At 68.1% G+C, this 57,671-nt stretch carries 51 protein-coding genes and 2 tRNA genes (2 of these 53 only partly in view); 24 read left to right on the top strand and 29 right to left on the bottom strand.

The window, feature by feature from the left end; all coding sequences use genetic code 11:
- Positions 1-992, bottom strand: partial view of a toll/interleukin-1 receptor domain-containing protein gene (locus IU459_RS25585; RefSeq protein ID WP_195132111.1) — the 5' portion only. The gene continues 367 nt to the left of window position 1, outside the view; only the first 992 of its 1,359 coding nucleotides appear in the window; it begins with the start codon at positions 990-992; its stop codon lies beyond the left edge, outside the window.
- Between the two features lie 427 nt (positions 993-1,419).
- Here IU459_RS25585 and IU459_RS25580 point away from each other — a divergent pair, with 427 nt between their 5' ends.
- From IU459_RS25580 to IU459_RS25570, 3 genes are all read left to right on the top strand, one after another.
- Positions 1,420-2,013 carry an AMIN-like domain-containing (lipo)protein gene (locus tag IU459_RS25580; RefSeq protein WP_195132110.1) on the top strand — a complete coding sequence of 198 codons (594 nt, stop codon included), beginning with the start codon at positions 1,420-1,422 and terminating at the stop codon, positions 2,011-2,013.
- A gap of 450 nt (positions 2,014-2,463) precedes the next feature.
- The gene (locus IU459_RS25575; RefSeq protein ID WP_195132109.1) at positions 2,464-2,970 is read left to right on the top strand and encodes a hypothetical protein; all 507 of its coding nucleotides are present in this window, start codon (positions 2,464-2,466) and stop codon (positions 2,968-2,970) included.
- Positions 2,971-3,056: 86 nt separating this feature from the next.
- Positions 3,057-3,716: a DUF305 domain-containing protein gene (locus IU459_RS25570; RefSeq protein WP_195132108.1), complete on the top strand. Its 660-nt coding sequence runs from the start codon at positions 3,057-3,059 to the stop codon at positions 3,714-3,716.
- A 257-nt stretch (positions 3,717-3,973) separates the two neighbouring features.
- On the opposite strand, the gene IU459_RS25565 is transcribed toward IU459_RS25570, so the two are convergent.
- The 3 genes from IU459_RS25565 to IU459_RS25555 all read right to left on the bottom strand — a co-directional run bounded on the left by IU459_RS25565 (position 3,974) and on the right by IU459_RS25555 (position 6,671).
- Entirely contained in the window at positions 3,974-4,288 is a 315-nt protein-coding gene (locus tag IU459_RS25565; RefSeq protein ID WP_195132107.1) for a hypothetical protein, read from the bottom strand.
- A gap of 83 nt (positions 4,289-4,371) precedes the next feature.
- Complete coding sequence (locus IU459_RS25560; RefSeq protein WP_324199020.1) at positions 4,372-5,766, bottom strand: three-helix bundle dimerization domain-containing protein; 1,395 nt, start codon at positions 5,764-5,766, stop codon at positions 4,372-4,374.
- Between the two features lie 323 nt (positions 5,767-6,089).
- Positions 6,090-6,671 (bottom strand): TerD family protein, encoded by a 582-nt coding sequence (locus tag IU459_RS25555; protein ID WP_195132105.1) that lies wholly within the window; start codon positions 6,669-6,671, stop codon positions 6,090-6,092.
- Between the two features lie 196 nt (positions 6,672-6,867).
- Here IU459_RS25555 and IU459_RS25550 point away from each other — a divergent pair, with 196 nt between their 5' ends.
- Positions 6,868-7,671 (top strand): SDR family oxidoreductase, encoded by an 804-nt coding sequence (locus tag IU459_RS25550; RefSeq protein WP_195132104.1) that lies wholly within the window; start codon positions 6,868-6,870, stop codon positions 7,669-7,671.
- A gap of 283 nt (positions 7,672-7,954) precedes the next feature.
- Positions 7,955-8,977, top strand: a complete 1,023-nt coding sequence (locus tag IU459_RS25545) for an alpha/beta hydrolase (RefSeq protein WP_324199019.1) — start codon at positions 7,955-7,957, stop codon at positions 8,975-8,977.
- A gap of 136 nt (positions 8,978-9,113) precedes the next feature.
- On the opposite strand, the gene IU459_RS25540 is transcribed toward IU459_RS25545, so the two are convergent.
- The 4 genes from IU459_RS25540 to IU459_RS25525 form a co-directional block, all read right to left on the bottom strand.
- A tRNA-Leu gene (locus IU459_RS25540) sits at positions 9,114-9,187 on the bottom strand.
- A 244-nt stretch (positions 9,188-9,431) separates the two neighbouring features.
- Complete coding sequence (locus IU459_RS25535; protein WP_195132102.1) at positions 9,432-10,349, bottom strand: ribonuclease Z; 918 nt, start codon at positions 10,347-10,349, stop codon at positions 9,432-9,434.
- A gap of 43 nt (positions 10,350-10,392) precedes the next feature.
- On the bottom strand, positions 10,393-11,838 hold the full coding sequence (locus IU459_RS25530; protein WP_228838509.1) for an amino acid permease: 1,446 nt from the start codon (positions 11,836-11,838) through the stop codon (positions 10,393-10,395).
- A gap of 110 nt (positions 11,839-11,948) precedes the next feature.
- Positions 11,949-13,415 (bottom strand): peptide MFS transporter, encoded by a 1,467-nt coding sequence (locus IU459_RS25525; RefSeq protein ID WP_195132100.1) that lies wholly within the window; start codon positions 13,413-13,415, stop codon positions 11,949-11,951.
- Positions 13,416-13,572: 157 nt separating this feature from the next.
- Here IU459_RS25525 and IU459_RS25520 point away from each other — a divergent pair, with 157 nt between their 5' ends.
- Entirely contained in the window at positions 13,573-14,058 is a 486-nt protein-coding gene (locus IU459_RS25520) for an SRPBCC family protein (protein ID WP_195132099.1), read from the top strand.
- Between the two features lie 16 nt (positions 14,059-14,074).
- On the opposite strand, the gene IU459_RS25515 is transcribed toward IU459_RS25520, so the two are convergent.
- From IU459_RS25515 to IU459_RS25470, 9 genes are all read right to left on the bottom strand, one after another.
- A complete protein-coding gene (locus IU459_RS25515; protein ID WP_195132098.1) occupies positions 14,075-15,022 on the bottom strand; it encodes a Ppx/GppA phosphatase family protein in 948 nt (315 codons plus the stop codon).
- Entirely contained in the window at positions 15,015-15,554 is a 540-nt protein-coding gene (locus IU459_RS25510; RefSeq protein WP_195132097.1) for a DUF501 domain-containing protein, read from the bottom strand. Before IU459_RS25510 ends, IU459_RS25515 begins: the two co-directional genes overlap by 8 nt.
- Positions 15,551-16,153 carry an FtsB family cell division protein gene (locus IU459_RS25505; RefSeq protein ID WP_195132096.1) on the bottom strand — a complete coding sequence of 201 codons (603 nt, stop codon included), beginning with the start codon at positions 16,151-16,153 and terminating at the stop codon, positions 15,551-15,553. Before IU459_RS25505 ends, IU459_RS25510 begins: the two co-directional genes overlap by 4 nt.
- A gap of 16 nt (positions 16,154-16,169) precedes the next feature.
- A complete protein-coding gene (gene eno, locus IU459_RS25500; RefSeq protein WP_195132095.1) occupies positions 16,170-17,456 on the bottom strand; it encodes a phosphopyruvate hydratase in 1,287 nt (428 codons plus the stop codon).
- A 123-nt stretch (positions 17,457-17,579) separates the two neighbouring features.
- Entirely contained in the window at positions 17,580-18,305 is a 726-nt protein-coding gene (locus IU459_RS25495) for a lytic transglycosylase domain-containing protein (RefSeq protein WP_195132094.1), read from the bottom strand.
- Between the two features lie 242 nt (positions 18,306-18,547).
- A complete protein-coding gene (locus IU459_RS38695; protein ID WP_228838490.1) occupies positions 18,548-20,488 on the bottom strand; it encodes an ATP-binding cassette domain-containing protein in 1,941 nt (646 codons plus the stop codon).
- Positions 20,485-21,354, bottom strand: a complete 870-nt coding sequence (locus IU459_RS25480) for an ABC transporter permease (RefSeq protein WP_195132093.1) — start codon at positions 21,352-21,354, stop codon at positions 20,485-20,487. The genes IU459_RS38695 and IU459_RS25480 overlap by 4 nt, the downstream gene beginning before the upstream one ends.
- Entirely contained in the window at positions 21,351-22,280 is a 930-nt protein-coding gene (locus IU459_RS25475; RefSeq protein ID WP_324199018.1) for an ABC transporter permease, read from the bottom strand. The genes IU459_RS25480 and IU459_RS25475 overlap by 4 nt, the downstream gene beginning before the upstream one ends.
- The gene (locus tag IU459_RS25470; RefSeq protein ID WP_195132092.1) at positions 22,277-23,794 is read right to left on the bottom strand and encodes an ABC transporter substrate-binding protein; all 1,518 of its coding nucleotides are present in this window, start codon (positions 23,792-23,794) and stop codon (positions 22,277-22,279) included. Before IU459_RS25470 ends, IU459_RS25475 begins: the two co-directional genes overlap by 4 nt.
- A 316-nt stretch (positions 23,795-24,110) precedes the next feature.
- On the opposite strand from IU459_RS25470, the gene IU459_RS25465 reads away from it, so the two are divergent.
- The 7 genes from IU459_RS25465 to IU459_RS25435 all read left to right on the top strand — a co-directional run bounded on the left by IU459_RS25465 (position 24,111) and on the right by IU459_RS25435 (position 32,871).
- A complete protein-coding gene (locus tag IU459_RS25465) occupies positions 24,111-25,265 on the top strand; it encodes a TauD/TfdA family dioxygenase (protein WP_195132091.1) in 1,155 nt (384 codons plus the stop codon).
- Positions 25,237-26,247, top strand: coding sequence for an ornithine cyclodeaminase family protein (locus IU459_RS25460; RefSeq protein ID WP_195132090.1), 1,011 nt, complete (start codon positions 25,237-25,239; stop codon positions 26,245-26,247). Before IU459_RS25465 ends, IU459_RS25460 begins: the two co-directional genes overlap by 29 nt.
- On the top strand, positions 26,238-27,854 hold the full coding sequence (locus tag IU459_RS25455; protein ID WP_324199017.1) for an alanine racemase: 1,617 nt from the start codon (positions 26,238-26,240) through the stop codon (positions 27,852-27,854). The genes IU459_RS25460 and IU459_RS25455 overlap by 10 nt, the downstream gene beginning before the upstream one ends.
- Before the next feature lie 35 nt (positions 27,855-27,889).
- Positions 27,890-28,921 carry a PLP-dependent cysteine synthase family protein gene (locus tag IU459_RS25450; RefSeq protein WP_195132089.1) on the top strand — a complete coding sequence of 344 codons (1,032 nt, stop codon included), beginning with the start codon at positions 27,890-27,892 and terminating at the stop codon, positions 28,919-28,921.
- Positions 28,918-30,309: an MATE family efflux transporter gene (locus IU459_RS25445; RefSeq protein ID WP_195132088.1), complete on the top strand. Its 1,392-nt coding sequence runs from the start codon at positions 28,918-28,920 to the stop codon at positions 30,307-30,309. The genes IU459_RS25450 and IU459_RS25445 overlap by 4 nt, the downstream gene beginning before the upstream one ends.
- A 352-nt stretch (positions 30,310-30,661) precedes the next feature.
- Positions 30,662-31,753 (top strand): glycerol dehydrogenase, encoded by a 1,092-nt coding sequence (locus tag IU459_RS25440; RefSeq protein ID WP_195132087.1) that lies wholly within the window; start codon positions 30,662-30,664, stop codon positions 31,751-31,753.
- Positions 31,754-31,917: 164 nt separating this feature from the next.
- A complete protein-coding gene (locus IU459_RS25435) occupies positions 31,918-32,871 on the top strand; it encodes a phosphodiesterase (protein WP_195132086.1) in 954 nt (317 codons plus the stop codon).
- On the opposite strand, the gene IU459_RS25430 is transcribed toward IU459_RS25435, so the two are convergent.
- The gene (locus IU459_RS25430) at positions 32,819-34,279 is read right to left on the bottom strand and encodes a stealth family protein (protein WP_195132085.1); all 1,461 of its coding nucleotides are present in this window, start codon (positions 34,277-34,279) and stop codon (positions 32,819-32,821) included. The two genes, IU459_RS25435 and IU459_RS25430, sit on opposite strands and share 53 nt — an antisense overlap.
- A gap of 650 nt (positions 34,280-34,929) precedes the next feature.
- Between IU459_RS25430 and IU459_RS25425 the strand changes: the two genes are divergently transcribed.
- The 4 genes from IU459_RS25425 to IU459_RS25410 all read left to right on the top strand — a co-directional run bounded on the left by IU459_RS25425 (position 34,930) and on the right by IU459_RS25410 (position 37,974).
- Positions 34,930-35,385, top strand: a complete 456-nt coding sequence (locus IU459_RS25425) for a flavodoxin domain-containing protein (protein ID WP_195132084.1) — start codon at positions 34,930-34,932, stop codon at positions 35,383-35,385.
- A gap of 290 nt (positions 35,386-35,675) precedes the next feature.
- A complete protein-coding gene (locus IU459_RS25420; protein ID WP_228838488.1) occupies positions 35,676-36,644 on the top strand; it encodes a DUF389 domain-containing protein in 969 nt (322 codons plus the stop codon).
- A 202-nt stretch (positions 36,645-36,846) separates the two neighbouring features.
- Positions 36,847-37,332: a hypothetical protein gene (locus IU459_RS25415; RefSeq protein WP_195132083.1), complete on the top strand. Its 486-nt coding sequence runs from the start codon at positions 36,847-36,849 to the stop codon at positions 37,330-37,332.
- A 66-nt stretch (positions 37,333-37,398) separates the two neighbouring features.
- Positions 37,399-37,974: a TerD family protein gene (locus IU459_RS25410; protein ID WP_195132082.1), complete on the top strand. Its 576-nt coding sequence runs from the start codon at positions 37,399-37,401 to the stop codon at positions 37,972-37,974.
- 120 nt (positions 37,975-38,094) lie between these two features.
- On the opposite strand, the gene IU459_RS25405 is transcribed toward IU459_RS25410, so the two are convergent.
- The 6 genes from IU459_RS25405 to IU459_RS25380 all read right to left on the bottom strand — a co-directional run bounded on the left by IU459_RS25405 (position 38,095) and on the right by IU459_RS25380 (position 45,352).
- A complete protein-coding gene (locus tag IU459_RS25405; RefSeq protein ID WP_195132081.1) occupies positions 38,095-38,301 on the bottom strand; it encodes a DUF397 domain-containing protein in 207 nt (68 codons plus the stop codon).
- Positions 38,298-39,185, bottom strand: a complete 888-nt coding sequence (locus IU459_RS25400) for a helix-turn-helix domain-containing protein (RefSeq protein ID WP_228838487.1) — start codon at positions 39,183-39,185, stop codon at positions 38,298-38,300. The genes IU459_RS25405 and IU459_RS25400 overlap by 4 nt, the downstream gene beginning before the upstream one ends.
- Before the next feature lie 233 nt (positions 39,186-39,418).
- Positions 39,419-40,186: a MazG family protein gene (locus IU459_RS25395; protein ID WP_195132079.1), complete on the bottom strand. Its 768-nt coding sequence runs from the start codon at positions 40,184-40,186 to the stop codon at positions 39,419-39,421.
- Positions 40,183-43,794: a transcription-repair coupling factor gene (gene mfd, locus IU459_RS25390; RefSeq protein WP_195132078.1), complete on the bottom strand. Its 3,612-nt coding sequence runs from the start codon at positions 43,792-43,794 to the stop codon at positions 40,183-40,185. Before mfd ends, IU459_RS25395 begins: the two co-directional genes overlap by 4 nt.
- A 114-nt stretch (positions 43,795-43,908) precedes the next feature.
- Positions 43,909-44,556 carry a TetR/AcrR family transcriptional regulator gene (locus IU459_RS25385; protein ID WP_195132077.1) on the bottom strand — a complete coding sequence of 216 codons (648 nt, stop codon included), beginning with the start codon at positions 44,554-44,556 and terminating at the stop codon, positions 43,909-43,911.
- Positions 44,557-44,737: 181 nt separating this feature from the next.
- Positions 44,738-45,352, bottom strand: coding sequence for a TetR/AcrR family transcriptional regulator (locus IU459_RS25380; protein ID WP_195132144.1), 615 nt, complete (start codon positions 45,350-45,352; stop codon positions 44,738-44,740).
- Between the two features lie 488 nt (positions 45,353-45,840).
- Here IU459_RS25380 and IU459_RS25375 point away from each other — a divergent pair.
- The 6 genes from IU459_RS25375 to IU459_RS25350 all read left to right on the top strand — a co-directional run bounded on the left by IU459_RS25375 (position 45,841) and on the right by IU459_RS25350 (position 50,692).
- Positions 45,841-45,911 (top strand) — tRNA-Gln (locus tag IU459_RS25375).
- Positions 45,912-46,002: 91 nt separating this feature from the next.
- On the top strand, positions 46,003-47,487 hold the full coding sequence (glmU, locus tag IU459_RS25370; protein ID WP_195132076.1) for a bifunctional UDP-N-acetylglucosamine diphosphorylase/glucosamine-1-phosphate N-acetyltransferase GlmU: 1,485 nt from the start codon (positions 46,003-46,005) through the stop codon (positions 47,485-47,487).
- A gap of 2 nt (positions 47,488-47,489) precedes the next feature.
- Positions 47,490-48,470 carry a ribose-phosphate diphosphokinase gene (locus tag IU459_RS25365; protein WP_195132075.1) on the top strand — a complete coding sequence of 327 codons (981 nt, stop codon included), beginning with the start codon at positions 47,490-47,492 and terminating at the stop codon, positions 48,468-48,470.
- 98 nt (positions 48,471-48,568) lie between these two features.
- Positions 48,569-48,829 carry a hypothetical protein gene (locus tag IU459_RS25360; RefSeq protein WP_195132074.1) on the top strand — a complete coding sequence of 87 codons (261 nt, stop codon included), beginning with the start codon at positions 48,569-48,571 and terminating at the stop codon, positions 48,827-48,829.
- 103 nt (positions 48,830-48,932) lie between these two features.
- On the top strand, positions 48,933-49,961 hold the full coding sequence (locus IU459_RS25355) for a hypothetical protein (protein WP_195132073.1): 1,029 nt from the start codon (positions 48,933-48,935) through the stop codon (positions 49,959-49,961).
- 86 nt (positions 49,962-50,047) lie between these two features.
- Positions 50,048-50,692, top strand: a complete 645-nt coding sequence (locus IU459_RS25350; protein WP_195132072.1) for a DUF2461 domain-containing protein — start codon at positions 50,048-50,050, stop codon at positions 50,690-50,692.
- 73 nt (positions 50,693-50,765) lie between these two features.
- Here the strand turns inward: IU459_RS25350 and IU459_RS25345 are convergent, their stop codons facing one another.
- The 5 genes from IU459_RS25345 to egtA all read right to left on the bottom strand — a co-directional run bounded on the left by IU459_RS25345 (position 50,766) and on the right by egtA (position 56,322).
- Positions 50,766-51,218 (bottom strand): MarR family winged helix-turn-helix transcriptional regulator, encoded by a 453-nt coding sequence (locus IU459_RS25345; protein WP_195132071.1) that lies wholly within the window; start codon positions 51,216-51,218, stop codon positions 50,766-50,768.
- 271 nt (positions 51,219-51,489) lie between these two features.
- Positions 51,490-52,461 (bottom strand): L-histidine N(alpha)-methyltransferase, encoded by a 972-nt coding sequence (gene egtD / locus IU459_RS25340; protein ID WP_195132070.1) that lies wholly within the window; start codon positions 52,459-52,461, stop codon positions 51,490-51,492.
- Positions 52,462-52,478: 17 nt separating this feature from the next.
- The gene (egtC, locus tag IU459_RS25335; RefSeq protein ID WP_195132069.1) at positions 52,479-53,285 is read right to left on the bottom strand and encodes an ergothioneine biosynthesis protein EgtC; all 807 of its coding nucleotides are present in this window, start codon (positions 53,283-53,285) and stop codon (positions 52,479-52,481) included.
- 163 nt (positions 53,286-53,448) lie between these two features.
- A complete protein-coding gene (gene egtB, locus IU459_RS25330; RefSeq protein ID WP_324199016.1) occupies positions 53,449-54,795 on the bottom strand; it encodes an ergothioneine biosynthesis protein EgtB in 1,347 nt (448 codons plus the stop codon).
- A 180-nt stretch (positions 54,796-54,975) separates the two neighbouring features.
- Positions 54,976-56,322, bottom strand: a complete 1,347-nt coding sequence (gene egtA, locus IU459_RS25325; RefSeq protein WP_195132067.1) for an ergothioneine biosynthesis glutamate--cysteine ligase EgtA — start codon at positions 56,320-56,322, stop codon at positions 54,976-54,978.
- 178 nt (positions 56,323-56,500) lie between these two features.
- Here egtA and IU459_RS25320 point away from each other — a divergent pair, with 178 nt between their 5' ends.
- Positions 56,501-57,671 carry the 5' portion of an aminotransferase class V-fold PLP-dependent enzyme gene (locus IU459_RS25320; protein WP_195132066.1) on the top strand. The gene runs 20 nt beyond the window's last position, so 1,171 of the gene's 1,191 nt are visible here — the first part of the coding sequence; its start codon is at positions 56,501-56,503; its stop codon lies beyond the right edge, outside the window.

Here is a 57,671-nt window from a genome sequence, read left to right as displayed (position 1 = left end):
AACTCGACCACGACTACTCCGCAGACCGTGCCGAGCCCATCGCCGTATATGAGCGGATTCCAGTTTTGAAATCTGCCTGCGGTGTCCACGAAGTCCGCGATGCCGCCCCGGCCTATCGTGCACTCCACTTCGTAGGTGTCGGATGTCCGGCTGCTGTCGAAATTCTGGAAGTAGTGGATTCCGACGCAGACGTAGATCGCGATGACGGATCCGCGTTGCGTGCGCGCGCCGCGTACCACGATGTTTCGTGGGACTTTCGTGAACTGAGAGAACTTCACCACGCCGTTGTCGATGAGCCGACGGGGTAGGTACTGAAATGTGCCGTCAAAGGCGACGAATTCCTTTTCGAGCGTGCTGTAGAGATCCACATGTGTGAGTCGATTTACGGGGACGGATTCGATGTGGCCCCCTTCCCCATACGTCACCTCCGCGATGTCGAGGGCCTCGCAGACCGGTATCCGTGTCAGCGTATTCTCGCCGATGGACGGACCCAGAAGCTTGGTCAGGCGCGCCACCAGTGCCTGCACGGCCGCCAGATAGGAAGCACTTCCCGGTTCGAGCCCGTCGAAATCGGCCCACTGCCGCATCAACAAAGTGACCTTGTCGGGCGGTTCGTCCTCGACCACACCGCTCTCCTCCCATTCGACGTACTTCACGGGTATCACGAGGCCCGAATCCACTTGCGTCGGGTCGAAACCGTGCGAGCTACGCTCGAATTGGAGGAATTCATGTAGTTCCCGTAGGCACCACGGGGAGTCCAAAAAGGACGGGGAGACCATCGCTATCAGCAGTCGACTGTTCTCCAACGCGTCAAGGAGCTTTTTCTCCCACATGTCCGCCACATCGATGGCCGCCTTGTCGAAGAATACTCGAAGCGACCGGCCGGTGGTTTCCTCGAACGCCGCTCGAAGATCATCGACCAGTTGGCTTATCCGGCTGTTCTTGTTGTCGAATCGAGAGTAGCTGATGAACGCGTCGTAGTAGGCGACCACGAGGACGCCTCCCTTCGTCTCGTGTGACTCTCCGGGCTGGCACGAAAGCCGGTGTCACGCTTCGAAGTATATTTCGCTGCGGCGCGTTGTGAAACATCGACGGCGCGGTCGGGGCCCGGGTCCGGCTTGCGGATCGGTGGCTGCGAGGTGGCATCATGCCGATGGGTACGACGCGGCGACGAAAGCGAAGGCATGCGTTGGCGGATAAGTCGATTGGGCTCTACAGACCGGAGCCGTCCGCGCGACGACCCGCCACAACGGCTGACCGACGTAGAGTTCGTCACCGCCGAGTCGTGGTTGACTCAAACCTGCCGGGCGCCGACACGCACGCGTGGATACGTTCCTTTCACATCCGCTGGGCGGCGAATCCTCCGCAACCAACCCCGATTACGCCATCCGATGCGTTCCGCTGAGTAGCATCGGCCTCATGCGCAACTGGATGGTGCTGACGGTCGCGATCGCGACAGTATTGCTCTCGGGCTGCGGCAATAGCGAGTCGGCCCCGCAGCTACCGGCCGCCTCATCGATCACCGGCACGCCGGCCGCGACCCGTACGCAGGCCGGGCCTGCGCCCGCCGTGCCGCAAGACGCCTCACCCAAGCAGGGCACCGCTTCCGCTGACGCGGCGCTGACGGTCACCGATATCCGCCTCGGCCGCCAACCCGGCTTCGACCGCGTGGTCTACGACCTCGGCGGGGCCGGCACGCCCGGCTGGCTGGTCCGCTACACCGACCGCGCCGTGCAGGACGGCAGCGGCAATCGCGTCGACGTGGCGGGCCGGTCGATTCTCGAGGTGCGCATCCTGGGCTCGGCCTACCCCTTCGACAGCGGGGTTACGCCGTACTCGGGCCCTGACCCCGCCGTCGACCCGGCGGTGCCCGGTGTCGCGGGTGTGTATCGGACGACGGTGTTCGAAGGCGCCACCCAGTCGTTCATCGGCGTGCAGGCCGACCGGCCCCCCTTCACCGTCACGATGCTGTCCAACCCGACCCGGCTGGTCGTGGACATCGCCAGCCCGTAGACCCATACGGGTACACCCAAGGGGTATATGCAGGCCAACCGGCCCGCGACCGCTAGACTGGGCACTCGTGGTCCAATGCCGCATCCTCCGCGCCGCCGGGTTCGCCCGGCTGCTCGGTGTGCTGGCTTTGCTCGCCGGGATCGTCGCCATGCATTCGGCAGTCTTCGCGGTCGCCGGCCACGCCGCCGGGGTGCACCACACGAACGCGGCGCACCCCGACTTCGTCAGCCCCACGTCCGGTCCTGATGCGGCCGCACAGGCAACGATCGCGAGCTTCGGTCCCGCCGTCACCGCCACGCCGGATACCGCCCGCGCCCTATCCGACCACGACGGAACTCCGACGAGCCACGACAAGTCTCGTCGGCACACTTGGGTCACCCCGAGTCACGGCGTGATCGACACCGAACACGTCTGGACACCGCCACCCTGCCCAGCTCGGACGATGCTGGATTGCACGGTCGAACGGAGCCGGTCGTCGAGCGGAATCCCGCCGAACTCGTCTGGGCACAACCGAGCCACGACGGCACTGCGCTCGGCCACGACCAGCACCGAACGGACCGCGCCGAACAACCGGGTGAAGGTGGATTCTTCCGATCCGGCGGAACCGGTGTTGTCACGACCGTTGCCGGCGGTTTCGGACGAACCATCGTGGCCGCCGAAGGCTCTGACCCGTGGACTCCTATCGTGCGGGCGGCCACGGCGACCTTCGCGGCGGCCGGAATGCCCGGCCCGGATTGTGCCGGGGATGGTTGCGACCGCGCGCACAGCGGGATGCACCGCTGCGTGTTCGTCCTCGTCGTTCTCACGGCGCTGGTCGCTTTGGTGCTGCTCTACCGAATGGCGGCCGATCGCCCCGGCGGCGGTGTGGCGCGGCCTCGGCATTGGCGTCCGCGGCGGGAACGGCCGCCGCCGTGGACCGTGCTCACCTTGGCTGAACTGGCGATCCTGCGGATCTGACAGGTCCGTCGCGTCCGTGTGTCCGAACCACGGTCGCGGCGTTGTCCACTCGCCATCAGACTTCCCATTTCGCAAGGAGCACATTCATGTTCACCATCCGACCCCGCATCACCATCGCCCTCGCCGCGGTCGCCGTGCTGAGCCTCGCCGGATGCGGCGACGCCGATACCGGGCACACCACCGAGCAAGGCACCTCGACGAGCGCGACAGCGACCGCACCGGCGCGCGCCGAGCACAACGACGCCGACGTGACGTTTCTCCGAATGATGTACCCGCATCACGCGCAGGCCGTGGAAATGGCCGAGTTGGTGCCCGGTCACACCGAGAATCAGCAAGTGCGCGCGCTGGCCGCATCGATCGAGCAGGCACAGGCGCCGGAGATGCAGCAGATCACCACTCTGCTGCAGAGCTTCGGCCAACCCGCCCCGAGCATGGGTGAGGGGCATCAGGGACACGGCATGCCGAGCACGCCCATGTCCGGCATGCCCGGCATGCCCATGACCGGTATGCCGATGCCCGGCATGATGTCCGCCGAACAGATGGCGGCATTGCGAGCGGCGTCCGGCCCGGATTTCGACCGCCAGTGGCTGACCATGATGATCGAGCACCACACGGGCGCCATCGCCATGGCCGAGACCGAACTCGCCGACGGCACGAACCCGGACGCGCAAGCGCTCGCCCGCGCGATCATCACGGCCCAGCAGGCGGAGATCGACCAGATGCGCACCATGCTCGGCCAGAGCTGAACCAGCGCGCCGCGCCGATATCGGTTGACCATCGATATCGGCGCGGCCGCGCGACGCTCGTGCGCGGCAAGTACCGTCGGGCTGTCCGGCACTGTTGCTTCCGTCCCGGCCGGGCGTGCCGAGGGGAAAGTTGGGACCGATCATTCGCGTCGCGCGGACACCGACACACTGAACGCCACGATCGACCGGTTCAACGCCACCAAGAACACGGCGCTGACCGCATTCCAGGGGCCATGGCACCCGGTAGACGGGTCAGGTCATCGGCTTCCCGGGCGTACTACAGTCCGCCGATCCCGTTCGCGTCCGCGCAGTCGTTCGAGCACAACCAGGAGCACCCCGCTCACCAGGAAGAAAGCGGCGATGATCGCTGCCGCGATCGCGACGCTGTGCAGACCCCACCCGGCGAGCAGTGCGGCGCCGGTCGCGGCCAACGCCGCGACCAGCAACAGCCCGTATCCCGGCCAATTCCTGGTGTCGGCCAACGCCGCCCCAGGTTGCGGTGCAGGGTCGCGTGCGATGTCCGGAGCGTCATCGAGCGGAGGGATTTCCCACGGCTCGTCTTCCGCTGTCATTGCTGCTTCCTCGTGCCTACTGTCGATCCGATACCTGGCACGAGGATGCCCGGCTCGTCCGCGCCGAAACGCGGGCGTGGAACTCAGTTGTAGGACTTGGTGACTCCGTCGAGCAGGTGCTCTAGGGTGTCGTAGGTCGGTGTGGCGACCACGTCGATCAGGTCCGCGGCCACCGGAATGTTGCGTTCGGCGGCGACCTTCGCGAACTGGGCGGCGTCGTTGGCGCGGAAGCCGTGCTCGGCGGCCAAGCGCTGTAGTTCTGGATCGCTGGACAACAGGCGTCCCAGCCGGTCACCGGTTTCCCCGAACGGCACCAGCGTGTGCCTGGACAGCACCGTCGGGGACGGATACAGCAGCGTCATGTCAGGTTTGACCTGTCCGCGCACGGTGGCCTCGACGAACTGCGACTCGTAGATCCAGACCATCGGTGTGGGGCCCATGCCGGTAGCGAGGTAGTTGTTGAACGGTCCCTCGGTGGTGTTCTCGGTGTAGCCCTGGCCGACGAAAAGCCGTGCCAGCGCGGGCAGGACGGCCTGCTCGGCGGCCTGGCCCTGCACGATCGCGTTGCCGTTGGCGACATAGCTCGCCGCGGCCACGTACATCGCGGCGGAGTTCGAGCTGCGCGGGTCGGTGGTCGAGATCAGGATGTTCTTGCGCACCGGGTAGGCGGTGTTGCCGGGCAGCTCGTCCCAGCGCGTGCCGTTGCGGGTCAGATCGAGGTAGCGGCGCAGGTCGAGGGTCGACACCGGACCCTGCCGCACCACACCCGCCCCGGCCAGCAGATCCGCGATCGGCTTGAAGGTCGCGATCGCCATCGGGGCGGAGAACGGCGTGTACTTGGCGGTCACGTTGCGCTGCCGCTGAATTCGCTCCGCGGCCTGTTCGCTGGACGGGAACGCGAAATCGTATTTCGCGAGGTCGATGGACGTGGCGATCTGCCGCGATCCGGCCGGTTCCACCTCGACGCGGATGCCGTTGCGCGCCAGCGCGTCGATCACCTTCGGGTCCTGGAAGAACGCCATCTTCTCCGAACCGACGACGCCGCGTACCACGGTGGGCGCGGCAGCCGGGGCAGGTGCGGCGGCGGGCGGCGGCGAGGCCGGCTGGCGCACAGCGAAGACAACCGCCAGCACGAGCACGACGACTGCCGCCGCGATGGCCAGGGGCGCGAAACGCTTGTTGGCCGACCACAATTGCCGGAGATCCGGCAATGTGAACGTCGTCGGCTCGGTCGGATCCGCTTTGTCCACCGCCACGGCCGCGGCTTCCGCCTCGGCGGTCTTCTCCAACTCCCGTCGCACCAGCCGCTCGACCAGGATCGGGATGAACTGCCGCACCGGCCGACCTTCGAACTTGCGTCTCGCCGCACCGATGGTGCTCTCGATATGCTCCGCGGAGTATGTCTCGGTGTAGTTTTCGACCAGCCGCTCCGTCATCTGACGGATCGCCTGTTCCTCACGGACGGTATCGATTACCACCACAATCTCCTCGGCGTCCCGGCGCTAGCGCGGTGGCGTCTCGGGCTGCACCGCGCCGGCCAACCGTAGCCGCATCCGTGCGGCGCCGACATCCGTCCGGACTTCCCGCCAGTGAATGATTTGCACTGCGCCGGTGCATATCTCACGTGCACGCCGGTTCGCTTCCGCCCAGCTCAGAGGCCCCTGAAGCAGGGACGGGCAGGGGACAAGGCGCTGCCCGAACCGGACGTTCTGTCCCCTGAACGCGCCATGGAGAATTCAATACCGCATCGCCAATCCGCCACCCCGTGTTGTACTCGTGTTTCCCACGCGCTCCGGTGGTGCTACTGCATGGCGAAGCGCAGCAGCGCTTGCTTGTCGCCCTGCTTGATCTTGCCCTTGCGGTTCAGCACTTCCAGCTGCCACACATCACCGGAACGGAACGCCCTGGCCACCGCGTTGGCGTTGTCGTTGCCGAGCAGCGACGGCCAGATGTCGGCAACCTGCTGGCTGCTGCCGCCGGTCGAGTCGTAGACCTTGAACGAGATGTTGTTCGCCTTCTCGAACGAACTGCCCTTCTTGAAGGCCGCGGCGACGAAGATGATCGCGTCGATCGCGCCGGGCACGTCCGCGAACGTGACGTGCACCGTCTCGTCGTCACCGGAAGCGGCACCGGTCTGCTCGTCGCCGGTGTGCACCACCGAGCCGTTGCCCAACGGGTCGAGCGAGTCCAGGCCGGCGAAACGCACGGGCTCGCTGCCCTGCATGAGAATCGCGATCAGGTCCAGATCCACCCCGCGCTTGCGACGCGCCCAGCCGAGCGCCCCGCCGCTGGTGCCGCCCGACGGATCCCAGCTCACCCCCACACTCAGCTTGGTGATACCCGCCAGATCCGCGGCGCCGTCCTCTTTCTTGAGCGTAATCATGGTCGCCAGGTTACCGGCGATTCCATAGCATCGAGCGGTGTAACGGCACAACAGATCACGCTCGTGAATCGCGCGAATACGGTGCCCTTCCGGCAGTTTGCGTACTGCCCTTTTCCGCACACCGCCCCCGCAGCTATAGCGCAGATAGGAAGTTGACGATATCGTCAGCCCGTTGGTGTCGAAAGGAGCTGCCCTCATGTCCCGTGTCGCCGTGGTTACCGGTGCTTCATCCGGAATCGGAAAGGCTACCGCCGCCGCGCTCGCCGGGCGGGGCTATCACGTGATCGGAACGAGCCGCAATCCCGACACCATCGGTGCGGACGCCGTGCTGGCGGGCGTCGAGTACCGGGCGCTGGACCTGACCGACAAGGCATCGATCGCAACGTTCGCCGCCGGGCTCGGCCAAGTCGACGTCCTGGTCAACAACGCGGGCGAGAGCCAGGCCGGGCCACTCGCCGAGCTGCCCGGTGACGCGGTCGAGCGACTGTTCCAGCTGAACGTGCTCGGTCCGGTGGCTCTCACCAAGGCACTCCTGCCCGGCATGCGGGAGCGCAAGTACGGACGCGTGGTGATGGTCGGGTCGATGCTCGCGAGCTTCCCGATGCCCTACCGCTCCTCCTACGTCGCCACCAAAGCGGCGCTGCGCGGTTTCGCGGTCGCCGCCCGCTTCGAAGAGTCCCCCTTCGGCGTCTGGATAACTGCCGTCGAGCCCGGCCAGATTGATACCGGCCTGCGCGAGCGTCGCACGAAATATCTCACCGAAGGATCCGCCCACACCGCCGACTTCACCACGTTCATGGCGAAACTCGATGAGAAACAAGCGAAAGGCATTACGCCGGAGAAGGTCGCCACCACCATCGTCACTGCAATCGAAGCCGACCGCCCTCGCCCCCTCTACGCCGTAGGCAGCAACGCCCCCGTGCTGTTCACCATCCGCCGCCTGCTTCCCCGCACGGTGATGGAACGGGTAATCGCCCGAGCCCACGGGCTTTCCCGCTGAGCCGAGCGATCGGTCGCCGGAATCGACGCACCTTGCACCGGCATACGCATCAATAGGTGTCCGTCGCGGGTAGTTTCCGTTGCGTAGCAGCGGATTTCGCCTGACCGTGGGACGGCCCGATCCGAGGGGGATGCCGGGTTCGTCGCTCGTGGTGTCCGGTAACGTCTCCGTGCGCTCCGTCGATGCACTGCGACGAGGTGTCGACGGCAAGCTGGGTGACGAAGGAGTTCGGGAATTGACACGCAAGTCGATTCGACGCGTTAAGACTTTTGCGCTTGCGGGAGTGGTCGCGACCGTGTTGAGCACGGCATTGGGTAGCGGCAACGCGGTCGCCGAAGAAACCGACCCCATCATCGCCGCCAAGGCGCTACTGGCGTCCCCGGTTGCCGCCGACGGCTCGAAGATCGTCTCCGGATCGATCAACGGCCGCAACATCTCGCTGGAGGTCTACTCCGCGGCGATGGAGACGAACATCGCCGTCAAGGTGCAGCGTCCCAAGGACGCTTCGCGGCCCCGGCCGGTGCTCTACCTCGTCAACGGTGCCGGTGGCGGCGTCGATCTGGCGACCTGGTGGGGCAATACCAACGTGGGCGATTTCCTTGCCACCAAAGATGTGAACATAGTGATGCCCGTCGGTGGTCCCTTTGCGTACTACGCCGATTGGAAGCAGCCGGATCCGGTACTCGGCAACAACAAGTGGCGCACGTTCTTCACCGAGGAACTGCCACCGTTGATCGACAAGGCGCTCGGCACGAACGGCGTCAATGCCATCTCGGCGAATTCGATGACCGCCACCGCCATCCTGCAGATGGCGGAAGCCAAGCCGGGACTCTACACAACCGCGGCAGGCTACAGCGGTTGCGCGCAGATCTCCGATCCGATCGGCAAGCAGTTCGTCAAGCTGGTCGTCGAAACGTGGGGCGGCGGGGACGTCCGGAACATGTACGGCGAGGACGACGATCCCGCATGGGCGGCCAACGATCCGGTGCTGAACGCGGAAGGTCTGCGCGGCACGAAGATCTTCATGTCGACCGGCAGTGGCCTGCCTGGCCCGCACGACACTATGACCAGTCGGTTTACCCTGAACAAGACTCCGTACGGCCTGGGCAACCAGCTCGTAATCGGCGGCGTCATCGAAGCCGCCACCAATTGGTGCACGCGGAATCTGCAGGCCCGGCTGAACGAGCTCAACATTCCCGCCACATTCGATTTCCAGCCCGCCGGCACCCACTCCTGGGGCTATTGGCAGGACGCGTTCTATCGATCCTGGCCGATGCTCGCTGAAGGGCTCGGATTGCCCGAGTAGCACCGGACATACGCGTCGACAAGGCGACGAGGCACGGCCGGTCAGGTTGCGGTGTCAGACCTCGCGAGTGGCACATGGCTGCGGCGAAACGCGAGAAGACCTCTCCGTGGTGTGCCACTCGCGGGAGATCCCGTAGTGCCCCCAGTCGGACTCGAACCGACACTGGGCGGATTTTAAGTCCGCTGCCTCTGCCAATTGGGCTATAGGGGCGTCCGGGACAGCGTACCGAGTCGTACGGCTGTACCGGAATTCCGGCAATTCGCCGGGTGGCGGGCGTCTGCCGTGGCCAGGCGGTGGGTGGTGCGGTGGTGCGACCGGGGGTGGTGGCCGGTGTTCCGGCCCGGGGGTGGCAGGCGTCCCAGAGAACTAGATCGGCAGCGGCGGCCTGGTGTTAGCGTCCGCGACCGGACTGGCGCGGAGAATTTCGGCCGTCGGCGTGTCGCCCCTCGGCGTGTCAGCGACGGGACGGCAGCGGGATGCGGTCGAGGTCGGTGGCGATGTGGATTTCGCCGGTGAAGTACTTCGCCGCCTCGGCCATGTGCTCGTCCAGATCGCGGTAGCGCTGGGAGAAGTGGGTGAGCACCAGAGTGCGCACACCGGCGTCGGTCGCGGCTCGGGCGGCCTGGCCCGCGGTCAGGTGGCCGTATTCGGTGGCCAAGTGTTCGTCAGCGTCCAGGAAGGTGGCCTCGATGACGAGCATGTCGACGTCTGCGGCGAGTTCTTGGACGCCGGTGCACAACCGGGTGTCCATCACGAAAGCGAAGCTCTGGCCGGGCCGCGGTTCGCTGATCTCGTCGAGAGTGATTGTCCGGCCGGCAAACTCGACGCTGCCGCTCCGTTGGAGTTCGGAGATGACCGGGCCGCGCAGCCCGAGAGCGTGCAGCCGGTCGGGCAGAATGCGCCGACCGGGCGGCTCGCTGAGCCGGTAGCCGAAGGTGTCGACCGGATGCGAGAGCCGGACCGCGGTCACCGTGAACGGCGCCTCGGGCAGATCCACGGTGCCCGGTCCGACGATGGGGCGCGGCCGCAACTCGGCGCGGTGATAGTAGGACGTCGCGTTGACCAGCCGGTCGTAGTACGCGGCCCCCGACGCCGGAAACAACACGTCGACCGGATGCGGCACCCGGTCGAGATTGATCCGCTGCACCACCCCGGCCAGCCCGAGACTGTGGTCGCCGTGGAAATGGGTGATGGCGATCCGCGTCAACCCCGTGACCGAGACACCGGCATACGTCATCTGCCGCTGTGTTCCCTCGCCCGGGTCGAAGAGAACCGCCTCGTCATCCCACCGCAGGAGATACCCGTTGTGGTTTCGCTGTTTCGTCGGCACCTGGCTAGCGGTCCCGAGCACAACCAACTCGCGCTGCGACACCGCGCCAGGCTATCCGCCGATACCCGATAAGCCGAACGCGGTGCTACGTGACGGGGGTCTTCCCGAGCAGGGAGTTACGCCGGGAGTAGGTGAAGTAGATGACGAAGCCGATCAGCATCCACACCACGAACCGCAACCAGGTCTCCACCGACAGGTTGAGCATCAGCCACAGGCAGGACAACACCGCGAGGACGGGAATCACCGGAACGAGCGGAACACGGAAGCCGCGCGGCAGGTCCGGGCGGGTGCGGCGCAGGATGAGCACGCCCACCGAGACCAGCACGAACGCGAACAGCGTCCCGATGTTGACCATCTCCTCCAGCGTGCCGAAGTCCACGAATCCGGCCAGCAGCGCGCACGCCACACCGACGAGCACGGTGACGCGGACCGGCGTGCCGTGCTTGCCGGTGTGCGCGAGCTTGCGCGGCACCAGGCCGTCGCGCGCCATCGCGAACAGCACCCGGGTCTGCCCCAGGTACATGACCATGACCACCGTGGTGAGCCCGGCGAGCGCGCCGATCGAGATGATGTTCTTCGCCCAGTCCGCGCCATGGATCGCGAAGGCCGTCGCCAAGGTGGCGTCGGTACCGGCCAGCTCGGTGTAGGACACCATGCCGGTGAGCACCAGCGCCACCGCCACGTACAGGACGGTGACGATGAGCAGCGACCCGAGAATGCCGCGCGGCACCGCGCGCTGGGGATCCCTGGTCTCTTCGGCCGTCGTGGCGACCACGTCGAAGCCGATGAACGCGAAGAACACCAGGCTGGCCGCCGCGAGCAGGCCGTACCAGCCGAAGTTGCTGTGCCCGGCCCCGGTCAGATAGGAGAACAGCGATTGCCGCAGCCCCTCGCCTCGTTCGCCGGGCTGCGACGGCGGGATGTACGGCGAGAGGTTGGAGGACTTGAAGTAGGTGACGCCGACGACCAGCACGAGCGCGATCACGCCCAGCTTGATCGCCACTGCCAGCGCCGAGACCCGGGAGGACAATTTAGTGCCCGTCGCCAGCAGCACGCCGAGCACCGTGATCAGCAGCACCGCGCCCCAGTCGAAGCTCACCGAGCCGAAGTGCGCGATCGGCGAGGTGGTGCCGAGTACCTCGCCGAGGTATTGCGACCACCCTTTCGCCACCACCGCGACGGCGAGCGCGAACTCCAGGATCAGGTCCCAGCCGATGATCCAGGCGACGAGCTCGCCGAAGGTGGCGTAGGAGTAGGTGTAGGCGCTGCCCGCCACGGGAACGGTCGAGGCGAATTCGGCGTAGCACAGCGCCGTCAGCCCGCACGCGATCGCGGCGAAGACGAAGGCGAGCGAGACGGAGGGACCCGCGACATTGCCCGCGGTGCGGGCGGTGAGGGTGAAGATGCCCGCGCCGACCACCACGGCCACACCGAAGATGGTGAGGTCCCAGGCGGTGAGGTCCTTGCGGAGTTTCGAGTCGGGCTCGTCGGTGTCACGGATCGACTGCTCGATGGACTTGGTGCGGAACATGCCGCCCCATCGAGACGAGACATCACCCGTCTCGGCTTGTGGCCTGGGGTTTGTCACTGGTTCTCCTTCATCAGCGCTGATGTGCATCTGTTCTGTACCCCGGCGGCGCGTCAATGCACGCCCGCCATGAATTTGCTGATCCGCGGTGCGACAGCGGCGACGATCAGTCCCGCGCACACCACGACCGTCCCGGTGATACCGAAGTAGGCGAATTCGTGGCCGGGGTCATAGAACCGAGCCAACGTACCCGACATCGACGTTCCGATACCAATGGAGAAAAAATACAGCGCCATCATCTGCGCCCGGAAAGCTTCCGGCGCCAGCTGGGTGGTGACCGCAAGTCCCACCGGTGAGAGCAGCAGTTCGGAGATCGCGAACACGGCCATGATCGCCAGCACGAGCAACGCGGGCACGGCGCGTCCGGTGGTGCCGGACATGGGCACGAACAACCAGAACGCCGCGCCCATGCCGATCACGCCGAGCGCGAATTTCCGCGGCGTGCTCGGTGCGCGCTCGCCCAACCGGGTCCACAGGAGCGCGAACACGGGCGACAGCAGGATGACCCAGACCGGCTGAACCGAGCCGATCCAGCTGGACGGCGCGGTCCAGCCGAAAATGCTCCAGTTCATCCGTTCGTCGGAGTAGACCGCCAGCACCGTGAAGATCTGCTTGAACAGCGAGAAGAACACGGCGTTGGCGATGAACAACGGAAGGAACGCGCGCACCCGGCTGCGCTCGAACGGGGTGACTTTCGCGCTGGTGAGCAGCACGGCGAAGTACGCGACCGACGCGACGACGATGACGCCGGTCGTCACCGCGGGCAGGTTGTCCAGTGTGATCAGACCGGTCACCCACACCACCACAGCAAGCAGCACGGCCCCGGCCAGCGCGGCGACCAGCGGCCGGATGGCAGTACGCGCGAGCGGATTCGGCACCTCGCGGCCGTGTGTGCCGAGATTGCGGCGGAACACCACGTACTGGGCGAGTCCGAATGCCATGCCGATCGCCGCCGCACCGAAGCCGTAATGGAAGCCGGCGTGGGTTTGCAGCAGACCGGTGAGCAGGGGGCCGCTGAACGCGCCGAGATTGATGCCCAGATAGAACAGCGTGAAGCCGCCCGCGGCGCGCGCGTCACCCTTCGGATAGAGGGTGCCGAGCAGCGAGGAGGCGTTGGCCTTCAGCCCACCGCTGCCCAGCGCGACCAGCATCAGGCCGACCCCGACGCCGGACAGTCCCGGCAGCACGGCCAGCGCGATGTGCCCGGCCATGACCACGACGCCGCCGTAGAACAGCGTGCGCTCCATGCCGAGCAGCCGGTCGGCGATCCACCCGCCGAGCACGGTGGACAGATAGACCAGGCCGCCGTACGCGCCGACGATCCCGACGGCGGTGTCCTTGGCCAGTCCCAGTCCGCCGTCGGCGGCCGAGTAGTACAGGTAGTACCCCAGGATGGTGACCATCCCGTAGAACGAGAAACGCTCCCAGAGCTCGACGCCGAACAGGTTGGCCAGCCCGATCGGGTGGCCGAACAGAGTCCGTGTGGCTGCTGATTCATGCGATGTTGCCGCTTCAACCATCTTCCGACGATCACACGGCGGTGGTCGCTGGGAAGATATTCGTTTGTTCTGTTCACAACTTGTCCCGGTGTTTGCTTCCGGCGCTACCGGGCACTCGGCAAAATAGAGGCCCGACCAGCGCGACCACCCGACCCGAACCCGAGAAAGCGTTGTGCTGATGGTTCACGTGGAAACCACCGTCCCGGTGACGCCAGAGGAGATCTTCACCGTCCTGGCCGACGGGTGGCTGTTCTCGGCCTGGGTGGTCGGCGCGACGCACATTCGCGATGTCGACGACGACTGGCCCGCGGTCGGCTCCCGGCTGCACTACAGCGCGGGCGTGTGGCCGCTCACCGTGGACGACACCACCGAGGTGGTCGCGGCGGCCCCACCGCGCATGCTCGAATTGGAGGCCAAGCTCAGTCCGCTCGGCTCGGCGTGGATTCGGCTGGAACTCGTCGCGACGCCGACCGGCGAAACCGAGGTCCGCATGTACGAGCACTCCAAACACGGACTCGGCGCCCTGATACCCACCGTGGTCCAGGAACTGCTTCTGGTGCCGCGCAACAAGGAATCGCTGTCCAGGCTGGCCGATATCGCCGTCGGCAAGGCCCGCCGCGCCGCCGCTCGCGCGGAAGTGGGTACGGGGGCCCCCGTTACCTGACGGCCCCGCGGGGCGGTCAGGCGATGGACAGGGCGATGCCGTCGAGGATGTCGTGCTCGCTGACGATGAGTTCCGAGATGCCCGCGCGGCGGGACAATTCCTCCGCCAGCACCTCGGTGATGACCGCGCCGCCGCCGATCACGTCCACCCGGCCCGGATGCATCGGGCCGAGCGCGGCCCGCTGGTCATGGTCCATGGCGATCAGCCTGCCGCAGACGTCGTGTACCTGCTCCAGGCCGAGCCGGGTGAGGTGGACTTTCTCCGAGTCGTATTCCGGGAGGTCGAGCGCTACCGCGGCAATGGTGGTCATGGTTCCGGCCACGCCGACCCAGGTGTGCGCTCCTTCCACGGGGACATGGGTGAACGCCTCCCCGAGCCGTTCGGTGGCCAAGGCGCGGGCGGTCGCGATCTGTTCTGCGGTCGGCGGATTGCCCGCCAGGCAGCGCTCGGTGATCCGCACGCAACCGATATCCGCGGAGAACGCGGCCCGCACGCCCGCGCTGTCCCCGAATACCAGCTCGGTCGACCCGCCACCGAGATCCACTACAACGAAAGGTCCTGCCGCACTGGACAATTCGCCGATCGCACCGGCGAATGACAGACGCGCCTCCTCGTCGCCGGTGATCACCTCGGCTTCGGCGCCCGCCACCACGGTGCCGAGTTCCGCGCGCGCCATGGCGAAGAAATCTTCCCGGTTGGCAGCGTCCCTGGTGGCGGAGGTGGCCACCATGCGCACACGGCTGACCCCAGCGTCGCGCATCAGCGCCACATAGTCGGCAAGCGCGGCGCGGGTGCGTTCGATTGCCTCCGGGGCGAGCGAACCGGTCGCGTCGACGCCCTGGCCGAGCCGGACGATGCGCATCTCCCGGTGCACGTCGGCCAGGTGTCCGTCGCCGAGCACGTCGGCGATCAGCAGTCGGATGGAGTTCGTGCCGCAGTCCACGGCGGCTACCCGGTCACTCATTGCTGCCTCCAGTCTCTCCCGGGCCGGTCGGCTGATACCTCGGCCAGTCGTCCGGAACCGCGGTGCCGCGCAGGCCGTGCTCGGCGGCCAGCGCCACCGACTCGTCGCCGAGCGGGTTCACTCCCGGCCCCTTGGCCAGTGCGTGCGCGATCAGCACGTGCAGGCACTTGACCCGCTCCGGCATTCCGCCACCGGTGAAATCGGTGCCGAGCGACTCGATCTCGTCGCGCTCGGCCAAGTAGCTCTCATGGGCCGCACGGTAAGCGGCGGCCAGTTCCGGATCGGCGCCGAGCCGCTCGGTCATCTCGCGCATCACGCCCGCGGATTCCTGCCTGCTCGCCTCGGCCGTCAGCCGCGGATCGGTCAGGTAGTAGAGCGTCGGGAAGGGGGTGCCGTCCGGCAGCCGCGGCGCGGTCTTCACAACGGCCGGGATCCCGTCCGGGGTGCGGTAGGCGATGGCGAGCACGCCGCGCGGCGCGCGGCCCAGCTGCTCGGCGATGATCGCGAGATCCTGGTCGGTGGGTGCGGTCACCTAGGTCCTTCCGGTGCTTGCGGTGGTGGAGCCGCCTGCGTCGGCTGCGGCTCGGACATGCTGCGCCACAATTCGGTGTACCAGGGGTCCGGTTCTCTGGCTTTGGTGGGCGCCGGCGGCGGTGCGGGCGCCTCGATGCCGGGGATCTGCACGATATAGGGCGTCTCCCCCGGCATCACCAGACGCAGCCGATCCCGCGCCTCGGTACGGATGTAAGCCGGATCTTGTTGCTGCGCACGGCGATCGCGTAACCGGGCCAGATCCGCCTCCAGCTCCTCGCGCTGGCGCGCCAGCTGCGCCGCCTCGGCGCGCTGGGTGAAATACGTGCGCATAGGCACAGCGAGGGTGAGCGCGAGTGCGCACACCACCATCGCGAGGATCACCGCTTTTCCGGTGGACAGCCCGAGAATGGTGTGGTCGTGCTGATCGCCGCGCGAGCTCGGTTCGCGCTTGCGCGGTCCCGGCTTCTTCTCCGCGGCATCCGACCGTCTGCGGCCGCGCTTGGCCGCGGCATCGGCCGGGCGTGATCCGGCGGCACGCGACGTGCGGCGGTCCCCTCGTCCGGCCGGACTGGTCCCACGCGCACGTCGCTCCGTCATGTCATGCCTTGGATGTTCAGCCTTCGAAAGCGAAACGCGGGAACGCGACGTCGCCGGCGTAGCGCGCCGAATCACCGAGCGCGTCCTCGATGCGCAGCAGCTGGTTGTACTTGGCGACGCGCTCGCTGCGCGCGGGGGCGCCGGTCTTGATCTGGCCGCTGCCGACCGCCACGGCCAGGTCGGCGATGGTGGTGTCCTCGGTCTCGCCGGACCGGTGCGACATCATCGTCTTGTACCCGTTGCGGTGCGCCAGCTCGACCGCGTCCAACGTCTCGGTGAGCGTGCCGATCTGGTTCACCTTCACCAGCAGCGCGTTGGCGGCGCCCTTGGCGATGCCCTCTTCCAGGCGCTCCGGATTGGTGACGAACAGGTCGTCGCCGACGAGCTGGACCTTGTCGCCGATCTGGTCGGTCAGGGCCACCCAGCCGTCCCAGTCGTCCTCCGACAGCGGGTCCTCGATGGACACCAGCGGGTAAGCGGCCGCCAGCTCGGCGTAGAACTGCGCCATCTCCTCGGCCGACCGCACCACGCCCTCGAACTTGTAGCCGCTGCCCGTGGTGAAGAACTCGGTCGCCGCGACGTCCAGCGCGAGCGCCACATCGCTGCCCAGCCGCAGACCGGTCTTGCCGATGGCCTCGCTGATCAGGTCCAGCGCCGCCTTGGTACCGGCCACGTCGGGCGCGAAACCGCCCTCGTCGCCGAGACCGGTGGCCAGGCCCTTGGACTTCAGCACCGACTTCAGCGCGTGGTAGACCTCCGCGCCCCAGCGCAGCGACTCTTTGAAGGTCGGCGCGCCGATCGGGGCGACCATGAACTCCTGGACGTCCACGCCGGTGTCGGCGTGCGCGCCGCCGTTGAGGATGTTCATCATCGGCACGGGCAGCACGTGCGCGTTCGGACCACCGAGGTAGCGGAACAGCTCGAGCCCGGAGGACTCGGCGGCCGCGCGCGCCACCGCCAGCGAGACGCCGAGCAGGGCGTTGGCGCCGAGGCGGGACTTGTCCTGGGTGCCATCCAGGTCCAGCAGCACCTGGTCGACGCTGCGCTGCTCGACGGCGTCCAAGCCGATGACGGCAGGCGCGATCTCGTCCAGCACACCCTCGACGGCCTTGCGCACGCCCTTGCCGCCGTAGCGCTCGCCGCCGTCACGCAGTTCGACGGCCTCGTGCTCGCCGGTGGACGCGCCGGAAGGCACGGCGGCCCGGGTCAGGGTGCCGTCGTCGAGAGCGATCTCGACCTCGACAGTGGGGTTACCGCGCGAATCCAGGATCTCGCGAGCTCCGACCTGTTCGATGATGGCCACGAAAACGACACTCCTTCGGCTGCTGACACGGTGGGTCTTACGGGTGGGCCGTGCGCTGCGAGCCTATCGTCCCCGCGGCGCGGCGGGTAACCGGCACTCCGGCCGCAAAACAGACACCGCCGATCACACGCGGCGCCCGACGCTGTAGCTGGCGGCCCGATCGCGCACCGTGAGCAGGTACCCGTGTGACTGGTTGTAGGTGAGCAGGGCCCGTTGCCAGCCGTGCTCGGAGGTGAGATCGCCGCCGCTGGCGCACAGGTAACGGGCGGCGGTGAGCGCGGCGTCGTCGATGCTGTGTGGGTCGACGACATCGTCTCCGTTGGCGTCGACGCCCCAGCGCTTCCAGGTCTCCGGAATGAACTGCAGCGGGCCGACGGCGCGGTCGTGTGTGGGGTCGCCGTCGAGTGCGCCGCCGTCGGTGTCCTTGATCAGGGCGACGCCGGGCGAGCCGTCCAGCGCGATGCCGATGATGGGCGGGCGGACCGCGCCGTCGTCGCCGACCGCCGACCCGCGGTGGGTGCCGTGTTTGCTCTCCACGCTGGCGATGCCCGCGAGCGTCGTCCACGCGATGCCGCAACCGGGACGCGCCCTGGTCATCACCGCCGCCGCGTAGCCGTAGGCCTCCAGCGCGATCGACGGGATGCCCAGCCGGTCCGATTGCTCGTCGGCCCAGCCGCGCAACTGGAAGGCGGTGCGGCCGGGCGCGTCCAGATCGATCACCGGCAGCGGGGTGCCGGGGCCGGGCGGAATGCCCTCCGGGATCGGGGTGCGGTCGATCCCGCAACCGGCGAGCCCGAGGAGCACCACGGCGGCGGCCAAGGCGCCGGTCTTCTTCACCACCTCTCCCATGATCCAGATGACGACGAGTGCTCGCGGATATCAAGTGCTGAAGGCCACTTCGCGCGTGTCGGGCGCATACCCGCCCGATGCAGGCGAGTGTGCCGGAATCGCATGCTTGATCGGCAGTGGTTACCCACGCGGCGTCGCGCCCCGGCCAGAGGCTCGTATTCGGTTCACTCTGGTACTGCCGAATCTCCAGAGCGTGGTCGGACCGGGAGGCTGTGGTGGGCGAGCGGCGCTCTGGGCCGAACTCACATGAGCAGCTCGCTGGTCGCCGTGTGCGTCGGCGCGGCGAGAACCGTTCTGGTGTCGCCGGATTCGACGATGCGCCCGTGATCGAGGACGAGCAGGCGCGGGCAGTACTCGGCGACCAGGGACATGTCGTGGGTGATGATCAACAGGGCGGTGCCGCGCTCGGCGCGGATGCGGTCCAGGAGGGCCATGATCGCGGCGGCGGTGGCGTGGTCGAGCGCGGAGGTGATCTCGTCGCACAGCAGCACGGCGGGTTCGGCGGCGAGGGCTCTGGCCAGCGCGACGCGTTGGCGTTGGCCACCGGACAGCTCGTGCGGATAGCGGGCGGCCGAGTCGGCGGGTAGTTCGACCGACGCGAGGAGGTCGGCGACGCGCCGCGGGATGTCACGTCTGGGGACGCGCCCGATACGACGCAGCGGCCGACCGAGCGTTTGCGCGACGGTGCGCCGGGGATTGAGCGCCGATCTGGGATTCTGGGTGACCAGCTGAATACCGCCCGCGCCGTAACGGCGGCGCCTGCGAGCCCATACCGAGATCTGATTCCCGCGCAGTTCGAGCGAACCGGTCACGCACGGATGCAGTCCCGCGATGACACGCGCCAGGGTGGTCTTGCCCGCGCCGGACGCGCCGACCACCGCGAGCGCCGCACCCGTATCGAGCGTGAGATCGATGCCCGCGAGTACCTGGTGACCGTCGACAGACGCGCCGATCCCCTGCGCACGCAAGACGACCGCGTGTACCGGCTGGTCATTGTGCTCGCCGTTCCGCATTGCGTCCGAGTTTTCGCGCACATCCATCGACCCCGCGAGATCTGGAGAGGAGTCGGCGCCACGGCCGTCACGCACCGGTTCGGAACCGGGTCGCGTCCCATCATCGCCGGACACCGGCATGGATACGGCATGGGCGTGGTCGCCATCGGCCTCCGCGCGCTCTGGACGGCAGTCGCCGCGGCGGTCACGCACCGGTGCGGAACCGGATCTCGCCCCGTTATCGTCTGACACCGGCATGGATACGGCCTGGGTGTGGACGCCATCGGCCTCCGCGCGCTCTGGACGGCAGTCGCCGCGGCGGTCACGCATCGGTGCGGAACCGGGTCGCGTCCCATCATCGTCGGACATCGGCATGGGTACGGCCTGGGTGTGGACGCCATCGGCCTCCGCGCGCTCGAGCAGTGCCGCAGGTGCCGCACCCGCTGTGCGATGTATGGACTGGGCGATGGCGCCGAACGCTTTTGTCGGCGTAGCAATTCGCTGCGCCTCGGCCAGAGGAACGGATGCCGGATGGACGGTGCCGAGTTCGACCACATCGTCGGCGATCGAGTGCACCAGTGCGGTGTCGTGTCCGGAGAGCAGGATCGCCGCTGACCGTTCGCGGGCCAGTTCGGCGATCCGAGCCGCGATATCGGTGCGCAATGCGCCGTGCAGTCCGGCGAACGGTTCGTCGAGCACCAGCACGCCGGTGCGGCGGATCAGCGCTCTGGCCAGGGCGACCCGGCGCTGCTGGCCGCCGGAGAGCTCGCCGGGGCGGCGGTGCAGATAGTCCGGCGACAGGCCGACCAACGCGAGCGTGTCGGTCAACGTGGCCTTCGACGCGGCCGGCGCCACCTCGCGCAACAAGGCGCGCACGCGCATCAACGGGTTCAGCGCCGAACCGGGGTCTTGCCCGACGTAGGCGATGTGCTGCCGCCGAAACCGTCGCAGTGCATCCTGATCCAGTGTGAGCACGTCGTATCCGGCAACAGACGCCGAACCGGTGGCCCGCGCGGCGGCGGACGGCAGATGTCCGAGCAGCGCACGCATCACCGTGGTCTTGCCCGATCCGGACGGACCGGTCAGCGCGGTGACCGTGCCCACCGGTATCCGGAAGGTCGTGGGACCGGCCAATTCCTGCCCGTTCGAGCCGAGGACGGTCAGGTTGTCGACCAGCACGAGCTCACTCATCGCCGCACCGCCGAATCCGGTCCGCGCGATCCTCCGGCACTTCTGATTCCCGTCGTGATCGCGTTCATTCCCCGCTCCCCTCGTCCGAATGCCGACACCGCCAGGTTGACACTCACCGCGACGATCGCGATCGCCAGGCTCGGGACCAGCACGGCCCAGGGATTGAGCAGCATGCCGGAGGCGTTGTCGCGCACCATGACCGCCCAGTTGCTCGCACCCAGCGTGGTGGGCAGATGCAGGAACGAGGCGGTGCTGACCAGGTAGACCCCGGCCACGAAACGCAGACCGAGCTGAGTCGTCAGTACTTCTTGCAAATTCGGGATCACCTCCCGGAAAACCAGATACGGCAGCGACTCGCCCGCGGCTTGGGCGCTTTCCACATATCCGGACGCGGCGACGCCGGCGGCAGCCGCCGTGAAGATCCGTGCGCAATAGGGAGCCCCGAACAGCAACGCCAACACGACCAGTCCGACGCTGCCCGCCTCCGGCCACGAAGTCAGCACGAGCAGGATGCCCAGCACCGCGGGCAGCAGGATGAAGAAATCGGTGCCGAGTTCGATCACCGCGCCGAGCCGCGGTCGCAGCGCCGCCACCACACCGAGCACGCACGCCGTGCCGGTCACCGCCACCGCGATGACCGCCGACAGCAGCAGCAATCCCCAACCGCCGTAGAGCAACTGGCTGAACACGTCGCGACCGAGCCGGTCGGTGCCGAGTACCGCGCCGCCGCCGGGGTCGCCGAACGGGATCCCGATCGCCTCCTCGGCCGGATGCGGCGCGAGCGTCGGCCCCAGCAGCGCGAGCACGGTGACCACCAGGGCCGGCGCGACGGTCAGCAAGCCGAGCCATCGCCTCGCCCCGTTCATCGCCGCCCCCGCAGCGACCAGGCCCGGATGCCGTCGGCGGCGGCCAGCATTCCCATGATGACCACCCCGGACAGTGCGACGACCGCGGCGACCACCGAGGTATCGCGGTCGGCGACCGAACCGGCGAGCACCGCGCCGAGACCGGGATAGTTGAAGATCGTCTCGACCACCAGGGAGCCGCCGAGCAGCATCCCGACCGTGGTGGCGAAGCTGGCGACGATCGTCGGCAGGGCGAACGGCAGCACGTGCCGCGCCAGGACGACGCGGGTGGAAAGCCCGTCCAGCACCGCGCTTTCCACGTGCGGAGCTTCAGCGGCGTCGGCCAGCGCGGCCCGCACCACCCTGGTGTTCCAGCCGATCTGCGGCAGCGCCAGTGCCAGCACCGGCAACACCAGCATGTCGGGTCCGGCCGGGAACCCCGACCGGTCGGTGATGGTGACCGCGGGCAGCCACCCGAGTGCCAGCGCGAACACCAGGATCAGCACGGTCGAGATCACGAACTCGGGAATCGCCACCGCCGTCGTCGTCGCGGGCTGCAACACGCGCGTGGCCAGGCTGCCCGGCCGCGTCACCCACCACGCGCCGAGCGCAAGCGAAGCGAACACGGTGATCGCCAAGGCGAGCCCGCCGAGCAGCAGCGTCGGCGGGAACTTGTCGACCAGCAACTCGTTCACCGAACGCCCCCGCGCGGTATGGCCGAAATCGCCGGTGGCGACGCCCGATATCCAGTCCCAGAACCGCACCGGAAGGGGACGATCCAGACCGAGCTGGTGTTCCTTCGCCGCGATCTGCTCCGGCGTGGCCTCGCGACCGAGGACGGCGCGGGCGGTGTTGCCCGGCAGCAGGTCCACGGCGACGAATACGGTGGCCAGCAGCGCCACCAGCAGTGCGACGCGCCGGAGCAGAAGTCGTGCGAAGGAGATCACCCGGCCAGCCAAGCCCTTTCCAGCTGGACCCGGGCGAACCCGCCGAGCGTGGGCAGGTCGCGCACTCGGGAGGACGCGATGTCGATGCCGTCGGCCATGCCCCAGACCAGGTACCCGCCGCGGTCGTACTGGATACGCTGCAGCTCCTGCGCGGACCGCTGGTATTCCGAGTCACTCCGTGCTGCAAGCGCTTTAGCGGTTGCAGCATCGAATGTCGCATCCTTGAAGGCGGTTTCGTTGCGGTTCGAGCCGCTCGAGAGGAGCTTGCTCGCGAAGAACAGTGTGGAATCGTTGGTGCCCCAGGAGATCGTGTAGATCGGCGCCTTCAGCCAGGTCTGGTCATAGAAGGCGTTCGGCTCCTGGGTGATCACCTCGAGCCGGACGCCGATCTCGGCCAGCTGGGTCGCGATGACCTTCGCCGATTCCACTTCGCCGGGCGCCTCGGCCTTGGTGACGAACGGATAGGTCCGTCCCGTGTCGAAGTTCGCCTCGCGCAGCAGCGCCTTCGCGCGATCCAGGTCGCGGGTGCGCTGTGCGATGGAGGTGTCGTAGAGCGGATCGCCGGTGCCGAGGATGTCGTTGGCGACCTTCCCGTAACCCGAATGCACCTGAGTGACCAGAGCATTGCGGTCGACGCCGAGCCGGAGGGCGGTGCGCACCCGCACGTCGGCGAACGGACCGTCGGAGGTGCGCATGGCGACGCCGAGCACCGTGTCGTTCGGGCGGCGCACCACCGCAAGGTCGCCGCGGCCTTCAGCGGTGCGGCCCGCGATGGCGCCGACATTGGAGGCGAGATCGATCTGCCCGCCGAGTACCGCGTTGCCCAGCGCGGTCACGCTCTCGAACATGGTGATCTCGATGGCGTCCAGCAGCGGCGGCGTGCGGTGCCACTGGTCGTTGCGCACCAGCCGGGCGTTGCCGCCCTGGTAGGACTCCAGGCGGAACGGCCCGCTGCCGATGGCCTTGGTGAAATCCGTGGTGTCCTTCTTGACCGTGAAGGTCATCAACCGGACCAGCAACGGCAGCTGGGTATTCGGCTCGGGCACCGCGAGCACCACCCGGTTCGGTCCGTCGGCCGTGATGTCCTCGACGGCGACCGGCATCTTCGACGCACCGCCGACCGTGCGCAGCCGGCGCAGCGACCACACGACATCCTCGGACGTCACCGGCGATCCATCGTGGAAAGTCGCGTTCTCGGCGAGAGTGAAGCTCCAGCGACGCCGGTCGGCGTCCGGCTCCCACCGGGTGGCCAGGCGGGGCGCGACGTTCGGGTCGGCGCCCGGCACGGTCAAGGCGTCGTAGACCAGCGAGGTGATCAGGAAGTCGCTGTCGTTGCTCAGGTTGGCGTGCGGATCTCGTTCGAGCCGAGCCGAGGTACCGAGCGCGCCGACACGCAGCGTGCCACCGCGCCGGGCCGGCCCGGACGAGTCCGCGCCGTCGGAACAGGCGGCGACCAGCAGCACCGCCCCCGCTCCGAGACTCGACCGCAACAACTGTCGCCGACTCAAAACCATTGCGCTGCCCTCTTCCTGGACGAACCCACAGCGATACTGCATAATCACCTGTTTGACAAGGACAGGCTAGCCTAATCGGTTGGACGACTCGCCGATCCGGCGCCAAAACGGCAGCACAAGGGCGCACCCCCGCAAACCCCACGAAGCAGCATCAGCACACCCGCCGATCACTTAGCCTCAGATGGACCGGAGTTATGCCAATCGGCTATTTCAAGCGACACGCTTAGGGTAGCCTTGCTTAACTTCATCGCGGCGACTACCTTCTCAGTTGAATCGTCAACCTGCATTTTCGAACCGATGCGAAGAAGGGAAGCCGGTGAAAAGCGTTCTGTCCGAACGTAAGACGCTTCACCCACAGGATCTCGAACGACGTGAGCTGCCCGCGAAGGCGGGCCAGGCGGTACGCGACCTCGCCAGAGAGATATCCGCCACACTCGATGCCACGCTCGCCGATCCGGCCGCCACCGCACGCACACTCACTGATCCGGCGTTGATCGAGCAGATCGATGCCCGCGTCGCGGACCTCCCCGCCGAGGTGCGCCATGCCATGCGCCCGCCCGCTAGCGCGGCGGGTGCCGCGATCGTCAGCCGTCTCCCGCTGTGGGACAACGAATTCGGGCCGACACCGCCGAGCTGGCGACAAGCCGCGCGATGGAGTGGCGATCCCGCGACGCGCGCACACTCGTTCGAATTCGACCTCGTCATGCTGCTACTGGCCCGCAGCGCGGGCGAGCCGTTCGGCTGGCAAGGCCAACAGGACGGGCGCCTGGTCAACAACATCGTTCCGGCGGCCGGTCACGAGCACGAACAGTCCGGCGCCAGCAGCAAAACACTGCTGAGCCCGCACACCGAGGACGCGTTCCATCCGCGGCGGGCCAACCTGCTGATGCTCGCCTGCCTGCGCAACCCGGATCTGGTCGGCACCACGGTTTCCTCGGTGCGCCACGTCGAGCTATCCATTGAGCAGCGCGAGCTGCTCAGCACGCCCACACTTCCGATCCTGCCCGACGTCTCCTACGGCAGCGGGCACCAAAAGTACTCGGCCACATCTATTCCCACGCTGTGGAGCGCGGCCGGCCCGGACGAGCAGACCCTGCGCTACGACCCGGCATACACTCCGCTCGAGGACGCCGGTCCCGCATTCCGCTCGGCCTACGAACATCTCACCGCGGAACTCGAACGCGTCTGCGTGACCGCGTCGCTCGCCCCCGGCGAGCTGTTGCTGGTTGACAACGACGTCGCCGTGCACGGCCGGGTACCGTTCACCGCGCGGTACGACGGCACCGACCGATGGCTCAAACGAGTGAACATCCGGCTTCCGGAACGACGGCGGCGAGCCGAGGAAGCCGACGAGAATGGCTACGGGCAACAAATTGTTGCCCCGTTCCGAGCGGCGGTCACCCGGCCGGTCGAGAGCGGCACTCGAGAGCGAGCAGTACCGAATGATCGAGGACCCGTTGAACACCCGTGACCGAAGCACACCCCTGCGGGTGCTGAGCCGCAGCGACCTGGCCGACGTGCCGATCACGCCGGGCGCGGTCGTGCGCGCGGTGGAAGAGGCGTATCTGGCGTTCGCCGCGGGTGATTCGGACAACCCGCGCAAGCTCAGCGTCGCGAACCCGGACGGCTGGTCGGTCGCCTACGCCATGCTCGGCCGGGACGGCCGCAGGCGCGTGGTCGCGATGAAGACCTCCTACAAATTCGACCCCGGCCACGACCGCAGCACGAAGCGGTACTACACGACCATCACGCTCTACGACGACACCACCGGCGCGCCGATCGCGATGATGGACTGCGCCAGGGTCGGCGCGCTGCGCACCCCGGCGGTGTCGGCGCTGCTGGTACGCGAGACCGTCCGTCGCGGCGCGGAGAGCGTGCTGCTGATCGGCACCGGAACCCAGGGCCGCAACGCCCTTCCACATCTGCTCGCCGCGAATCCGCAGCTGCGCAAGCTGATGGTCTACGGGACGCACCCCGAAGGGCTGGCGGCCGTGCACCGCGAGCTCGCCGAGCACCACCCGCACGCACTGCTCGAGACGGTGCCGGACCCACGCGCCGCCGCGGCGACCGCCGACGTCGTGCTGGCCACCGCGGGACCGGGCACCGAGGTCGCGCTCGAATCCACCGATCTGGCACCGGGTTCGGTAGCGGTGCTGGTGGGTTACGGGCTCGCGCCATCGACGCTGGTCAACGCCGATCGGGTGATCGCGACCAGCGCCGAGCAGATGGCGCTGACCGGCACCGACATGGTGGGTCCCGACGGGACGTTGCGCCAGGTGGACGCCGAGCTACCGCGGATCCTGAGCCGGCGTGCGGTGGCGCGACGCTCGGACGACGAGCGCATCTTCGTCTACAACAGCGGACTGGTGCTCACCGATATCGCGGTCGCCCATGCCCTGGCCGAGCGGGCGATCGCCGAGGGGCGCGGGACGGAGGTGCCGCTATGGGACTAGAGGCGGCCGTCGGCAGCGTGACCTCCGCTGCCGACGGCCCCGAGGTCTCCGCTGCCGCAGTAGACGACGCAGCGCGGTCGAGCGCGCAGGGCCGGATCGACACCGGACCTGGCGCAGACGATGCGATCGGCACCGTGCAGCACACGATCGACCAGACGCGCGAATCGATCACCACGGTGCACGACACCCGCGACTCGGCCAGCGCGACCCGCGACGCGCGTGCCGACATCAGCACCGCGCACGACATGCGCGACTCTCTCAGCACCGTGCACGACGCGCCGGAATCGATCAGCGCGACGCCGATGCCCGCACACCTCGACCCGTGGGAGCGCCGCCTCCTCGATGACCCGAACCTGCTGGCCGACATCGCTTTTTCGATGGGCGGACCGTTCCACGTCATGTATCCGGCGCGAGTTGCGCAGAACATCCGAGAGTTCCGCGCCGCCTTCGAGCGAGCTGGGGTGCAGGGCACGATCTACTACGGCAAGAAGGCGAACAAAGCCGCGTGTGTCGCGCGTGCCTGCGCCGAACACGGCGCGGGCGTCGACGTGGCCAGCATCGGCGAGCTGACCGCAGCGCTTGCGCAGGGCGTCCGGGGTGGCGAGCTCATGGTGACCGGCCCGGCCAAGTCGGACGAATTGCTCTGGTTGGCGGCCAGACACGATGCGCTGATCGCGGTGGACGACCTCGGGGAACTCGACCGGCTCGCGGCTTCGGCGTCCCCCGCGATGCCCGCGCGCGTGCTGTTGCGCGTCCTGCCCGCCGCTTCGGCGAGCCGGTTCGGCATGACCGGCGACGAGATCGGCAACGCCCTCGCGGTATTCGGTGCTCGTGCATCGATCCGTCTGGAGGGCTTCAGCTTTCACCTGTCCGGCTACGACGCGGTGGCACGCGCCGAACTCGCGGGTGAGCTGATCGCGCGTTGTCTGCACGCGCGCACGCTCGGCCATCCGGCGGCCACGGTGTCGATCGGCGGTGGGTTCGGCGTCGACTACGTCCCGGCGGAGGCGGCGGCGGCATTCGGCGAGCGCGTCGGCAGGCACTGGTTCCACTCGGGGAAGTCCTTCGACTCGTACTACCCCTACCACTTCGCAGCGCCGGGTGCGGCCATGCTCGCGCAGATCCTCGACCACGACGATATCGCCCGGCGGTTGCGGGACAACGGCATCCGGCTCGCGATCGAACCCGGACGCGCCCTGCTCGCGCACGCGGGATGCACCGTCTTCCGTGTCCAGGGCAGCAAGACCAGGCACGCGCACGGACGGCCCTACCGGCTGCTCACCGTCGACGGGACCAGCCTGAGCCTCTCCGAGCAGTGGTTCGACAGCGAGTATCTGCCCGATCCGCTGCTGTGGCCCGCGCGCCCGGGCACACCGACGCCGACCAGCGTCGGCGCGGCCACCTGCCTGGATTCCGACATGCTCAGCTGGCGCCGGGTGCCGCTGCCCCGCCCCGCCGAGGTCGGCGATCTGCTGATCTACCCGAATACCGCTGGCTATCAGATGGATTCGAACGAGTCCGCCTTTCACGAACTGCCCATCCCGCCGAAAGTCGTCTTGCACGACGCACCAAACGCCCGCTTCCGCTGGACTCGCGACGGAAGCTGACCCCACTTCCCCCGAAACGAACGAGGAGAAATCAAATGCCGCTCGTCACGCGTGTGACGGATCTGATCGGCCGCACGCCGCTGTTCGAGCTCGCGGCCACCGCGACGGGCACCCGCTTACTGCTGAAACTCGAGCAGTTCAACCCGACCGGCGCGGCCAAGATCAGGATGGCGCGCGAAATGGTGCTCGACGCCGAGCGACGGGGTTTGCTGAGCAGTGGCGGGCATATCATCGAATCCACGTCCGGGAACACCGGGCTCGGCCTGGCGGTGGTGGCTGCCGAACGTGGGTATCGCTTCACCGCGGTGGTCGACCACCACGCATGTAAGGACAAACTGCGGGCGATGCGAGCGATGGGCGCGGAACTGGTGTACGTCGCCGACGAGGGCGACGACAACCTGGCCACCTCGGCGCGGGAGGATCTCGCCGAGGCGATGGCGGCCGAACGCGACGACGCGTACTTCACCGAGCAGCACAACAACGACGCCAACGCGGTCGGCTACTACGCGGTGGCCGAGGAGCTGCTCGAGGACGTCGAGCGGGTCGACATCCTGCTGTCGGCGGTGGGCACCGGCGGTTCGCTGTTCGGCACCGCGACTCGCCTGCGCCAGCTCGGCTGCGTCCCGTACGTGATCGGCGTCGAGCCGGTCGGTTCGATCGCCTTCGGCGGGCCCGGCGGTCCGTACTGGCAGTCGGGCACCGGAACCCCGCCGGGCGCCACCATCGGCACCGCCGTCGACTATTCGCTGCTCGACGAGGGCGTGAAGGTCTCCGATGTGGATGCCTTCGCGACCGCCCGCACGGTGGCGGCCGAACTCGGCTTGATGATCGGGGGATCTGCGGGCGGCTCGGTGCACGCCGCACTCGCCCGGCTGGAGGAGTTCCCGCCCGGATCCACCGTGGTCACCATCGTGTGCGACGGCGGCGAAAAGTACCTGGACACCGTCTTCGACGACGAGTGGATGACCGAACGAGACCTGATGAGCCCCGATACCGAAGGCGAGGTGCTCGAACTACTGCGGCGCTACACGCCCGCCGCCCGGAGCGCCCTCGTGGAGGCGCGGTGAGGTACGGCGACGGACGGCGGTTGACCGCGCTCGCGACGCCCATCGCGCTGACCCAGCTGGCGCAGATCGCGGTGTCCACCACCAATATCGCGCTGATGGGCACGCTCGGCGTGCGGCAGGTGGCCGCGGGCGGCCTGGCGATCGTGCTGTTCAACCAGCTCCGCACCATGTGCGTCGGGTTGATCACCGCCAGCGGCAATCAGATCGCCACGGCGGTGAGCGCCGCGGGCAAGCGCGGCGACTCGCCGGATCCGGAGATCCGGGACCTGCTGCGGTCGAGCTTCCTGATCGCCACGGTCGCCGGGCTGCTCGGCGGCGCGGTGCTGATCGGGCTCGGCTGGGTGCTGCCCTGGCTCGGGCAGGACCCGGGGGTGCTCGCCGACGCCCGTCCGCTGATGGTCGCGCTCGCGCCGGGCTTGCTGCCCTGCCTGTGGTTCCAGGTGCTGCGCCAGTACACCGTCGGCATGCAGCGCCCGCAGGCGCTGCTGCTGGTGACGCTCGGATCGGTGGCGCTGAACCTGCTGCTGGCCATCGGCTTCATCCACGGCAAGGCCGGACTGCCCGCGCTGGGACTCACCGGCATCGGCGTCGCCACATCGCTGGTATTCCTGATCACCTTCGGCGTGTTCTGGGCGATGGTGTGGCGCGACGACCGGCTCGGCCGCACCCTGCCGATGAGTCCCCTGCCGGTGCGACCGGCGACGGTAAAGGCGGAGCTGAAGCTGGGCACGCCGATCGCGCTCACCTACGGCTCCGAGGCGGGCATGTTCTCGGTGCTGGCCCTGGTCATGGGGAGTATCGGGCCTGCGGCGCTGGCCGCGCACAACGTCGTCTACCAGATCATCTACATCGTGTTCCAAGTCGCGATCGGCCTATCGCATGGAGCGTCGATCCTGGTGAGCGATGCCGTCGCCCGCGACGAGCACACGCACGCCCGCGCGCTGGCCTGGCTCGCGCTCCGGCATGCGGCGATGGTCGCGGCCGTGACGGGCGCGGTGTACGTGCTCGCCCCGGATCTGGTGCTGCTCCCCTTCCTGGACTCCTCCGACGCCGAGACCATTCGGATCGCGCACACACTGCTGCTGATCGGCATCGTGCTGCAGTTCTTCGACGCCGCCCAGAACATCGGCACCGGCCTGCTGCGCGGCCTCAAGGCGACCAACGCGGGCTTCCGCCTCTCCCTGATCGGCTATTGGGGCGTCGGCCTGCCGGTCGCCCTGCTGCTCGCGTTCCCGCTCGGGCTCGGCGCCTCGGGTGTCTGGTGGGGCCTCACCGCGGGCCTGGCCACCACCGCGATCCTCATGCTCCGCCGCTACTTCACCCTGCTCGACGAGCAGGAACGCGAGCGCCCGCGCCTGCTGCAGGAAACCCTCACCACGCCGAGCTGATCGGGCCTGTACGCGGGTTCGGCTCTCGATCCGGTGCAGAGAGCAGTCGTGCTTGCTTGTGGCACTGGGTCGCCGATGTGACGGTCCCGGCCGGGCATCCGATGTGCAGGACCGGATGCCGGTCGTGGCGTCGGGGCGCGTGTCGCCGCACCCCTGGCGGGGTCCATCGGCGTCGTTCGGTCCCGGTCCGCGGCGTCAGTGCGGGCGCGTTCGGCGCACCAGGGTGAAGCGCTTCCGGGGGCCGAGTTCGGTCAACCACAGCCGGTGGCAGGCGCGGGTCGCGTAGCGTTGAAGAGTCGTCGGTCGGGCTGCAGGGGTGTGCGCGTCGCGGTCCGGGATCGGGAGGTGTCGGATGCTGAGCGTGTTCTCCTCGCCGGGGCACTATGTGCAGGGGCGGGACGCCACGGCGGCGCTCGGTGCGGAGATGACCCGGCTCGGGATCGGCGGTCCGGTGCTGATCGTGTCCGGAGGCAGCGCTTTCCGGCTGCTCGCCACGACATGGGAGCGGTCGCTCACCGATGCGAAGATCGCCTATTCGATCCATCTGTCCGGCGGTGAATGCAGCAGGGCGGAGATCGCCAGGATCGCGCACGCCGTCGAAGAATCCGGCAGCACAGTCGTTTTGGGCGCGGGTGGCGGCAAAGTGCTGGACGCGGCGCGCGCCGTCGCCGACGATCTCGACCTGCCGATGATCAGCTGCCCCACCGCCGCTTCCAGTGACGCGCCGTGCAGCGCCCTGTCGGTGATCTACACCGAGGCGGGCGAATTCGAGGCCTATCAGCTGGTCCGGCGCAATCCCGCGCTGGTGCTGGTGGACACCTCGGTCATCGCGCAGGCCCCCGCCCGGCTGCTGGCCGCCGGCATGGGTGACGCTTTGGCCACCTGGTTCGAGGCGCGCACGTGCAGCGCGGCACAGGTGCGCAACATGCGCGGCGGAGCCTCGACGCGCAGCGCCACCGCGCTCGCGGAGCTCTGCTATCGCACCCTCCTCGCCGACGGCGCGCAGGCGCTGACCGCGGTCCGCAACCACAGCGTCACCCCGGCGCTGGAGCGCGTCGTCGAGGCCAACACGCTGCTGTCCGGGCTCGGTTTCGAATCGTCCGGGCTGGCCGCCGCGCACGCGGTGCACAACGGCCTCACCGCCGCCGCGGGGACGCACCCGTTCCTGCACGGCGAGAAGGTCGCCTTCGGCACGCTCACCCAGTTGGTGCTCGAAGGCGCGCCCACGTCCGAGATCGACACGGTCCTCGATTTCTGCGCCGAGGTCGGGCTGCCGACGACCCTGGCCGCGCTGGGTCTGGCCGACGCCGATCACGAGACGCTGTCCGCTATCGCGACCAGGGCGACCGCCCCGGGCGAAACGATCCACAACGAGCCGTTCACCGTCGACGCCGCGATGCTGGTCGACGCCCTGCGCATCGCGGACGCCCTCGGCGGAAGGTGACCAACGCCACTCCGCCGGCCGTTTCCCCTGCGTTCGACACCGAACCCTCACCTTCCCGCAAGCATGTCGTCACCAGCCGTCGGGAAACCTGTTCGTAACCGACGCTATTGTGGCGACGGAGCCAAGCCAATGGCGGGCAAACCGCCAGGAGGGATTTCGGTCCGGTGCCCATCACAAGAGTCGCGGAGCACCCGCGTCCGGATCACGTGCTGTTCCACTTCAGCGACACGCACCTCATCGCGGACGACGCCCCCTTGTACGGCGATGTCGACGCCGACCAGCGCTTACGGCAACTCCTCGAACAGGCCGCGGCCAGCCGGATCCGTCCGACCGCGATCGTGTTCACCGGCGACCTCACCGATCGAGGTGAACCCGCCGCATACAGCAAGCTCAAGTCGATCATCGAGCCATTTGCCAGAGATTTGCGGGCGCCTATCGTTTGGGTTACGGGCAACCACGACGACCGCGCCGCGCTGCGCGCCCGGCTGCTCGGCGAGCGCGCCACCACCTCCCCGCTGGACCGGGTCCACCTGATCGACGGCTTGCGTATCATCGCCCTGGACACCTCGGTACCCGGCCACCACTACGGCGAGATCTCCGACGACCAGCTGGAATGGCTGCGCAACGTGCTGGCCGAACCCGCCCCCTTCGGCACCATCCTGGCCATGCACCATCCGCCGGTGCCGTGCGTCATCGATCTGGCCGTCACCGTGGAGCTGCGCGACCAGCGCAGGCTGGCCGACGTACTCGACGGCAGCGACGTGCGCGCCATCCTCGCGGGCCACCTGCACTTCTCCACCAGCGCGACCTTCGCGGGCATCCCGGTCTCGGTGGCGTCGGCGACCTGCTACAGCCAGGATCTCGGCGTCGCGCAGGGCGGCCTGCGCGGGCGGGACGGCGCGCAAGCCTTCAACTACGTGCACATCTACCCGGACACCGTGGTGCACTCGGTGGTGCCCATCGAACGCGGCAGCACCGTCGGTGCTCCGTCGACGCCTGAAGAGGCGCAGCAGCGGCTGGCGGAGGAAGGAATCGTGATTCCGCCCGCCGCCCGCATCCCGCACGTCATGCGGCGCCAGGCGTCGACTCCGGAAGCGGATGACGAGGCGGTGCGCTGAGCCGCTCCCACGGTGCGGGCTCAGGGAAGTAGCCGGCGAGGAACTCCGACACGATCCGGACCCGCTCGGTCTCGGCGACCTCGGGGAAACTGCCGTCGTTGAGGCAGAAGAAGTCGACGTCGCGGTGGCGCGCCAACCCGTCCAGCAGAGCCAGGCCGGTGTAGCTCGTCGTGTCGACGTAGCGCATCTTCGCCGATTCCTGCGGCACCGCCCGACCCGTCAGCAGGGCGTAGTAGTGATACAGCGAGTTGGTGACCGAGATGTCGGTCGCCGCCCGGAACCGGCTCGCACTCGTGCGCGCGAAATCGGCGGCGAATTCCTCTTCCATCTCCAGCAGCACGCTGCGCCGCAGCGGCGCAGGCGTGTGCTCCAGATGCCGCGTGATCACATGGCCGAAGCGGTCGGCGAGCAGCGCCCGGTTCACCCGAGCGGCATTCTCGAAACCGCTGCGCCGCTCGTTGTTACGCCCCGGACCGATTCTGGTGTCCGCCTCGATGAACCGGCTCACCCCGGCAGGGGTGAAGAACATCGACGGGCGCACCGGCCGCGCGAAGAACATGTCGTCGTTGGAGTACAGGAAGTGCTCGCTGAGCCCTTCGATGTGCTGCAACTGGCATTCCACCGCGTGTGAATTGAAGACCGGCAAGCCGGTGGTGTCGCGGAAATGATCCACCGCCCGCACCACCGTCACCTCCGGGTGCTCGGACAGCCAGTCCGGCGTCGCGGAGTCGGTGGCGATGAAGATCCTGCGGATCCATGGCGCGTTCTTGTGCACCGACCGCAGCGCGTACCTGAGCTCGTCGATCTGCCGGATGCGGGCGTCCGCGTCATCGCCATCGCCGACCACCACCTGGGCGAGCATTCCGGCGCGACGAGCGCGGAATTCCGGATCGGAGCCGTCCACCCAGGAGAACACCAAGTCGATGTCGAAATCGACGTCGGTGGACTGCGGCGTGAACATGTCCACCAGGGTCGGCCAGGTCCGGTCGAACAGCCGCACCTGCGTGTGCTCGACATCGGCGAGGTCGAACACCATCCGGGTGAGCGCGTTCGGGCGCGGACACGTCACCGTGTCGCCCTGGTACTCCCACAGCTCCAGATCGACGTGATGGGCCGGGTCATGGTCGCGCCCGAGCCGCAACACGTTCTGCCGCAACTCCACACAGGAGAATCCAGCCGCGACCGCAGCGGCCGTCACCCGGCGCACCATCGGGCGGTGCGCCGCGTCGGCCGCGAGCACCAGTCGGTGCCCGCTGTCGCGCACGAGCAGAAAGGGCACCTCCGCCGCCGCCAATTCCTCGCGCAGATAGCCCAGATCCCCGATCATCGCGGCCGACACGGCGAGATTGCCCGCCATCGGTCGCGTCACCATTTCTACCGCCCCCGCGTTCACACCCCTGTCCACCATGACTCTCTCCACATCTGTCTATCCACCGGTTTTCCGCTTGTATCCGGGGAGCCGCGCCGAGGGGTGAATCCGCCGATGCCGTGGCATCGACGCGAGAGTTCCGCGCTCGGCGCGGTGAATTCAGAAGTGGGGAAGGCTGCCGAGGCGCGGGTACGAATTGATCACCCGGTATACAGACGACTGGTAGATCATTTCGTTTCACCTCACTCACGGCCGGACGCCGAAGCGTCATGGTTGGAAGCGCTGACCCGTGCATGGGCGAGGCCGAAGGACACGAGTGGCAGCCGCCGAGCCGGACGGTCATTGGCCGGCAGGAAGTGGTTTGCCCAGAAAACAATGGGCACCGTTACGAATGATGCATCGCGGACGACATTCCGTCAATCGGAACGGTCGGTCTCGATCCGGCCGTTCGCCAGCGTTTCGCTGGGACGTTCGACCCTTTCCGCACTCCTCGCCTCCGGGACACCATGAAGGCAGTGTGATACCGCTGAAAGGATGAGTCATGGACTGGCCGACCGCCGCTGTCATCATCGCCATCGCCTTCGCCCTTATGGTGATCGTGACCACCTACTTGACCGTGCGGAAGCGGTAGCGAACCACGCGCTAGCGAATTAGGATAGCCTCACCAATCAAATGGAGAGGGGGCGCTGGTGCGCGTCGTCATTTTGTTCGGAACCGAGATGGGGACCGCGGAGTCCGCCGCGGACAGCATCGCCGCCGAGCTCTCCGGAGCGCACGACGTCTCGGTGCACGACATGACGGACTTCGACATCGAGGACCTGGACGTGCGCGACTTCCACGTCATCGTGTGCTCGACCTACGGCGACGGTGATCTGCCGACCGGCGCCGAACCCTTCGCCGACGCGCTCGACCGCCATGCGCCGGAACTGACCGGCCTGCGGTTCGCCGTCTTCGGTCTCGGCGACACCGTGTACGGCGACACCTTCAACCGAGGCGGCGAGATCATCGCCGAGAAGCTCATCGCACGCGGCGCCACCCAGGTCGGCGAGCACGCGCGCCACGACGCGTCGACGGAGGTCCGGGTCAAGCACATGGCGCAGCAGTGGGCCGCCACGCTCGACATCCCCGCGTTGGTTTCGGCCTGACCGTCGCCAGGGCCTGACCACCGGTTGAGAGCAGCCCGGGCAAGGGCCCACGCACAGGTGACGCAGCACGTTACGTGCCGAGCGGGGTCTGCGGCGCGATGCCGGGCACCAGGTCATAGCGCCGCAGCATGCTCGTCCACGGCCCGAATGCGGTCGGCCCCGGCACCGGCCAGCCCCTACTGCGAATTCGTCGCGTGCGGCGCGCAACAGGGCTTGCCTGGTCACCTCATCGTGGCCGTTGGAGCGTTGTGCCGGGTCGCAGCGAGATACACGGCGGAGCGCGGCACACTATGGGGGTGTTGCACCTGCGGATGCTGGCCCCGGCCGAGATGACCGATGACGTGATTCGGATCCTCGAACATGAGGATGCCGTCAGTGGCCTCGCGGTGATGCGCGGCGCCTCCCTCCGGCCCAGCGGTGACGTGGTGCTGGCCGACGTCGCGCGGGAGGCGGGGAACGACGTCGTCCAGCGGTTGCGCGCGATCGGGCTGCATCATGCGGGCAGCATCGAGATCCAGCCGGTGCGTACCTGGCTGTCGCGCAGTGGATTCGATGCCGAGGTGCGCACACCTGGCAGCAGTGCGGACGCCGTCATCTGGGCCGATGTCGCGCAGCGCTCGTATGAGGAAACCGAGCTGAACTGGACCTATCTCAGCTTCATGACCTTCGCCACGGTGATCGCCGCGATCGCGATCGTGCTGGATTCGCAGATTCTGGTCATCGGGGCGATGGTCCTCGGTCCGGAATTCGGAGCCATCGCGGCGCTGGGTGTCGCCTTGGTGCGCCGCCGATTCGTGTTGTTCGGCCTCGCTGTGCGCACGCTGCTGCTCGGCTTCACGGCCGCCATCGCCGCCACCTTCGTACTCGCCCTCATCGGGCGCGCACTGGGCTGGATCACCGTGGACGACGTGACCGGTCCGCGCCCGGGGACCGCCTTCATCTACTCCCCCGACAAATGGTCGTTCATCGTCGCCGTCGTCGCTGCCGCCGCCGGAGTGCTCGCGTTGACTTCGGCCAAGGCGGGTGGGATGGCCGGTGTCTTCATCTCGGTGACCACGGTGCCCGCCGCGGGCAACATCGCGCTCGGCGCCGCCTTCGGTGTCGGATCGGCGATCTGGGGCAGCACACTGCAACTCGTGGTGAACTTGTCCGGGATGGCGCTGGCGGGCTGGGCGACCTTGGCCGTACAGCAGGCGGTGTGGTCGCGGGTGTCGGTGCGCCGCGCCAAGGCGCTGAGCAAACCACGCCGCATGCTGTGATCACCGCACTGCCGGCCGTGTCGAGGACATGCGGCCGCCACCCGCATCGGTCTCGGTCTGGCCGTCCCCGAGCGGGCCTGATAGTCGCCTGAGAGCGGTCCGGACAAAGGGCTCAGCGCCAGCGAACAACGGGCCCAGCCCTTTAGACTGCTAGCAAGCGCGGTACAGCCCGCCGCGCTCGACTATGCATGAGGTGACGAAGATGGCAGCCGGAGCGAGCCCCGCCCAACGTCAACACAACTCGGCAGATCATCCCGAGCTGGACGTGCTCCCGGAATGGCCCCTGGAGACGATCGGCGTGCTGGTGACCACCGACCCTGCGCCGCACGCGATTCCGGTGTCCTGGCCGGTGCGAGCGGGCGATCGGCAAATACTCATCAGCCTCAAATTCGACCGCGGGTCGCTGGCCCGGCTGCGCGAGCGCCCCGAAGTGGCGCTGCTGATCCTCGGCGGCGGCAACGTGGCGATGTGCGCGCGCGGCACCGCACACGTGGTCGCGGAGGGCATGCCCGACGCCGATGACTATGTGGCCGTACGCATCGACGTCGACGTGATCGACGACCACCGTCAATCGGCCTTCGCGGTCGTGCAGGGCATCCAGCGCTCGGTGCTCGACGACGAGAGCGAGCTGCGCGCGCTGAAAGGCCGGGTGAGCACGTTGCAATCCTGGGTGGACGACAAGAACTGAACGGCCCGAGGTTTCCGGGTAGCAAGAAAGAAAGGCGGCACCGGCCGTGCCGCGCGGAAGGGGATCATGAGCGTCACTTTGGCCAAAGGCGGCAATGTTTCGCTGTCCAAGCAGGCCGCGAATCTCACGAAGGTGTCGGTGGGTCTGGGCTGGGACGTCCGTACCACGACCGGCGCCGACTACGACCTCGATGCCAGCGCGCTCGCGTGCGGGCCGAGCCTGAAAGTGCTATCCGACCAGCACTTCATCTTCTACAACAACCTCCGTTCGCCTGAGGGGTCCATCGAGCACACCGGCGACAACCTGACCGGCGCCGGCGAGGGCGACGACGAGGTTATCAACGTCGACCTCACCGCCACGCCGCCCACCATCACGAATATCTTCTTCCCGGTCTCCATCCACGACGCCGACGCTCGCGGCCAGTCCTTCGGCCAGATCCGCAACGCCTTCATCCGCGTAGTCGACGCCGGCACCGGCGTGGAACTAGCCCGCTACGACCTCACCGAAGACGCTTCCACCGAAACGGCAATGATCTTCGGCGAGCTGTACCGGCACAACAACGAATGGAAATTCCGGGCCATCGGCCAGGGGTACGCGTCGGGTCTCGCGGGTATCGCCCGCGATTACGGCGTCAACATCTGAGCGAGTTTCCCTCGGCGCGGGTCTTCCGGTCGATTTGAACATCGAATACCGGAAGGCCCGCACGGTGTCTGCTCAGTGCAGGCCGAGTCGGCCTACCCGCTCCGGTTGCTGATACCGCGCTCACAACCGATCGAACTCGCCCTCGACCATCCCGGCGGTAAATGCATCCCATTCAGCAGGAGCGAAGACCAGCGCCGGGCCAGCCGGGTTCTTCGAGTCGCGAACGCCGACAACGCCGCTATCGAGGAATGCAACCTCGACGCACTCCGAACCTCCAGCGCTGTAAGGACTCTTGAACCACTTGGCGGTAGATAGATCGATGTTCACGCCGCAAACCCCTTTGCTACCTGCCGCAACAGGTTCCTGCTTGCCACAGTATCCAACGATGCGCGCTGGATCGCTGTAGACGCCGTCTGATACATCTGTGTGTCTTGCTCACGTTCAAGGTACATGTCGCCGGTATAGCCCTCCAGGAACACGATTCGAGGCGCAACCTCCTTCCCCTTGTTGTCCCGGCCGAAGTCCAGGATTACGTACGGCCCCACGTACAACCCGAGCGGAAACCCTGCGCTGAAGGGGAGGACTCGAATGGTGACATTCGGGCGCGTACTCACGTCCGCTATGTGTCGAAGCTGCACAGCCATCGTCTTCGGCCCACCGACGACCGACCGCAATGCAGACTCGTGCAAAACGATATCGACGGAAACCGGATGGTGACGACGCAAGATGATGTTTTGGCGCTTGATCCGAAGCTGCACTCGTCGATCGAGCTCGTCGGCCGATTCTCCGGGAAAGTAGATTCGATCGAGCGCCCGCGCGTAGTCGGCGGTCTGGAGAATTCCTGGGATCAGATCCGGCCGAAACATGGTGAGCGAAGTAGCGGAAGATTCCAGACCGACATACATGTTGAAACTCTTCCGGATGACATCGTCGAACGTGTGCCACCAGCACTTCGCGTCCGATTGCCGAGCCAATCCGACCATAGCGGTTGTCATGTCGTCATCGAATCCGAGGAACCGGCACAATTCCCGGATGTCTACTTCGCGCAGAGTTCCGTTGCCCTCCGCCTTTTCGATGCGAGCGAGCTTGCTCTTGCTCCACTGCATCATCGTCGCGACCTGCTCCAGAGTCAGGCCGAGTTCACTGCGGCCGTCGCGGAGATGCCAGCCCAGCTGACGCCTGGGCAGAGTTGAGCCACCTTCATCTGTCATTTCGAGCCCCCTGTCGTTATGTGCCCCGTTCATAGGAACGAGCGCAACCAGAGTGGCACGACGTCAGCGTCCTTGGAGCATTTTCATGGGATTCCCCGGACGGCACGCTCATCGACAAGGCTGGTCATGTGATGATCAGGCGGACAGGGGTTCAGCGACCTCCAGGACTTGCCCGAACCACGAAGGGACAAGGGCGACAACGTAGCGAACCGACGTCTCCGCAGTAGCCGCGATTACTGCCAAAACGAGCGCCACTCGTCGGGTGCAAGCGGAAGGCGTTCGCCGCGAGCCTTTTCTGCGTCATCCTCCGCCGCGCGGATGGCGGCGGCGAAAGCGAGCGTGGCCTTGCGGAGGCGTTCCTCGGCGCTCTCGGGGCCGCCGAGGTGGACGACGCGGAGGGATTCGGGGACGAGGTCGGGTGGGAGGCCCGCTTTGGTGGCGCGGGAGATGATCTTTTCGGCCAGTGCCAGGGCGGGTTGGGCCATGGCTATGCCGTCCAGACAGGAGCGGCGGGATTTTTCGGCGGATTTGCGTTCTTCCCAGGCGCGTTCCTGGGCGGCGATCTTCTCCGCTACCGAGGCGGCGGGATCGATCGCGGAGTCGGCGAGGTGCGGGCTGCGGTTGACCAGTTTGGCGACCAGGGCGGCGGCGACGTCGTCGACGGTGAATTCGCCTGCGGCCTGGGCGATCCGGGAATGGAAGAGGACCTGGAGCAGGATGTCGCCGAGTTCTTCCTTGATCGTCTCGGCGTCGTCGTGCTGGATGGCGTCGAGCAGTTCGTAGGTCTCCTCGAGCAGGTACGGGCGCAGGGAGTCGTGGGTCTGGGTGACCTCCCAGCCGCCGAAATGCCAGAGACGGTCCATGACTTCGACGGCACCGGCCAGGCCGGCCGCGACCACCGCCGTGTCGGTGCGCGGAGTCGGCTCGCTGCCAGGCGCGGGACGATCCACACCGTTGGACGGCGTCCCGTGCACGGATTCGCCGCGATCCGCCGAGCTCATCGGGGCGCCAACTCGGCGGCCACAGTGAGGTCGACCGCGCCCTGCGCCTTTCCGTCCAAGGCCAGGAGCAGATCCGCGACGAACTGGAGCAGCACGACGTCGCGGACCCGTTCGGCGCCGACGCTGTCCTGCACGCGCGGCAGCGGCAGCTGCACCACCCCGGAGGCGGCGCGGTACCCGGCGCTCGGGTAGAGCCGCTTGAGACGCAGCTGCTTGGAATCGGGTAGATGCAGCGGCGAGATCTTCAATGTCGTCCCGGTGACCGCGATTTCGGTGACCTCGTATTCGCGGGCGAGCAGCCGCAGCTTGGCCACCGAGACCAAGCGCCCGACCTCCACGGGCAGCGGGCCGTAGCGGTCGACGAGCTCCTCCACGACCAGCGCCAAGGCCGGATCGTCCTGAGCCGAAGCCAGCTTGCGGTACGCCTCCAGGCGGAGCCGATCGCTGGCGATGTAGTCGGGCGGGATGTGCGCGTCGACGGGCAGGTCGATACGCACCTCCTTGACTTCCTCGGTGGTGATCGGCTTGCCGTCGGCGGCGGCACGGTATGCCTCGACCGCCTCGCCCACCAGGCGGACGTAGAGATCGAAGCCGACGCCGGCGACATGGCCGGACTGTTCGGCGCCGAGCACGTTGCCCGCGCCGCGGATCTCCAGGTCCTTCATCGCGACCGCCATGCCGGCGCCCAAGTCGGAGTTCTGCGAGATGGTGGCCAGGCGGTCGTAGGCGGTCTCGGTGAGCGGCTTCTCCGGCGGGTACAGGAAGTACGCGTACCCGCGCTCCCGGCTGCGTCCGACCCGGCCGCGCAGCTGGTGCAGCTGCGAAAGTCCCAGCGCGTCGGCGCGTTCCACGATCAGTGTGTTGGCGTTGGAGATGTCCAGGCCGGTCTCGATGATCGTGGTGCACACCAGCACGTCGTATTCGCGCTGCCAGAAGCCCTGCACGGTGGACTCCAGCGCGTCCTCGTTCATCTGGCCGTGCGCGACGACCACTCGCGCCTCGGGCACCAGATCGCGGATCCGCTTGGCCGCCTTGTCGATCGACGACACCCGGTTGTGCACGTAGAACACCTGGCCGTCGCGCAGCAGCTCGCGGCGGATGGCCGCGGTGACCTGCTTGTCGTTGTAACCGCCGACGTACGTCAGCACCGGATGACGTTCCTCCGGCGGCGTGAGGATGGTCGACATCTCGCGAATGCCGGCCAGGCTCATCTCCAGGGTGCGCGGAATCGGGGTGGCCGACATGGTCAGCACGTCGACGTGGGTGCGCAGCGCCTTGATGTGCTCCTTGTGCTCGACGCCGAACCGCTGCTCCTCGTCGACCACCACGAGGCCGAGGTCCTTCCAGCGCACACCGGTCTGCAACAGCCGGTGGGTGCCAACCACGATGTCGACGCCGCCATCGGCCATTCCCTCCAGCACGGCGCGGGCCTCGGCGGGATCGGTGAAGCGGGACAGGCCCTTCACGGTGATCGGGAAGCCCGCCACCCGCTCGGTGAAGGTCTGCAAATGCTGCTGCGCCAGCAGCGTGGTCGGCACCAGCACGACGACCTGTTTGCCGTCCTGCACCGCCTTGAACGCCGCGCGCACGGCGATCTCGGTCTTGCCGTAGCCGACGTCGCCGCAGACCACCCGGTCCATCGGGACCGGCTTCTCCATGTCCGCCTTCACCTCGGCGATGGCGGTCATCTGGTCGACGGTCTCGGTGAACGCGAACGCGTCCTCCATCTCCTGCTGCCACGGTGTGTCCGCCCCGAACGCGTGGCCTGGCGCGGCCTGCCGCGCGGCATACAGCTGCACCAGCTCGCCCGCGATCTCGCGAACGGCCTTGCGCGCCTTCCGTTTCGTATTGGCCCAGTCGGAACCGCCGAGCTTGGACAGGCTCGGCATCTCACCGCCGACATAGCGGGATAGCTGGTCGAGGGATTCCATCGGGACGAACAACCGGTCGCCGGGCTGGCCGCGCTTGCTCGGCGCGTACTCGATCACCAGGTACTCGCGGCGGGCGCCGCCGACCGTGCGCTCGATCATCTCGACGAACTTGCCGATGCCGTGCTGGTCGTGCACCACCATGTCGCCCGCGCTCAGCGCGAGCGGGTCGACCTGGTTGCGGCGTTTGGCGGGCATCCGCTTGGCTTCGGTCGGCGCGGTGACCCGGTTGCCGGTGAGGTCGGACTCGGCGACGACCACCAACCCGGCGTTCTCGAACACCAGGCCGTCGTGCAGCGAACCGCACAGCACGCCGACCACGCCTTCGTTCGGCTCCGCGCCCGTCTCCAGCGCGGCGGCGGGGACATCGGCGTCGGCCAGCCGTTCCAGAATGCGCTGCGCCGTACCGTGGCCCGCGACGACCACAACCGCCTTGCCGCCGGTGGACACATGTGCGCGCAACGAGGCGAATAGGGTCGCCACCAGCTCGTCGGACCCGCGCGCGGCCGGGCCGGGCAGCACCGGCAGCACCACCTCGGACGAGTCGCCGGACGCGAGCGGGCTCAGCGTCCACCACGGCAGGCCCTCCTGGTCGGCGCTGGCATGGATCTCCGGCAGCGGGCGGTAGGCCGAAGCGGCGAGATCGAGGCCGTGCCCGCCGAGCGGGGCGGCGCCGCCGAACGATGCCGCCGTCCAGGATGCCTCCAGGAATTCCTCGCCGGTGCGCACCAGGTCAGCCGCGCGGGTGCGGATCTTCTCCGGATCGCACAGCAGCACGTGCGTGCCCTCGGGCAGCACTTCGGTGAGCAAGCGCAGGTCCCCGGGTTGCAGCACCGGCAGCAACGCCTCCATGCCGTCCACCGGCACGCCGCCCGCCAGTTTCTCCAGCATCTCCACCAGCGCCGCGTCGGCCGCATTGGCGACGGCCACCTCGGCGGCGCGCTCGCGAACGGCGTCGGTGAGCAGCAGTTCGCGGCACGGCGGCGCGACGACCACGTCCACCGTGACATCCGGCAGCGAGCGCTGGTCGGCGACGGCGAACGGCCGCAGCTCGGTGATCTCGTCGCCCCAGAACTCCACGCGCACCGGATGGTCCGCGGTGGGCGGGAAGACGTCCAGGATGCCGCCGCGCACCGCGAACTCGCCGCGCTTGCCCACCATGTCGACCCGCGTGTAGGCGAATTCCACCAGCCGCGTGAGCAATTCCTCGAAGTCGAGCTCGACGCCGACGCGCAGCACGACCGGCTCGATATCGCCGAGCCCGCCCGCCATCGGCTGCATCAGCGACCGCACCGTGGTCACCACCACCCGCAGCGGCGCGGGGAAATGCGGATCGTCCGGATGCGCGATCCGGCGCAACACCTCCAACCTGCGGCCCACGGTGTCCGCACCGGGCGAGAGCCGCTCGTGCGGCAGCGTCTCCCAGGACGGGAACTGCGCGACCGCCGGACCGAGCATCTCCTCCAGCTCGAGGGTCAGATCGTCGGCCTCGCGTCCCGTCGCGGTGACCACCACCAGCGGTTTGCTCGCCGCGATGGTCGCGGCGACGAACGGCCGTACCGCCGAGGGCGCCACCAACTCGACCGACGAGGTGCCGATCAGCTCCGCGACGGTCCGTAGCGAGGTATCGGCACCGGCCGCGGCGGCCAGTCCCGCCAACGGCGGGCGGTGGGTGGACATCGACGACTCCTGAGCGCAGACGGGCGGTTCGAGCAGCCAACCGAGTCTAGTAAGCGTCTGTGTCCGGCCCTCTTGTGGCTCCGTGTGGAGCCCGCGGCGAAGCCGCCGCCAACGTCACGGCACGTAGCGCCGCAACCGCCTGGCCGCGAATTCCCTGAAATACGAGAGCTTTTCGGGCGGCACGATGGCGGGGAGCAGGAAGTACCACGCGCGCTCCATCCGCACCGCCATCTGGTCGATCGATTCCGTGCCGACCGCGATGATGTGCACGCCGGCGGCCATCTCCTGCAAGAGCAGGCCGATGACCTCGGCATCCAGATCGGGGAGCAGGTCGCCCTGGGCGATCGCCCGTTCGGCGAGCAGCCGGTAGGTGTCGCCCCAGGTCTTGGCGATGTTGTCGCCCTGAGCGCCCCGGTAGTCGCCGATCTGGTGGGTCAGCTTGAGCATCGCGCCGACCATCGGATCGTTCATCGATAGATCGGCGACGACATAGGTGATCCCGATGCACGCTTCCAACGCGGGCACCCGGGGATCGAAGAAGCCCTGACACGAGCTGATGAGTCTCTCGTTGCCCTGGTCGACCACGGCGCGGGCCAGCTCTTCCTTCGAGCCGAAGTGAAAATACAAGGCGCCCTTGGTCACATTGGACTGCGCGATGATCTCACTCAGGCTCGCGTTCGCATATCCCAAGCGCAGAAAAACATCGGCAGCGCCTGCCAGGACGGAATCGCGGGTGATCTCCGCGCGCGCTTGCCTAGCCATCAGATCCGCCTGTCATCCCAAAACCAGCCATCCTGAAGTAGACCGACATCCCGAAGTTGACCGACTTACCGCCCGAACAGCACCCAGAGGATGGGTGAACGGTACCACCAGGAGCGCGCCCAGCAGCCAATTCGAGCATTCGGCCAGACCTACCGCGCAATTCGCTGGTTAACAATCCGGGTCACTCCCCGGCCTCCGCACGCCATTCCGAGCTCAGTTGCGGATCGGCCTCGAGATGGCTCAGCCCGTTCCAGCACAGGTTCACCAGATGCGCCGCCACCACCTCTTTCGACGGTTTTCGTTCGTCCAGCCACCAGGTCGCGGCGGTGGCGACCTGGCCGACGAGCGCCTGCGCGTACAGCGGGGACAGGCTGGCGTCGAACCCGCGCCGCTCGAAATCGCCCGCCAGGATGTGCGCCACCTGATTGACCGCCTCGTTGAGCAAACTGGAGTATCTGCCTTCGGCGGCGGCGGCGGGCTGATCACGCACCAGAATTCGAAACCCGTCGGTCCGTTCTTCGATGTAGGTCAGCAGCGCCAGCGCGACCTTTTCCAGCCGGATCCGGGATCGGTTCTGCGTGAGCGAGGACGTGATCATGTCCAGCAGCATCGACATCTCGCGATCGACGACGACCGCGTACAAGCCCTCTTTGCCGCCGAAGTGTTCGTACACCACGGGTTTGGAGACCTGGGCGCGTTGCGCGATCTCCTCGATCGAGGTCGCGTCGTACCCCCGTTCGGCGAACAGCGCGCGTCCGATCTCGATCAACTGCTGGCGCCGCTGGGTGCCGGTCATGCGCGGCCGGGACACTCGATGCGGCTCACCCGAAGACACTGACACTGTCTCATCCGCCTCTCCGGATCTTAAGGCCGTACAAGTTGGGTGGCGCAGGATTTCCGTTCCGGCCCTGCGTCGGGTGCCACCGGGCTCTGGGCCGGTGAGTTACCCATGTTCGTACGAAACCAGCCGTCACGTCGGGAAGCCTCCGACGCACGACACCGATGTTCGGATACAACTTTTCCAGACCGCTCGGCAACGCCCCCGATCGACCCTCGATCACCGCCCACCCATCATTCGCACCCGGCCCCCGGACACGGGCAACTCGCCGTGTACAGACGTCCGGCGTCGGACCCGAGCGCAAATCCAGCGCTTCCCGACTCGTACGGCCCGAAGACGCGGACGGCGGCCGGGCCAACAATTCGCGGGGAGGCGGGAGAGTATGCGAGGATTCATCCCGTGCCGTGGCACAGCGGCGGGGGTTTACCGAACCGCCGGTGTGGCAATCCGCCGTGGTGTAATGGCAGCACATCTGATTTTGGTTCAGAGAGTTCAGGTTCGAGTCCTGGCGGCGGAGCTCGAGAGCACGAACGACTATCGTTGGCCCGCACATCGCTGACCAAGCACGACGACAGCCCAGCACGAGGACAGGCAGCCGAGGGAGATCCATGCCACAGCAGACCGCCGTCGTCGTTCTCGCAGCCGGTGCCGGAACGCGAATGCGGTCGAAGACCCCCAAGGTACTGCATTCGCTGGCCGGTCGGAGCATGCTCGCGCACGCGCTGCATGCGGCGAACGAGATCGACCCCGCATACCTCATCACCGTGGTGGGCCACGACCGTGAACAAGTCGGCGCGGCGGTGACCGCGGTGGCCGACGATCTGGGCCGCGAGATCACCCCCGCCGTGCAGGAGGAACAACTCGGCACGGGGCACGCGGTGCAGTGCGCACTGGCCGCCCTGCCGGTCGGCTTCACCGGCGACGTCCTGGTCACCTCCGCCGACGTGCCGCTGCTGGACGGGCACACGCTCGCCGCGCTGCTCGACGAGCACCGCAGCTACGCCGAGCGCCCCGCGGTCACGGTGCTGACCTTCGTTCCCGAGGACCCGAACGGCTACGGCCGGATCGTGCGCGACGCGGACGGCCAGCTGGCCGAGATCGTCGAGCACGCCGACGCCACCCCGGAGCAGACCGCGATCGCCGAGGTCAACTCCGGCGTGTACGCGTTCGACGCCGCGGTGCTGCGCACCATGATCAGCAGGCTTTCCACCGCCAACGCCCAGCACGAGCTGTATCTGACCGACGTGCTGCGCCTTGCCCGCGAGGCCGGTCACCCGGTGCACGGCGCCCGGTTGGTCGACGCGGCCAAGGTCACCGGGGTGAACGACCGGGTGCAGCTGGCCGCGGCCGCGCACACGCTCAACCGGTACATCCTGGAGCGCCACATGCGCGCGGGTGTCACGATCATGGACCCCGCCTCCACCTGGGTCGACGCCGGCGTGCGGATCGGCAGGGACGCGGTGCTGCGCCCAGGCGTGCAGCTGCTCGGCAACACGGTCATCGGCGAGGACGCCGAGGTCGGCCCGGACAGCACGCTCACCGACGTCGTGGTCGGCGACGGGGCCAAGGTGGTCCGCACCCACGGTGACGGCGCGACCATCGGACCGAACGCGACGATCGGACCGTTCAGCTACTTGCGCCCCGGCACGGTGGTCGGCGACACGGGCAAGCTCGGCGCCTTCGTGGAGACCAAGAACGCCTCGATCGGCGCGCACTCCAAGGTGCCGCATCTGACCTACGTCGGCGACGCCACCATCGGCGAGCACAGCAACATCGGCGCGTCCAGCGTTTTCGTCAACTACGACGGGGTGAGCAAGCACCACACCGTGGTCGGCTCGCACGTGCGCACCGGCAGCGACACGATGTTCGTCGCGCCCGTGACCGTGGGTGACGGCGCCTATACGGCGGCGGGTACTGTACTGCGCAGAAACGTTCCGCCCGGAGCTCTCGCGGTGTCCGGTGGACCGCAGAAGAACATCGAGGGCTGGGTGCAGCGACACCGTCCAGGGACGGACGCGGCGCGCGCGGCGGCGGAAGCCATCGCGGCCAAAGAGATGTCGGGTCAGGCAATCGAGCAAAAGGATGGCAAGTAGCAGTGACCGCGTCATGGATCGACAACCAGAAGAACCTGATGCTCTTCTCGGGACGCGCTCATCCTGAGCTGGCCGAGCAGGTCGCCAAGGAACTCGACGTCCACGTCACGCCGCAGGTCGCGCGCGACTTCGCCAATGGCGAGATCTTCGTCCGTTTCGAGGAGTCGGTCCGCGGATCCGACGCCTTCGTCCTGCAGAGCTTCCCCGCGCCGCTGAACCAGTGGCTGATGGAGCAGCTCATCATGATCGATGCGCTCAAGCGCGGCTCGGCCAAGCGGATCACCGCGGTGCTGCCGTTCTACCCGTACGCCCGCCAGGACAAGAAGCACCGCGGCCGCGAGCCGATCTCGGCCCGGCTGGTCGCCGATCTGCTGAAGACCGCGGGCGCGGACCGGATCATCACCGTCGACCTGCACACCGACCAGATCCAGGGCTTCTTCGACGGCCCGGTCGACCACATGCACGCCCAGCTGCAGCTGGCGGAGTACATCCGGACCAACTACAGCCTCGAGCACATCACCGTGGTCTCCCCCGACTCCGGCCGCGTGCGCGTCGCCGAGAAGTGGGCCGACTCGCTGGGCGGCTCGCCGCTGGCGTTCATCCACAAGACCCGCGACCCGCTGGTGCCCAACCAGGTGAAGTCCAACCGCGTGGTCGGCGAGGTCGAGGGCCGTACCTGCATCCTGATCGACGACATGATCGACACCGGTGGCACCATCGCGGGCGCGGTCAAGGTGCTCAAGGCGGCCGGTGCCGGTGACGTGGTGATCGCCGCGACCCACGGCGTGCTGAGCCCGCCCGCCGCCGAGCGCCTCGCCACCTGCGGCGCCAAGGAGGTCGTGGTGACGAACACCCTGCCGATCAGCGAGGAGAAGAAATTCCCGCAGCTGACCGTGCTGTCCATCGCGCCGCTGCTGGCCCGCACCATCCGCGAGGTCTTCGAGAACGGCTCCGTCACGGGCCTTTTCAACGGCAACGCGTAGGAATACTTCGCGAAACGGCGGCTCGGACTCCGGTCCGGGCCGCCGTTTTCGTGCGCGCATCCCCGTTAATCGTGGCGATCGACGGGGATACTGGGGGTATGGACCGTGACCCGTTGGAAACCGAGATGGGGGACGACGACCAGGAGTACGAGATCCGCGAGTACCAGCGCAACATCGAGGATCCGCCCGACGATCTGACCCTCCGCTACCACGAGAACGAGGACGACGGCAGGCTCGGCATCGGTGACGAGCTCGACCAGGAGTGGACGCAAAGCAACGGCCGCGCCGAGGAGCACGAGGCCGACGACCGATCCGCCGAGGTGGCCGCGATCGAGATCGTCAGCGACGAAGACCTCTGACACATGCCCGGCCCAGCGCGCCACACCGGCGCAATCGGGTATGACGGCGAGTTCGCCGTGGTAGGCATAGGTGGTGTGACCGGGACGATACGAGGAGGGTGCGATGAGCACGCCGAAGGATCCGGAACCCACCGACGACGCCCAGCGCGCGGCGTCGTCGCAGCACACCGGGGACGCGACCGGCGGCGAACCCGCGCAGCAGCCGACCGGCAATACTCCGGCGTCGGCGTCAGGCAACGAATCAGCCGAAAAAGAACCTGAGCCCGCCGAGCCGCAACCTGAAGGCGAGCCGGGGACGACGGAAGCCCAGGCCCCTGGAGAATGGTGGCATCCCACCGGCACGCCGCCCGCCGGGCCGTTGGGTGGGCAGTGGGGTGCGGAACCCAGCGGTCAGCCCGCCGAGCCGCAGCCATGGGGCGCCAACGGCGAGACCGGTCAGCAATCGTGGGGTGCGGAACCCGCCTCTCCGGGCCAGCCGCCGGAAACCCCGTTGTCCGGATCGGCACCGCAACCCCCGGCCGACGAGTCGACGAAGCGGTTCTCGCCGGATGATCAAGCGCGGTACGGGTCGGGCGATCAACCGCAGTACCCGCCCGGCGAGCAGCCGCAGTACCCGGCCGGCGAACGACCGCAGTACCCGCCCGGTGAGCAGCCGCAGCAGCCTCTGGGCCAGCAGCCGCCGTACCCCTCGGCCGGGCAGCCGCCGTACCCCTCCGCCGAGCAGCCGCCGTACCCCTCGCGGGAGCAGCCACCGTATCCTCCGGCCGGGCAGCCATATCCGCCGAGCGGTCCAACCCAGTACCCGCCGGGCGGAGCGTACGACTATCCGCCCGGAGGACCGCAGCCGCCGCAATACGGCTATCCGTCCTACCCGCAGCAGGGATACGAACCCTATGCCACCCCGCCCCGGCAGACGGGTAGCCAGGTGTACTCGATCATCGGATTCGTCTGCGCGGTGACGGCGGTGCTGTTCTGCCCGATCCTCTTCGGCCCGGCCGGGATCGTGCTGGGCGTGATCGGGCACAACAAGGGCGAATCGCTCGGTAAGTGGGCCGCGATCGCGTCGGGCGTCGGAATGGTGATCGGCTTCGTCGTCGGGTTCGTCGTGTTCGGCGGAGACCTGACGACGTAGATTTCCGGTATGCGTCGATTCGGTGTAGCCCGGTTGGCAGGCTCGCGTTTCTCCGGAAACCGGACCGCTGCGGTAGAGGCACGATCATGACCCGATTCGCGGGCTTCCCGCTGGCTGGACTGGACTTCTACGAAGATCTCGAGGCCGACAACTCCAAGGCTTTCTGGACGGCGAACAAAGAGATCTACGACCGCGCGGTGAAAAAGCCGATGACCGCGCTGGTCACCGAACTGGAGCCGGCGTTCGGGTCGGCCAAGATCTTCCGGCCCTATCGGGACGTGCGGTTCGCCAAGGACAAGTCACCGTACAAGACCGCCCAGGGCGCCGTGGTGCGCGCCGCGCCGGGCGTCGGCTGGTACGTCCAGATCAACGCCGGCGGCTTGTTCGTCGGCGGCGGCTTCTACCAGGGTTCTCCCGACCAGCTCGCGCAGTTGCGCGCCACCATCGACGACGACGTGCGCGGACCCGAGCTGGTGGCGATTCTCGCGAAACTGGCCGCGGCGGGCTTCACCATCGGCGGCGAGCAGCTGAAGACCAAGCCGAAGGGCTACGACGCCGACCATCCGCGCATTGATCTGCTCCGGCACAAATCCCTCACCTGTGGAAAGGAGTTCGGGGCGCCCGCCTGGCTGGAGACGCCGCGCGCGGCGAAGGAGGTCCGTGCCGCCTGGGAGACGATGCGGCCGCTGATCGAATGGCTGGCCGCGGTGGTCGGCGGCGCACCGTCGTAGTTCCGCCGCCGGCCATACGACGACGGTTCTGGTCTGCGCCTGTGCCCACCGCTCCTGTCGCGCCTAGCAGGGCTCATTTTCGGGCGTGGTCGTCGAGGATCCGGGTGAGTAGGTCGACCAGCTGGCGACGCTGGTCTCCCGAAAGGGCGGCGACCAGTTCGTCTTGGGCACGGTCGATCCTACGGTCCAACTCTTCGAGGTGATCGGTGCCCGGGTCCGTAATAGTGACGACATTGCGGCGGCGGTCGCCGGGGTCGGGGCTGCGATCGATCAGACCACGCTCGGCCAGGTCATTGAGCGCGGCAACGATATCGCTGCGATCGATGCGGGTGCGGCGGCCGAGATCCGCCTGACTGGCGGGACCGAACTCACGCAGGGTGACGAGCAGTGCGTAATGATGCCGACGTAACCCGGTATCGGCAAGGGCACGCTCGGTGGCGCGATCAGCCAGTACAGCGACCTGGGTGACCAGCCGGGTCGGCAATACCCGCAATCTGCTCGCCGCGCCGTCATGCGCAATCTTCATGCGGCCAATCTACCAATACTTGTTGGTGTCACCCACAACTGTTAACGTTGGTTGCTCCCATGTTGGAGGTAAGTTCCGCCACGGGAACCCTGCCGTCCTGATCCGATCACACCACTCCTGCCGACGCGACTACGTCGCTTCCCGCGGCCGCGGTCGTTCCTGCCGGAGGCTCCGGGCCGGCTGCCGTAGCCGGGCCCGCGACATCGTGCTCTGGACGTCGCGGGCGAGACGCCGCCCAGGTCACGACACGAGCGACCCTGCACCGGCGTGATCAGCGGCGTTCGGCGAGCACCAGTGCGAACCGCTCATCCGGATCGGTCCACACGTTCCGCGTGGCGAAGCCCGCGGCGGCGAGCTCGGCGTCGAGGCGCTCGACGCGGAACTTCGCCGAGATCTCGGTCCGCAGCTGCTCGCCGCGGGCGAAGCGGACGGTGAGATCGAGGTCGGCGACCGTGACGGTCATGTCCTCGCTCGCCTCCAGCCGCATCTCGATCCACTCCCGCGCCGGATCCCAGACCGCGACGTGGCGGAACTTCTCCGGCGCGAAGTCGGCGCGCAGGCGAGAGTTCAGCACGTGCAACACGTTGCGGTTGAACTCGGCGGTGACGCCCGCCGCGTCGTCGTAGGCGGGCACCAGCACCGCGGGGTCGATGACCAGCCCGGCGCCGAGCAGCACATGTTCGCCGGGTTCGAGCACGTCGTGGATCCTGCCCAGGAACTCGGCGCGTTCCTCGGGGACCAGATTGCCGATGGTGCCGCCGAGGAAGGCGATCATCCTGCGGCCACCGCGCGGCAGATTCTGCAGCGTGTCGGTGAAATCGCTGACCACACCGTGCACGGCGAGCCCGGGGAACTCGGCCGCGACGTCGTCCGCCGTTGCCCGCAGCGCCGCCGAGGAAACATCCTGCGGCACATAAGTCTTCAGCGGTCCCTGCGCGCTCAGCGCGGTGAGCAGTAGCCGGGTCTTGGCCGCCGAACCCGCACCGAGCTCGACGAGCACCTCGGCCTGCGCGGCGCGGGCGATCGCATCGACCACTCGCTCCAGTAGCGCGCGCTCGGTGCGCGTCGGGTAGTACTCGGGCAGCTCGGTGATCTGCTCGAACAGCTCGCTGCCCCTGGCGTCGTAGAACCATTTGGGCGGCAGCCACTTGGGGTCCGCGGTCAGTCCCAACCGGGCGTCCGCGCGCAACGCGGCGGTCAGGTCGTCGTCGGTGAGATGGATGTCCAGGGTCGCTGCGGTCATGGCACGGGCCTTTCGGGTCAGAGGAGGGCGTCGACGGACAGCGCACCGGGCCTTGCGGTCACCAGGCTGCGGTCCGGGATCGACTGCCAGCGGGGGTCGTCGTCGAACGGTTCGGAGGACAGGATCGCGAAGCTGTCGGTGACCAGCGCCGACAACGAATGGTGGCAGGTGGTCGCCCACAGCTGCGCACCGTCGCAGAGCAGGAAATTCAGGCGAGCCTCTGGTGCTCGGTCGAGAATCGCGGAAACGAGCAGCCGCAACGCCGCCGGGGCCGCGGACCACTCGCCGTCCGGCGAGGTGGTGGCCAGCAGATCGCACAGCAGCACCCACAGCGTGGCGGTGTCGGTGGCGGACTCCGCCTCCAGCAGCCGCGCCGCGGTGAACAGTTCCTCGGCGCCGAGTTCGGCCGCGATGAGCGCGAACTCGGCGGCCACCGCGGTCAGGGTCCGGCGCCAGTCCGGAACGACGCCGTTGTGGCTGAAGGCCCAGCGGTCCCGGGTGAACGGCGCGCACGCGGAGCGCTCCACCGGCATGCCGACCGTCGCCGACCGCACCGCGCCGAGCATCGCGGAGGATTCCAGCTGCGGCAGCACTTCCTCCACCGCCGGATCGGTCCAGATCGGCGCGGCGTTGCGGTACCGGCTGACGGTGACCACGTCTTGCGCGGTGTGCCACCACGCGACACCGAAGCCGTCGGCGTTGATGGTGCCGCCGCGGCGCATGTCCTTCGGAGCCCACGACTGGGTGCGCAGCGAATGCGATCCGAGGGTGAGCATCTCGCCGACGCGCACCGGAGGGCCGATATAGCCCAGATGTCTACACATATTCGCCCGCCGCTTGGTCGCTCACGACTCCGCCTCGCTGACGCTCGGCTCCGCCGTGCGCGACGGCGCGCTGTGCTTTCGGTTCACTCGCTGCCGCTCACTCACGACTCCGCCTCGCCGGCGCTCGGCTTCGCCGTGCGCGACGGCGCGCTGTGCCTTCGGTTCACTCGCCTTCCCCCGGTCGCAGATCGCGCGCCAAGCGGAAACCGGCGAAGATCTGGCGACGAATGGGATGGTCCCAGTTGCGGAAGGTGCCGCGGCAGGCGACCGGATCGGTGCCGAAGGAACCGCCGCGCAGCACGCGGTAGTCGCCGCCGAAGAACACTTCGGAGTACTCCCGGTACGGGAAGGCGCGGAAGCCCGGGTAGGCCTCGAAGCCGGACGCGGTCCATTCCCAGACGTCACCGATCAGCTGGTGCACGCCCGCGGGAGACGCGCCGGCCGGATACGCGCCGACCTCGGCGGGTTCCAGATGACGCTGCCCCAGATTCGCGGTGGTGACGTCGGGATCGTCATCGCCCCAAGGGAAGCGGCGGGAGGCGCCGGTCACCGGGTCGAACCTGGCCGCCTTCTCCCATTCGGCTTCGGTGGGCAGCCGCTTGCCCGCCCAGTTCGCATAGGCCTCTGCCTCGAACCAGCACACGTGCGCGACGGGCTGCTGCGGCCGCAGCGGCGTCATCACCCCGAACACCCGCCGCCACCAGTGCCCGGACGGATCGCGCTCCCAGAACTGCGGCGCGACCAGCCCCGCCTGGATCCGGTGCGCCCAGCCGCGCTCGGACCACAGTTCGGGGCGCTCGTAGCCGCCGTCGTCGACGAAGGCGAGGTACTGCTCGTTGGTCACCGGCGCGGCATCGATCGCGAAGCCGGGCACCCACACCTGATGGGCGGGGCGCTCGTTGTCCAGCGCCCAAGCGTCGGTCGAAGTACCCATGGTGAACTCGCCCGCGGGGATGACGATGTCCCCGCCGACGGTCGCCGAGGCGGTCGGCGCGGCGGACGCGGAGAGCACGGCGGCTCCGGCGCGCAACTGGTGGGTGGCGAGCATGGTTTCGTCGTGCTGCTGCTCGTGCTGGGCGATCATGCCGAACGCGAAACCGCCGTCGATCAGTGGCCTGCCTCGTAAATCGCTGCGCTCCAGGACATCCAAGACCTTGTCGCGCACCGTGCCGACGTAGCCGCGGGCCTGCGTGGGGTCGAGCAGCGGCAGCGCGGGCCGGTTGGCGCGGGTGTGTTTGAAAGCGTCGTAGAGCTCGTCGATGTCGGCGCGTACCGGCTCGCGGCCGCCGACGTCGCGAACGAGCCACAGTTCTTCCTGATTGCCGATGTGCGCGAGATCCCAGACCAAGGGGCTCATCAAGCGCGAATGCTGGGCCACCAGTTCGGCTTCGTCGACACAGTCGGTGAGAGTGAGGGTGCGCTGCCGTGCGCGCGTGAGAACGTCGGCGATCCGGTCGCGGAGCTGTTCGGTGCCGGAATGGTCGGTCGGGGCTGGGTGCGAAGTAGTCACGGGAAACATCTCCGGGATTCGTGCTGATCGGCGTCGTCGCGGCCGCGAGACCCTCTGCGGCCATGGGCGATTCGGCCCTTGCTGGACTGGTCGACCGGTGCGCGGTCGACGATGCGCGGTAGGCGGGTCATCACGGGGCGGCTCGCGGTGCGCGGCCGGCCACGCGCGACGGGTGCGTTGTCACGGGGCGCCTCCCGGAGGCTGTGCGCCGACCCTGTTCTCGGCGTCGTCCTCGATCGGAGTGCGACCGCCGCGACATCGCTCGGCGGCAGACTCGACGGCACGGGCCGCCTGTTCGGTCGTGGCGTGCGCGGCCGCGAGTCGCAGCAGCGCGACCGCGGCCGTCCGGATGTCCGGGTCGGCCAACCCGGAGCGGGCGGCGTCGATCCAGCGATCGGCCAGCGGCGCGGCGATCGATGTCGCTTCCGCGACCACCGCCGGGCTCGACAGCAGCGCGTCGATGACGTGCACCGGGATGATCCAGTCGTCGCCCGGCTGGGCGTCGATGTAGCGGACCTCCAGATGGCCCGAGGCGCGCACCGGCGGGAACAGCGTGGTCAGGTGATAGTCCAGGTCGCCGATATCGGGACGGCGGCCGACTTCGTCGTCCAGCGCGCCGGACAGCCAGTCGGCGAAGGTCGCGCCGGGCGGCGCGGACCATCCACGCTGGTGGCCGTTACCGGGTGCGGCACTGTCGTCGGGCCGGCGCACGCACAGCAGCGGTACGTCCAGCGCCCATTTCCCGTAGGCGGCCACCGGGTCGGCCCAGTCCAGCACCGGTGGGCGGGTTCGGGGGTTGTCCAGGCGGAGCCACGCCCGCATGCGCTGCGACGCCCATGCTCCGGGCGGCGCGCCGCGCAGGACGGGCGAACAGGCGAAAGCGGCGAGCACGGCGGGACCAATCGCGTACAGCGCGGTCCAGCGCGCGGTTACCTCCGCGCGGTCGGCGCCTGCGTCGACGCTGACCTGGGTGGCGGCGGTATTGCACATCATCAGCTTGCCGAACGGTCCGATGCCGCCGAACGATCGCTCCATCGCGCGGTAGCGCGGCAGCTGGAGCAGGCGTTTGGGGCGGCGGTCCGCATCGGCGGCGAGCGCGACGGGCCGGATGGACCTGGATTCGAGAAGTTCCCGCAACAGGCGGGCATCCTCGCGCAGCTGGTCGCACAGCTGCGCGGCGGTGCCGTAGGGGGCACTGGAGAGTTCGATCTGACCACCGGGTTCGAGTGTGACCCGGCTGCCCCCCGGCAGAGCGAGCGCCGGTGAATCAGGGGCGATGGACCGTGGCGCGTAGGGTCCGAGAGCATCCGCCAGGGCAGTCAGCTGCGGACGCGGAGCGGCCGAAGGGCCGGACGCCGAACACTCACCCTGCACCGTGAGCCACTCCAGTTCGGCGCCGATCAGAGCGGGTGGTCCCAGCTTGAAGCAGACACCGCCGATATACGCCTCCGCCGCCGCGCGGGAAGACAATTCCCCCTGCTCGGCGGCACAACCGGCCGCCTGAGGACTCTCGAGCGTGACCGCCATGCCAACCTCCATCGGACGTCCCGGATGTAGTCCGCTGCTCTTCGTTTATCGCCGCGCGCCGGAAGTCGTGTTCCACTCCTGGGCCGACTTTCGCACGCGGCGGTCCATCCAGCGTAGCCACGGCGACCGACAAGAAACCGACATGAAGCCGAACAATCGACCCGTTAAGGTCGGCTGCATGCTGGATGACGATCGTGTACGAGCCGACACTCCCGGATGCGCGCCCGGGCCCGGACCCGGTCCTGTTTTCCTCGACAGCGCCGGGTCGTCGCTACCGCCGCGGGTCGTCACCGACACCGTCGTCGCGCATCTGCGGCGCGAAGCCGAGGTCGGCGGCTACCGCGCCGCGAACGAGCGGCTCGACGATCTCGCCGACGTCAAGACCGCGATCGGCGCGCTGATCGGCGCCGATCCGGCGAGCATCGCGCTCAGCGACAGCGCCACCCGGTCTTGGGCGGATTTCTTCTACTCGGTCCCGCTGTCCCCCGGCGATCGCATCTTGGTCTCCGAGGCCGACTACGCCAGCAACGCCATCGCCGCGCTACAGCGGGCCCGCGCCACCGGGGCAACTGTCGAGACAATCCCCAGCGACAGCAGCGGGCAGATCGATCTCGACGCGCTGGGCGCGCAGGTCGACGAACGGGTCAAGCTGGTCTCGGTCCTGCACGTGCCCACCAACGGCGGCTTGGTGAACCCGGCCGCCGAGGCGACCCGGATCGCCCACTCGGTCGGCGCGCTGGTGCTGCTGGACGCCTGCCAGTCCGCTGGACAGCTGCCCCTGGACGTGGCCGAGCTCGGCGTCGACGCGCTGTCGGCGACCGGCCGCAAGTGGCTGCGCGGCCCGCGCGGCACCGGGTTCCTCTATGTGCGACCGGAATTGGCGCGGTCCATGGAACCCGAGCGGCTCGACCTGCACAGCGCCGAATGGACCGGCCCGAGCGACTACCGGCTCGCGCCCGACGCCAGCCGCTTCGAGTTCTGGGAGTGCGACGTCGCGGGGCGGCTCGGCCTGGGCGCCGCCGTGCGGTACCTGCTCGACCTCGGTCCGGAGGACGTCTACGCCGGGATCGCCGCCCGCGCCGAGCACCTGCGCAAAGCACTGCCCGAGATTCCCGGTGTGACGGTGCGCGACCTCGGCATCCGGCACAGCGGCATCGTCTCGTTCACCGTCGACGGCGTCGACTCCGTCCAGGTGCGCGACCGGCTGCTGGCGCAGGACATCACCGTCACGGTCAGCCACGCGAGTTCCACGCTGCTCGACATGACCGGCCGTGGCCTGCCGTCGGTCGTGCGCGCCTCGCCACACTGCTTCGTCGGTTTCGACGAGCTCGACCGATTCGTCGCCGCGG

The organism is Nocardia amamiensis (assembly GCF_015477605.1).
GTDB lineage: Bacteria > Actinomycetota > Actinomycetes > Mycobacteriales > Mycobacteriaceae > Nocardia > Nocardia amamiensis_A.
Note: the sequence above shows the minus strand (reverse complement) of the source record. Positions and strands in the feature narration are given on the sequence as shown.

Bases quoted from the DNA above. Each gene is read 5' to 3' on its own strand.
- IU459_RS25580 (WP_195132110.1), top strand. From the start codon at position 1,420: ATGCGCAACTGGATGGTGCTGACGGTCGCGATCGCGACAGTATTGCTC.
- IU459_RS25570 (WP_195132108.1), top strand. From the start codon at position 3,057: ATGTTCACCATCCGACCCCGCATCACCATCGCCCTCGCCGCGGTCGCC.
- IU459_RS25565 (WP_195132107.1), bottom strand. From the start codon at position 4,288: ATGACAGCGGAAGACGAGCCGTGGGAAATCCCTCCGCTCGATGACGCT.
- IU459_RS25555 (WP_195132105.1), bottom strand. From the start codon at position 6,671: ATGATTACGCTCAAGAAAGAGGACGGCGCCGCGGATCTGGCGGGTATC.
- IU459_RS25550 (WP_195132104.1), top strand. From the start codon at position 6,868: ATGTCCCGTGTCGCCGTGGTTACCGGTGCTTCATCCGGAATCGGAAAG.
- IU459_RS25530 (WP_228838509.1), bottom strand. From the start codon at position 11,838: ATGTTCCGCACCAAGTCCATCGAGCAGTCGATCCGTGACACCGACGAG.
- IU459_RS25525 (WP_195132100.1), bottom strand. From the start codon at position 13,415: ATGGTTGAAGCGGCAACATCGCATGAATCAGCAGCCACACGGACTCTG.
- IU459_RS25520 (WP_195132099.1), top strand. From the start codon at position 13,573: ATGGTTCACGTGGAAACCACCGTCCCGGTGACGCCAGAGGAGATCTTC.
- IU459_RS25515 (WP_195132098.1), bottom strand. From the start codon at position 15,022: ATGAGTGACCGGGTAGCCGCCGTGGACTGCGGCACGAACTCCATCCGA.
- IU459_RS25505 (WP_195132096.1), bottom strand. From the start codon at position 16,153: ATGACGGAGCGACGTGCGCGTGGGACCAGTCCGGCCGGACGAGGGGAC.
- IU459_RS25495 (WP_195132094.1), bottom strand. From the start codon at position 18,305: ATGGGAGAGGTGGTGAAGAAGACCGGCGCCTTGGCCGCCGCCGTGGTG.
- IU459_RS38695 (WP_228838490.1), bottom strand. From the start codon at position 20,488: ATGAGTGAGCTCGTGCTGGTCGACAACCTGACCGTCCTCGGCTCGAAC.
- IU459_RS25480 (WP_195132093.1), bottom strand. From the start codon at position 21,354: ATGAACGGGGCGAGGCGATGGCTCGGCTTGCTGACCGTCGCGCCGGCC.
- IU459_RS25470 (WP_195132092.1), bottom strand. From the start codon at position 23,794: ATGGTTTTGAGTCGGCGACAGTTGTTGCGGTCGAGTCTCGGAGCGGGG.
- IU459_RS25460 (WP_195132090.1), top strand. From the start codon at position 25,237: ATGATCGAGGACCCGTTGAACACCCGTGACCGAAGCACACCCCTGCGG.
- IU459_RS25455 (WP_324199017.1), top strand. From the start codon at position 26,238: ATGGGACTAGAGGCGGCCGTCGGCAGCGTGACCTCCGCTGCCGACGGC.
- IU459_RS25450 (WP_195132089.1), top strand. From the start codon at position 27,890: ATGCCGCTCGTCACGCGTGTGACGGATCTGATCGGCCGCACGCCGCTG.
- IU459_RS25440 (WP_195132087.1), top strand. From the start codon at position 30,662: ATGCTGAGCGTGTTCTCCTCGCCGGGGCACTATGTGCAGGGGCGGGAC.
- IU459_RS25430 (WP_195132085.1), bottom strand. From the start codon at position 34,279: ATGGTGGACAGGGGTGTGAACGCGGGGGCGGTAGAAATGGTGACGCGA.
- IU459_RS25420 (WP_228838488.1), top strand. From the start codon at position 35,676: ATGGGGGTGTTGCACCTGCGGATGCTGGCCCCGGCCGAGATGACCGAT.
- IU459_RS25415 (WP_195132083.1), top strand. From the start codon at position 36,847: ATGGCAGCCGGAGCGAGCCCCGCCCAACGTCAACACAACTCGGCAGAT.
- IU459_RS25410 (WP_195132082.1), top strand. From the start codon at position 37,399: ATGAGCGTCACTTTGGCCAAAGGCGGCAATGTTTCGCTGTCCAAGCAG.
- IU459_RS25400 (WP_228838487.1), bottom strand. From the start codon at position 39,185: ATGACAGATGAAGGTGGCTCAACTCTGCCCAGGCGTCAGCTGGGCTGG.
- IU459_RS25395 (WP_195132079.1), bottom strand. From the start codon at position 40,186: ATGAGCTCGGCGGATCGCGGCGAATCCGTGCACGGGACGCCGTCCAAC.
- mfd (WP_195132078.1), bottom strand. From the start codon at position 43,794: ATGTCCACCCACCGCCCGCCGTTGGCGGGACTGGCCGCCGCGGCCGGT.
- IU459_RS25385 (WP_195132077.1), bottom strand. From the start codon at position 44,556: ATGGCTAGGCAAGCGCGCGCGGAGATCACCCGCGATTCCGTCCTGGCA.
- IU459_RS25380 (WP_195132144.1), bottom strand. From the start codon at position 45,352: ATGACCGGCACCCAGCGGCGCCAGCAGTTGATCGAGATCGGACGCGCG.
- glmU (WP_195132076.1), top strand. From the start codon at position 46,003: ATGCCACAGCAGACCGCCGTCGTCGTTCTCGCAGCCGGTGCCGGAACG.
- IU459_RS25360 (WP_195132074.1), top strand. From the start codon at position 48,569: ATGGACCGTGACCCGTTGGAAACCGAGATGGGGGACGACGACCAGGAG.
- IU459_RS25355 (WP_195132073.1), top strand. From the start codon at position 48,933: ATGAGCACGCCGAAGGATCCGGAACCCACCGACGACGCCCAGCGCGCG.
- IU459_RS25350 (WP_195132072.1), top strand. From the start codon at position 50,048: ATGACCCGATTCGCGGGCTTCCCGCTGGCTGGACTGGACTTCTACGAA.
- IU459_RS25345 (WP_195132071.1), bottom strand. From the start codon at position 51,218: ATGAAGATTGCGCATGACGGCGCGGCGAGCAGATTGCGGGTATTGCCG.
- egtD (WP_195132070.1), bottom strand. From the start codon at position 52,461: ATGACCGCAGCGACCCTGGACATCCATCTCACCGACGACGACCTGACC.
- egtC (WP_195132069.1), bottom strand. From the start codon at position 53,285: ATGTGTAGACATCTGGGCTATATCGGCCCTCCGGTGCGCGTCGGCGAG.
- egtA (WP_195132067.1), bottom strand. From the start codon at position 56,322: ATGGCGGTCACGCTCGAGAGTCCTCAGGCGGCCGGTTGTGCCGCCGAG.